Origin of the sequence: Actinoplanes solisilvae (assembly GCF_003999975.1) — a bacterium.
GTDB lineage: Bacteria > Actinomycetota > Actinomycetes > Mycobacteriales > Micromonosporaceae > Actinoplanes > Actinoplanes solisilvae.
The window spans coordinates 112,847-169,988 of the sequence record NZ_RJAC01000014.1; the positions used below are offsets into that span (position 1 = coordinate 112,847).

A 57,142-nucleotide genomic window follows, 5' to 3' on the forward strand; every position below is an offset into this window, starting at 1 on the left:
ACCGGTTCGGTGTTCTGGCTGACGCACGCGTACGCCGCGCTGGCCGGCGAACGGCTGCGGCACCGGGCGCCGGATCCGCGCGAGATCCGGCACGTCCTGCGCCACGAATGGCCCCTGCTGCAGGCCGCCCTGCCCCCGGCCGTCGCGGCGGTGGTTCTCGGCCTGCTCGGCGCGAGCGACACGGCCGCGGCCTGGGCGGCGCTCATCGTGGCGATCGTCGCCCAGGTCGGCTGGGCCACCGTGACCACCGTGCGCGCCGGTGCGACGACGCGGCTCGTGGCGCTGACCGTCCTCGTCAACCTGGTGCTGGGGCTGATCATCGTGCTGCTCAAGTCGGCCCTGCACCACTGATCAGGCCGTCGCCGTGGTCTCGCGGCCGGCCAGGACCAGCAGGCCCACCTGCAGCAGGCCCATCACCACCAGCCAACCGCCGGTCACGTAGACCAGCGTCTTCAGCGAGAGGCCGGGCCAGGCGAGCACGACAATGCCGGCGATGACACTGAGAGCGCCGAGCGCGACGCTCCAGACGCGGTAGGCACCGCGGGCGCCGCCGAACGCCGAGACCAGCTCGACCAGGCCACCGATCAGCCACATCAGCCCGATCAGGGTGACGATCAGCGTGAGCGAGAGCAGCAGGTTGCGCAGCGCGACCACACCGGCGACCACGAAGAAGAGGCCGATGACCCCGGCCAGGGCCCGCTCACCGCCGTCGCGGCCCCGGCCGGCGATCGCCCGCGCGAGCCGGACCGCGCCGTGGACGAGCAGCCAGAGGCCGAACAGGACCGCGACGACCCGCAGAGTGACCTGCGGCCAGACGATCATCAGGACGCCGACGGCCACCCCGCTGACGGCCGCGGTCAGCGCCAGCCACCAGGCGGAACGCTCGGTCACATCGACCACGGCGACCGGCGCGACCGGGCTGTCGACGCGGGCGCCGATCGGGTAGGTCTCAGGCGTCAAGGGTGCTGAAGCAGTCATCGCCCCTCCTGTGGACTCGTTGGTGAGCTCACGCGTCAATGTCGCACCGAGGTGGTTCACCCCGGCTCACCACGAACGAATGAAGATGCCGCCAGGTCAGACGATTCCGAGCTCCCGGGCCCGGCGTACGGCTTCGTTGCGGCGGGAGGCGGCCAGTTTGCGCAGGATGCTGCGGACGTGGGTCTTGATCGTGTTCACCGACAGGTACATGGTGTCGGCGATCTCCTCGGTGCCCATCATCGCGGCCAGATGGCGCAGCACCTCGAGTTCGCGCTGGCTGAGCGAGTCGACCACGATCGGCTTGTCAGCCGGCGGGGTCAGCGACTGGTATTCGGCCGCCAGTTCACCGTCGTTGCGCAGCACGTGACGAATCCACGAGCCGGCCTGGTGGAAGACGCGCCGATAGCCGTCCGCGGCGGCGAGTGCCAAGGCCTGTTCCAGCGCGTCGCGCACCATGCCGGCGTCGCCGCTGCGGCCCGCGGCGACCGCCAGGATCAGCCGCGCCTCGATCATGAGGGGCGTGGGCAGGCCGGTCACCGCGACCACCGGCAGCACCACCTCGATGGCCCGCCCCGGGTCCCCGCTCGCGACGAGCGCGGCGGCGCCGACGACCGAGGCCTCGACCGGCTCGGACGGGGCCAGGACGCGGGCGGCGGCCAGCGCCTCGTCCGTACGCCCGGTCGCCACGTCGAGGCGGGCCGCCTGCAGCGCGATCCGCCGGGCGAGCCAGTCGGGCATGTCGGCGGGCCGGGCCGGGGCGAGCGCGGCGACGGCGCCCGGCAGGTCCCCCCGGCCGCTGAGCAGCCGCGACCGGACGAGGGCGATCGCCACCGCGGTCATGACGTCGTCGACACCGGCCGAGGCCGCCTCGGCCGCGCGGAGGTGACGCCAGGCGTCGGCCACGTTCCACCGCTCGGTCGCGACCCAGGCGAGCACCGCCGAGGCGGCGACCGAGGTGCGGGGTGACGTACGAGACCGGTGCCCGGCGAGCTGGGCGGCGTGGGCCGCCGCGGCGTCCGCGTCCCGCAGCCGGCCCTGGAACGCATGGGCCAGCCCGAGCTGCTCCAGGCCGGCGAGCCGGAGGTCCTCGCCGCCGCCGACGTCGTCGGTCAGGGTCGTGACGGCCTCGGCCAGCGCCCCCGACCGGCCCTGCGCCGTCCCCTTGGCGACCCGCACGATCGCCCGCAGTTCCGGATGGGCGGCGAGCCGGTCGGGAGGAACCCGGGCCAGCATCGTCTCCGCCGTCGCGGCGGCGATCATCGCTCCCTCGTCGTCGTGGCGCATCGTGGCGGCCACGGCCGCGAGCAGCGCCACCGTGAGGCGCAACGGCGGCGACTGCTCCGGGCATTCATGGCGAATGCGGCTCAGGTATCGCACCGAGGCCTCGGGGTCGGTCGCCGCCAGCGCCTCCGCCGCGAGCACGGCGTTCGCCTCGGCGCCCGCCGTTTCCGCCGGCATCTCCTGGAACGACCGGGCCAGCCGGTCCCCGTCCACGCCGGCCAGCAACCGGCTGATGCCGAGGTCCTCGACCACGAGCGTGCAGGCGCGCGGCCAGTCTTGAGACGCGATCGCGTGCCGGGTCGCCGCGGCGATGTCGCCGTTGGCGAGGTACCAGTCGGCCGCCCGTCGATGCAGCTCCGCGGGCAGATCCGGCTGTTCGTAGGCCAGTTGCGCCCGCAGCAGCTCGGCGAAGAGCCGGTGGAAACGATGCACGGCGGAGCGGGCCGCCACGGGCTGGACGAAGGCGTTGGCCCGCTCGAGCACGGCGATGACGTGGCGGGCGTCGCCGCGCTGGATCAGCGTCTCGGCGAGTTCCACGGTGAATTCGTCGACGACGCTGGTGCGCAACAGGAAGTCGCGGACCTCGGGCGGCTGGGCGGCGAGCACCTCGCCGAGGAAGTACTCGGCGATGTCGGCGTCGTCCCCGGCGATCGTCGCCACGAGTTCCTCGGCGTGCGCGCTGCCCTGCATGGCCAGGGCGAAGAGCCGCAGGCCGGCCGCCCACCCCTCGGTCCGGTCGAGGAGCGCGCCGATCGCCCAGTCCGGGAGCTCCACCCCGTGCCCGGCCAGCAGGTTGGTCGCCTCGGCGGGGGTGAAGGCCAGGTCGCCGCCGCGCAGCTCGCCGAGGTCGCCGGTCAACCGGTAGCGGTAGAGGGGCAACGGCGGATCCCACCGGCCCACCAGAATCATCCGCAGATGGTGTGCGGCGTGCCGGAGCAGGGCGTCGAGGTCCTCGGCCAGGCGCCGGTCGGCGAGCACCGACACGCTGTCGAGGACGAGGACGATCGGCTCGGGCTCGGAGGCGAGATCGGCGGCCAGCCGGGCCAGCAGGGGCCGGTCGAAGGCACCGGTACGGGCGGCCGCGTCGATCAGCGGGGACAGCGGGACACCACTGCGGCGCAGCCCCTCGGCCAGGTACGGCCAGAAGACCGCCGGATCGTTGTCGCTGTCCTCCAGCGTGATCCAGATGACCGGCCCGGGCGCGGCGCCGGACGCCACCCACGACGCGGCCAGTTGCGTCTTGCCGCATCCGGGCGGCCCCGTCACCACGGTCATCGGATGGCGCACGGCCTGGGTCAGCCGATCGAGCAGGCGCTGCCGGTCGACCGTGAACGGCGGCGCCTCGGGCACGGCCAGCTTCGAGGCGAGCAGGGCCCGGCCGTCTCCTGTCCCGGTATCGCTCGTCACGGCATCGCCTCGCTACCACTAGCGTCCAGCGTCTGAGCAGGCGCGCATCGGCCGACGCCCCTGACCAGCGAACCGCGGACCCGCGGGCCTGCACATCGTCCACACTGGGTGAGTGACTCACCGGTGCTCGCCGGCCCCGTCAGAAACCCGAAAAAGGCCTCAAAAACGCACGGTGCGCGCCCAGGTGACGACGTTGAGTGACGCCGAGCCGGCGGGAGAGGTGCGCCGACCATCCGCGGCGGGCGATCCGCCCACCTTCCGGCCGGCGCACGCTGGGCTGATGAACCCGCCTGCCGAGCGGCCCGGATCCTCGCCGATGCGAGCCCTGTACCAGCTACGGGTCGCCGGACCCCTTCCCGAGGACCTCGTGCGAGACCTCGAGGGCCTGCGCATGTCGGTGGAGCCCGCGGAAACGGTTCTGTACGGAACCCTGGCCGACCAATCCGCCCTTTTCGGCCTGCTGACCCACATTCACGATCTCGGGCTTCAGCTCCTGGAGGTACGCCGGATGACCGGCCCGGATCCGACGGAGAGAGGCTGACCGGTGCAACGACCACCGGCCCTGGTGATCCCATGCGTCACACGTATCGAATCCGGGTGTCGAACCGGCTGGGCCCGGCGCTGTGCCGCTCCTTCGCCGGCATGCGAGCCGTGGTGATCCCCCGGCACATCGTGATCGAGGGGTGGCTGTCCGCGGCGGAGTTCCGCGCCCTGCTGAAGCGCGTCGACGAGGTCGGCGGCCAGATCGTCCACGTCGACTGCACGACCGGCAGCGACCCGGGGAAAGAGCCGCCTGAGCGACCCAGCCCGGGAGGAGATCGTCGCCCATGACCCACACTGCACCGCCGGTCGGCGAACGGACGGCGTCCGGCTCGGGCACCGTGCTGCTCACTTTGGCGTCCGGACAGTTCCTGATGGCGCTGGACAGTTCGGTGATGAACGTGTCGATCGCGACCGTGGCCGACGACCTGGGTACGACGGTGACCGGCATCCAGACCGCGATCACCCTCTACACCCTGGTCATGGCCTCACTGATGATCACCGGCGGCAAGATCGGGCAGATCCTGGGCCGCAAGCGCGCGTTCGCCGTCGGCTGTGTGATCTACGGCGGCGGCTCGCTCATCACCGCGGTCGCGCCGAACCTCGCCGTGCTGCTGATCGGCTGGTCGGTGCTCGAAGGCGCCGGCGCGGCACTCATCATGCCCGCCATCGTCGCGCTGGTGGCCTCCAACTTCAGCCGCGCGGGCCGCCCACGCGCCTACGGTCTGGTCGCGGCGGCCGGTGCGATCGCGGTCGCGGTCGGCCCGCTGATCGGAGGGCTGCTCACGACGTACGCGTCCTGGCGCTGGGTCTTCGCCGGGGAGGTGGTCATCGTCCTCGGCATCACCGTGCTGGCCCGGCGGATGGCCGACGTTCCGGCCGAACGCGACGCCAATCTCGACCCCTTCGGTACGGTGCTGTCGGCGGCCGGGCTGGGGCTGGTCGTGTTCGGCGTCATCCGGGCCGGGGCGTGGGGTTTCGTCAGCCCCAAACCCGGCGCACCCGGTTGGTTCGGCCTCTCCCCCGTGCTCTGGCTGATCCTCGGGGGCGGGCTGGTGCTGCTCGGCTTCCTGCACTGGGAGCGCCGGCGCCTGACGATCGGGGCGGCGGTGCTGATCGACCCCGCGATGCTCGGCAACAAACTGCTCCGGGGCGGTCTGACCTCGTTCTTCTTCCAATACCTGCTGCAGGCCGGGCTGTTCTTCGTGGTGCCGCTGTTCCTGTCCATCGCGCTCGGCCTGTCCGCCGTCGGCACCGGACTGCGAATCCTGCCGCTCTCGATCGCCCTCCTGGTGGCCGCCGTCGGCATCCCCAAGCTCTTCCCGGACGTCTCGCCCCGCCTGGTCGTCCGGCTGGGCTTCCTGTCGCTGTTCGTGGGCGTCGTGTGGCTGGCCGCCGCCCTCGACGCGGGCGTGGGCGCCTCGGTCGTCACCTGGCCGATGCTCTTCGCCGGGCTCGGCGTCGGCGCGCTGGCGTCGCAGCTCGGCAGTGTCACCGTGTCCGCGGTGCCCGACGAGCAGAGCGCGGAGGTCGGCGGCCTGCAGAACACCGTCACGTTCCTCGGCGCCTCGATCGGCACCGCCCTGGCCGGAGCCGTGCTGATCTCCGCCCTGACCTCGTCGTTCTTCACCGGCATCCGGGACAACCCGGCGGTCCCGCCGCAGCTGTCGTCCCAGGCGGAGGTCAAGCTGGCGGGCGGCGTCCCGTTCATCCCGGACGATCAGCTCGACGAGGCGCTCACCGACGCCGGCGTCACCGACGCGGCGAAGGCCGGCGTCATCGAGGAGAACCAGGCCGCGCGCCTCAGCGGTCTCCGGGCGGCACTCGGCGTCCTGGCGGTCATCGCGCTGGTCGCGCTGTTCTTCGCCCACGGCATCCCCCGGCGGCAACCGGGAGATGCCCCATGACCGGGGGCGAGCCCTCGGCGGGTTACCTCAGCGGGTGGCCTCGGGGCGGCTGTGTTCCTGCCAGGCGCCGATTCCGGCCGCTGTCGCCGACCGGGCCTGCTGCCACCGGCGGCCCGCGGTCACCCGCGGCGGCTCGGCGAGATCAGCGACGTAGCGGCGGGAGGCCTGCACGACCACGAGGACGCCGATCGCCGCTCCGGCCATGCCGGCCAGCCACGCGGCGCCGAGAAGCGCGACGCTGCTGAGGGCCAGCCGGCGATCGACGTACGGGGCCGGGGTGTTGGCGTCAACGGCCATCTCTGCCTCCTGGAAAGGTCGTAACGACGACCCGGCTGTCGTTCGCAGCCGGGAATGTCACGGTCCCGCACGACGCCGTCCCCGTCGTCACCCGATCCGGGTGACCGTCCGCTGCCCGGCGGGCCCGAACGCGGCGGCATGGTCGCGGGCGAAGGCGCTCACGTCGCGGGGCGGCCGGCCGGTCAGAGCTCGTACGTGGTCGGTGGTCTTCTCGAAGGCACCGGCTCGGATGAGGGCGAAGACGCCGGACAGGTGGGTGGCCAGCCAGCCGGGCAGGCCGGCGCCCTCGAACCGGGGCCGCGCCTCGGCCTCGGTCAGGTCCATCGAGCGGACGGGACGGCCGGTGGCGGCCGACAGAGCCGCAGCTACGTCGTCGAACGTGACCGCGGAAGGACCGGTCAGGTCGTGGACGCGGTTGGCGGGGCCGCCGGCCAGCAGCGTCGCGGCGGCTGAGGCGGCCACGTCGCGGGGGTCGATCATCGCGACGGCGCGGCGGGCGGTCGGGGCGGGCAGCACGCCGGTGCTCGCCACGGCGTCGGCGACCATCAGGAGGTTGGTCATGAAGAACGTGGAGCGCAGGATCACGAAGGGGACGCCCGAGCGGCGCAGATGGTTCTCGATCTCGCCGTGCCAGCGGAACGGGGGCAGGGGCGACGCGGGGTCGGCGTGCTGGGCGGAGAGCTTGACGATCAGCGAGACTCCGGCCTCGGTGGCGGCGTCGATCACGGCGGTTTCGTGGGCTACCTTGCTCGGGCCGTCGGGGGCGCTCAGATAGACGCGGTCCACGCCCCGCATGGCACGCCGCACCGAGGTTTCGTCGTCGAGGTCGCTGGTCGCGATCTCGACGTCGGCGAACACCGCTGATGCGTCTCGCGCGAGGACTCGTACGAAGGCGTTGGGCAGTTGATCGACGACGTGGCGGCCGACCGAACCGGTCGGGGTGGTGACGAGGATGCGGGTCATTTCGGGTCCTCCGGTGGGATGTTGTGGCCTAGGTGGAAGAAGTTGGTGGGGTCCCAGACGCGTTTGATCGCGGCCAGGCGGGCGTAGTTCTGCGGGGTGAAGGCCGTGGCTGTTCGCGCCGGGTCGGTCAGCAGGGTCAAGAACGAGCCCCCGCTTCGGTACGGGTCCAGGCGCGCGACGAGGCGGTCGAGAACGATGTCGGCGGCGGGAAGGCCCGGCGCGACGGCCATGACCGAGAAGGGCACGTCGCGATGACCGGCCGGGCCGTCGCCGTGAGCCATCGCGCCGCCCCAGTGCCGCAGCTCGACGAATGCCGATGGGGAATCGGGGGCGCCGGCCTCGACGATCGCGTGCAGCGCCTCGTCGGGCAGGTCGTGGAACATCTCGATCTCCTGGCGGACGGCCATCGGGGGTGCGTCGGGGCCGTTGGTGGCGTCGCTGGCCTGCGGGAACGAGCGCATCTCGAAGGTGTCGAGCAGCGGCGGGCCGGCCGCTTCGAGCAGCGGCGCGAGAATCCGGCGGCCGTCGTCGCCGAGGTGGAACGCGCGGATGGCCAGCACGCGGTGGCCCGAGGGCGGCAGCCGCAGCAGGAGCACGGCGGTGTTCATGGCCTCGGGCTCGTCCAAGGCCCATTTCCGGTACGCGTCGAGGACGTCGAACGCCCGCTCGATCGGATGGAACGACATGCCCGAGAAGACCCGTGGCACCTCGTACAGCCGGAACTCGAGCGATGTGACGAGGCCGAAGTTGCCGCCCCCGCCGCGCAGCGCCCAGAACAGGCCGGGATGTTCGTGCTCGCTCGCGGTCAGTTCGTCGCCGTCAGCCGTGATCACGTCGGCGCTGACAACGCTGTCGGCGGCGAACCCGAACGTCCGCGACAGCCACGACTGGCCACCACCCAGGGTGTAGCCGGTGACGCCGACCGTGCTGCAACGGCCCGCGAGCCCGGCCAGGCCGAAGCGCGCGGCGGCCCGGTTCACGTCGGCCCACACCGTGCCGGGGCCGACCCGGGCCGTACGCCTTCGCGGGTCGATCTCGATGCCGGTCAACGCGGTCGTCTTCAGCAGCAGGGCACCGTCGGCCGGGACGATCATGCCGTGGCCGGTCGCCTGCACGGCCAAGGGCAGGTCGCGTTCGCGGGCCGTCAGCACGGCGGTCCGTACGTCGTCGGTGGTCTCGGCCGCCGCGATGAGCGCCGGGCGGGGGTCGAAGGCCCGTTGCCAGCCGAGCCGGTGTTCGTCATAGCCCGGGTCACCCGGGCGGTAGGTGAGCATGGGTCCGAAGCTAGGGAGCGGACGGAGCGTTCTGGATGTGCTCCGGATGTGGTCCTACGCTGGGCCGATGATCGTGCGGGTGCTCGGGACGGCCGGCGGCGACAGCCCCGGGCTGGAGCGCAAGGCTCGCGAGATCCTGAGCATCCTGACCGTACGGTCCCCGGCCGCGGTCACGCTGGACGACCTCGCCGAGCTGCTGTGGGACGATCCGCCGCCCTCGGCCGTGAAGACGCTGCGCGCCCATCTGTCCCGGATCAGGGCGGCGCTGCGGGCTTTGTCGCCCGATGCGCGGGTCGAGCGGGTCGGGCGCGACGGCTACCGCCTGGCCGTGAAACCTTCGATCACCGACGTGGGTCTCATCGCCGAAGCCCGGGAACACGCGCGGCGGCTGCCCCCGCAGGAAGCCGCGGCGGTGCTGGCTCGGGCGCGGGAGTGGTGGCGGGGCGATCCGGAACTGCCGGACACGGCGGCCGCGGCGGCGCTGCGACGAGGGCGGCGTCAGGAACGGCGGCTGCTCGTGCAGGAACACCTCGGCGCGGTGGCGGCGGGCGACGAACCGGCGGCGGCGCTGCCCGAGCTGGAACAGTTGACGACGGCCGACCCGCTCGACGAACCGCTGTGGGTGATCTATGTGCGGGCCCTGCACCGGGCCGGCCGGCAGAGCGCGGCGCTGCGGGCCGCCGCCGACGCGCGGGCGGCACTGGTCGAGGTCGGGCTCGATCCGTCCGCGGCGCTGCGGGAGGCCCAGGCCGAGGTGCTACGCCCGGTTCCCTCGTCGCCGCTGGGCGCCGTGGTGGTGCGCTACGCGACGGACGAGGACGGCTCCACGGCGTACACCCGGCTCTCGACCCGGGGGCGGGAACTCGTCGTCCTCAATCCGGGGATGCTGACCATCGACGGTCTGCTCGACGGGGTGCACGCCCGCGCGGCGCTGTCGTTTCTCGCCGAGCACGCCACCGTCGTGTGCCTCGACCGGCGCGGGATCGGGCTGTCCGACCCGCTGGATCCCCGGCGGGCCCCGCTCGATCAGTGGGTCGCCGACGTGCGCCGGGTGCTCGACGCCCTGGCGATCGAGCGGGCCGACCTGTTCGCCAACTTCGACACCGGGCTCGTGGCGCTGGAGTTCGCCGCCCGGCATCCCGAGCGGGTTCGCTCGCTGGTGCTCGCGCAGTGCTACGCGCGCTACATCCGGGGGGACGACTATCCGTACGGGCTCGACAGCAGCACCACCGAGTCCCTGATCCGCGACACCGTCGATCCGGCGCGAGGGGTCGACTCGGTCGCGATGGCCGCTCCGAGCGTGGCGGCCGACGACGCGTTCCGGCAGTGGTGGAACCGGCTGGGCCGCCGCGCCGCGGGTCCCGCGGTGGCGGTCGCGGTCCGCACCGTGGCCACCGGCACCGACCTGCGCCATCGCCTGCCGCGGGTGACCGCACCCACGCTCGTCGTGCACCGCCGGAACTGCCTGAACGTGGACGTCGGTCACGCGTCCTACCTGGCCGGCCACCTGCCGCACGCCACGCTGCGGATCACGCCGGGAACCGACGGCCTGTGGTTCACCGACGGGCCGGACCTGCTGCGCCACGCCATCGATTTCCTGGGGCCCTAAGAGGCGGTCACTGTGGTGGCGGTGAGGCTGCCGTCGGGGTCGGTGCGGCCCTCGACGGTGATCGGCTGGCCCACGGTGAGGCCGGCCAGGGTGGTCGGCTTCTGGATCTTCGTGGTCTCGGCGATCTTGATCGTGATGGTGGTGCCGGTGGCAGTCTCGACGGCCATCGAGGTGCTGGTGATCATCTTGAGGGTGCCCGTGGTGGGGGCGGCGGGTTCGAGGCCGGCCCTTGCCACCATGGTCGGTTGCGCGGGTGGTTCGGCACCCCACTTCTGCTGGGTGAGAACGCCGGCGAGGAAGCCGACGACCGGCAGGGCGACGGCCAGCAGCACCGGGGTCGCCCTGTTCCACCAGCGCCAGGGCTCGCCGGCCGGAACCATCGTGACCACCAGTGGCGCGACGGGGATCGTCTCGGCCGGGGTCGCGTTCCGGTCGGCCTCACCGGTGTCCGGCTCGTCCTGGCCGATCCGCTCGCCCGCGTCCGGCGTTTCCTCGCCGCGCGGCCCGTCGCCGGCCGGGGTCTCCGCCGGCTCATCCGGCGGCGGCGTGAGGACGTCCGTGGGGTCGTCGGTCTCGGTGTTGTTCATGGGGGATTCCTGTTCGTCGTCAGGCCGGCGGCTCACGGCGGTCCGCCCGCGGGAAGGACGACCTGCTCCCCCACGGAGAGACCAGACTTGATCTCGTACGTCTCGACGCCGCGCACCCCCACCCGGACCGCGCGCCTAGCGGTCGTCCCGTCGTGGTTGCGGACCACCACGGAGTGCTGGTCGCCGTCGGACGTGACCGCCGCCGAGTCGACGATGACCGCGCCGCGGACCGTGCCGGTGGCCACCGTGACCCGCACGCTCTGTCCCGGGCGGGCGGCGGGCGGCGGGTTGTTGAGGCTGACGGTGGCGCCATAGGTGACCACGCCGTTGGCACTCGTCCCGGCCGGGTTCAGCGACAGCACCCGCCCGGTCGACTCGGCGCCGGTCAGCGCGCTCCACACGACGGTCGCCGGCAACCCGACCCGGAGCCGGGCGGCGTCGGCCTCGCCGAAGTTCGCGGCCACCCGCAGCCGGGTCAGGTCGGCCAGTTCCACGAAGCCGGGCGCGTCGTCCCCCTCGGCCGACGCCGAGTCGCCGAGGGTGCCGTTGACGGCGACGACCGTGCCGGCCATGGGCGCGGTCAGATCGGTGCCGGTCACGGCCGCACGGGCGTTGGTCGCCACCATCCGCGCCTGCGTCACCGCGTTCGTCGCGACGGTCAGGTCGGCGCCGGGGACCGTACGGGCCAGCGCGAGAGCGTCCTCGGCGGCCTTCTCGAGGGCCTCGGCCAGCGCCAGGTCGCGCCGGGCGGCCGCCGGGTCGAGCTTGGCCAGCACCTGCCCCTTGGTCACCTTGTCGCCGACCTGAACCGCGATCGCGGCGACCGTACCGGGCTGGGTGAAGGCGGCGGTCGCGGTCGAGGCGGCGTGCACGGTGCCGTCGGCCTGGGCGGTCGCGGTGATGGTGCCCCGCGCGACGGCGGCGACCGTCGTCGCCGAGGCCGGGGTGGTCTTCGTGTCGCGTACGAGCGTCACCGACCAGGCCGCCGAGGCGATGACGAGAGCCGCGAGCACGAGGTTGACGAGCAGGGCCGGAAACCTACGCACACCTCATGATCGCCGGTCGGAACTCGCGACACTGGCAAATTGGAGGTTTCCTGAGTCTTCGGGAACGCCGCCGCCACCTCAGCGCTGAAGGTCATCATCACGCCCACCTGAACCTGTGCCATGGTGGCGTCATGAACAACACGGGTGGGGCACGGCAGTTGCGGTTGATCGTCGAGGTGGAGGACTACGACGCGGCGGTGGCGTTCTTCCGGGACTCGCTGGGGCTGCCCGAGGAGGCGGCCTTCAGCGGGGACGGCGACGAGCGCGTGATGATCCTGGACGCCGGACGGGCCACGCTCGAGCTGGCCAACCCGGCCCACCACCGCTACGTCGACGAGGTCGAGGTGGGCCGGCCGGTGGCGCCGCGGTTCCGGATCGCGTTCGAGGTCGCCGACGCCGCCGCGGCCACGGCTTCGGCGGTCGCGGCGGGCGCCCAGGTCGTCGCGCCGCCCACCGAGACGCCGTGGCGGTCGCTCAACGCGCGGCTCGACGCGCCGGGCGACCTGCACGTCACGCTCTTCGAAGAGCTCGACAGCTAACCGTTGACCTCGTCGCGCCAGGAGAGCCAGGCCCGCAGGTCGCTGAAGTCGTAGCCGGGGCCGCCGGCGCTGACCGTGAACAGCGAGGCGCCCGACTCTCGCAGGCCCGGGCCGACTTCGTAGGGGTTTCCGCGTACGGCGGTGGACACCTCGATGTCGGCCGGGTCGCGATTCACGTCGGCGCAGTGCCGCCGCAGGATCTCCATCTTGCGGCCGATCGTCGCCGCGTCGCCGAAGCTGTGCCAGATGTCGGCGTGCTTGGCCACCAGGCGCAGCGTCTTCTTCTCGCCCCCGCCGCCGATCAGCACCGGGATCTTCCGGGTCGGCGGCGGGTTGAGCTTGGCCCACCGGTCCTCGATGCGGGGCAGTGCGCCGGCCAGATCGTCGAGGCGGCCGCCGGCCGTGCCGAAGTCGTAGCCGTACTCCTGATAGTCCTTCTCGAACCAGCCCGAGCCGATGCCGAGGATCAGCCGGCCGTCGCTGATGTGGTCGACCGTGCGCGCCATGTCGGCCAGCAGGTCGGGATTGCGATAGCTGTTACAGGAGACCAGGGCGCCGATCTCGACGTGGGTCGTCTGCTCGGCCCACGCGGCCAGCATCGTCCAGCACTCGAAATGCAGGCCCTCGGGGTTGCCGCTGAGCGGGAAGAAGTGGTCCCAGTTGAACAGGACGTCGACCCCGAGCTCCTCGGCCTGCGCGGCGGCGCGACGAATGCTGCGGTAATCGGCGTGCTCGGGCTGAAGCTGCAACCCGACGCGAACCGGCCTCAAAGTCATGATCCAACTCTAGTCGTCCCGCCGCTGACAGTTCTTGTCGTACCGGGCCTGTAGAAAGAGAGCGTCCGCGAAGCACGAGGAAACGAGTAGGTCATGTCCGAGGCAGTCTCCCCCGTCGTCGACGCCGCCCACGCCGAGCCCTTCACCGGCGAGGGTGACTACCGGGCCGCGGTCGAGCGCATCCGGGAGGCCGCGTCGGCCTACTACGAGGGCACCGACCTCGCGATGGACGACGCCACCTACGACGCGCTGATCGCCCGGGTCACGGTGACCGAGTCGGCGCAGCCGGGCTGGGCCGTGGCCGACTCGCCGGCCCAGGTGGTCGCGGCCGGCGGCGGGGTCGTCGGCGACGTCGAACACAGCACCCCGATGCTGAGCCTGGCCAACGTGTTCGACGCCGACGAGCTGCGCGCGTGGGCCGCCCGGCTCGACCGGGTCCTCGGTCACCCGGCCCGCGGCTACACGGTCGAACCCAAGATCGACGGCATGGCGATCGCCGCCCGCTACGTCGACGGCGCGCTCGTGCAGGTCGCGACCCGCGGCGACGGCCGCGCCGGGGAAGACGTCACCGCCCAGTCCCGTGCCGTGGCCGGTCTGCCCGGGGCGCTGGCCCGGCCGGTGACCGTCGAGGTGCGCGGCGAGGTCTTCATGACCGACGACGACTTCGCCCGGGCCAACGAGCTGCGCACCGCCCACGGCGGGCAGCCGTTCGCCAACCCGCGCAACGCCGCCGCCGGCACACTGCGCGCGCAAGACCGGGCATACGAGGCCCCGCTGTCCTTCCTGGCCTATGCCGTGCACGACCTGCCCGGCGGCGAGGGGCTCACCCACGCCGGGGCGATGGCCGCCGTGGCCGAGCTGGGCGTCGCGACGACCGCGGGCTCGCCCACCGGCATGCCGCTGTGCTCGACGGTCGACGAGCTTCTGACCGCCATCGCCGCGCTCGGCGCCGCCCGGGGCGGGCTCGGCTTCGCGATCGACGGCGCCGTGATCAAGGCAGACGACCCAGCCGACCGCGACGCGGCGGGCTCCTCCAGCCGGGCGCCGCGCTGGGCGATCGCCCACAAGTTCCCCGCCGACACCCGCACCAGCAAGCTGCTCACGATCGAGGTGCAGGTCGGCCGCACCGGCGTGATCACCCCGGTCGCCGTGCTCGAGCCGGTGCAGGTCGGCGGCGTCGTGGTCACCTCGGCCACCCTGCACAACTTCGACGACCTGGTCCGCCGCGACGTGCGCGTGGGCGACACCGTGTTCGTCCGGCGGGCCGGCGAGGTCATCCCCGAGATCACCGGGGCCAAGCTCGACGAGCGCGCCGACGACGCCGAGCCGTTCACGCCGCCCGCGGTGTGCCCGCGCTGCGGCGGCGACATCGACCGCTCCCAGAAGCGGTGGCGCTGCGTGCAGGGCCGGGCCTGCGGCGCCGTCGAGTCGCTGGCCTACTTCACCGCCCGCGACTCGATGGACATCGAAGGCCTCGGCGACAAGGTGATCCGCGCCCTGGTCGCCGCCGACCTGGTCACCGACCCCGCCGACCTCTACGACCTCGACGTCGAAACTCTCGAGAAGCTCGAGCGGCTGGGCCGCACCTCCGCGACCAAGCTCGTCGCGGCCATCGACGGCAGCCGCACCCAGCCGATGTCGCGCGTGCTCACCGGCCTCGGCGTCCGCATGACCGGTCGCTCCATGTCCCGGCGTCTCGCCCGCCACTTCGGCACGATGGAGGTGCTGCTCGCGGCAACCGTCGAGCAGCTGCAAGAGGTCGAGGCGGTCGGCCCCGAGCGCGCGGCGACGATCCACGCCGAGCTGGTCGAGCTGTCCCCGGTGATCGCCAAGCTGACCGAGCGCGGCATCAACATGGCCGAGCCCGGCGTGACGCCGTACGAGGAACGGGCCGCCGCGACCGAGGCGCCGGCCGGCGAGCGCCTCCCACTGGTCAAGGAGGACGGCAAGCCGATGAGCGTCGTCGTGACCGGCTCGGTCCCCGGCCTGACCCGCAACGAGGGCAACGAGGCCGTCGAGCGCCTGGGCGGCAAGTCGTCCGGCTCCGTCTCGAAGCGCACCGACCTGGTCGTGGTCGGCGAGGGCGCCGGCTCCAAGGCGGCCAAGGCCGAGGAACTGGGCGTCCCGGTAATGCCCTCCGACCGCTTCGCCGCCCTACTGGCCGCCCACGACGCCGGCGACCAACCGTCCTGGCCAGACTTTCAGGGCTGATGCCGCCGTCGCGCCGGGCCGGCTGCCACGCACCTGGAGCGGCCACCATGCTCTACGGCATCGCCGATGCTCGAGGCAGCACTGCCCATCGGCGTCGTTTGTTCCTCGTCACATTCGGCGGCCCCGAAGAACCCTCTTAACTGCTATATAGCAGATGGCTACACGGCAAGAAGGCCTGGCACCATCTCGCGCCTTTACCCTCTTGATCGATGAATGTGCACAGCTCAGGGCCATGATTTATTTGTGATGAATGCCGGCGGACGGAGGCGCCCGACGTTGAGCCGCTGCCTCTCCGAACAATAATGGCGACATCCGTCGTCATTTGCGCGACGTCTAGGTGCTACACCGCAGATAGAGGCTACCGATCAAGCGTTCGCTGCCTACATACTGTTATCAACAGCGAGGTTTGACCATCGGAAACGGAGTGACGGCACCCAGCTAGCGACTGGATGCCGTCGGGTCCGACCTCCTGCGGAGGGGACTTCACTCATCTCCATCCTCACGCAGAGGCCCCTCTTCCTGCAAGCCCCTGAAGGGGGTGGGGTCACCGTGCCTGTTTTCTACCGTGGCCGTCGAGCGCTGATCACTGAGCACGTCTTCGAAACGGTGCACGTCGCTCGACTGCAATTCTCGATCAGCAAATTGGCGGAGGTACACATCATCCGGTGCCCCGGTCCGGAGCGGGGTGGGCGATTTCTCGGTCTCTCCGCCCTGCTCGCCGCACTACTGATCGTGCCGATCGTCGGCCTGGAGCTGAAGGTCGTCGCGGCGGCGGCCGGGCTCTTTCTCATTGGCTCGATGCGCGCCCTGCGACGGCGTGCCCCCGTGCGATGGAAGCTGGCGGCTACGTACGACGGACAATTAATGACGCTGTTCGAATCGGAGGATCAGACCGAATTCGATCAGGTCTGCCGTGGTCTTCGGCGAGCCCTCGAGCGCAGCGCCGACAACCCATAGCAAGGGACAGGATCCCCGGCCTCCTCCGACCGGGGATCCCGCACCCGCACGCGCGATCCGACTACAACCTATGAGTACTGGAACTGCCCGCTCTTGATCTTATCGACGAATTGCGCCCAATCAGCCTGATCGAGATCAAGCGGCGGCCGGCTGAGGTCTTTCGAGTCTCTCAGCAGAATGCGGTCTCCCGCCGCCGCGATCTCGACGCAGGCAGTGTCGGCACAGTAGGTGCTCCGACGCCACGCCTTCGTGCCGTCATGTGTTTCGGACAAGGATCCTGACTTTCTTCTCGTCTTCCCGGAACTTACCCGACGGCCGGAGCGGCCGCCGCGGCGCCGATTACTGCCCTTTCACCGGTCGGCGATCCAGTCGCACTCGGCGCCCGAGAGCTGCATAGCTGATGAGCCGCAGCGAGGCGTCCTCGGGAAGCGATAACATCCAGAGGCTCTCGAAAGCATCGCGGTAGGAGCGAATCTCGTCGACATCGTGATCGATACGGTCACTGGTGTGTCGCTCCCGGTACAGCACGGTATCGTCGGCGTCCTCGTCGCTGAGGCTCATCAACTGAAAATTGCCGAACGTGCCGATGATCGCACCTTCACTCTCGTCGAGCGGGACGATCCGAAGAAAAATATGTGGATGGGCGGCGACTTTGGCCAGGTCCTCCAGCTGCTCCGCCATCAGCAGGTCGTCGCCCACGGTTCTCAGCAGAACGCTCTCGTCGATCACCAGGTAGTACCGGGGACCGTCCGGCCGTTCGATGATGTCCCGCCGACGACGCAGGCGGACATCGAGCCGGACTCGGCGTTCCTCCGCCGTGAGCTGCGCTCCGGCCTGTTCGATGATGTATTCGGCCAAGGCCGGCGTCTGAAGCACCCCGGGCAGCAACAGTGACTGGTAGGACCGGACCCGGGTGGCCACAACCTCGAACTGAAGCAGCCGACGGAGACCAGGAGTCAAGTACTTCCGGTATTCGGGCGGGGTCGTCCAACGTTCGCGCCGAGCGAGATTGGCATCGGCCGCATAGGCGGCAACCGTGCTGGCCGCAGTGATGCCATAAAGCTGAAGAAGCGCCCGAATGTCCGTTTCTGATACGGCTACTTCACCGGTCTCGATCCGTTGGACCTTCGACAGCGACCACCGCAACCGCCTGGCGACATCGGACTGGGTGAGTTCCGTGTTCCGCCGCGCACGCCGCAGTCCGCTCCGGACCCGCTCTCTGGCCACCGCCGGAGTGTCGCCGCCGAGCGAACCAGTCATGTCCTCACGTCCGTCGGGGCTTCGTCGCCCGGGGCGATAATGCTCTCTGAGCAGCACTTCAGGTTGATGCGGCCACGGCGCTCGGGCTGGCCCGACGTACACAGCTACGTTGCTGTCTGCAACATAGCAGTTAGGCCGCAGGCTGTCATGCGCTCCGACTCCGCACGCCCCGGGTGCGCTGATTCCTGATTGAACACTTGCGTGCCGACGGCGGTTGTAGAAACGACACACACCCAGAATGGCTATGGCCTGGCCTCAGAAATCCCGCCAGATGACATCCCGTTTTCTCATGTGTACCGTGAGTAACTCCGGGACTGGGAGGCAGCCATGAGCGATGCATGCCGCAGCGAACCCGGCTGGCGCCGCAGTGGACAGTGCGCCGACGCCGCCTGCGTGGAGGCGATGCAGGACGACGCCGGGCGGATCCTGCTTCGTAGCAGTGTCCAGCCAGAAACGGTCCTGCGCTTCACCACCGACGAATGGTCCGTCTTCCTCGACGCGGTGACGCGCGGCGACTTCGACTGAGAGCAGCTCAACTGCGGCTCCTCGGCAACCGCGCGCCCGGAACAACAAGCCCGATGCCCAGACGCCACCGGTCGGCGGCCCGGTTGTCGTGGACCCACGAGGGTGCGATCGTTGTTGATCGTGACGAGAGATGCCGATACGCCCGATGTTCCCGTCGATGACGAGGAGGCCCGGCTGCGGGTCGGGCCTCCGGCCGATCACGCTGCCGGGCTCAAGGCGGTGCAGGTCAGCATGGCCAAGGCGCTCGGTCAGATGGGGGTCGTCAAGACGGCTCGCAACCTGTTGACGCTCAACCAGAACGACGGCTTCGACTGCATGAGCTGTGCCTGGCCCGACCCGCAGGGGCGCCGGCACACCGCGGAGTTCTGCGAGAACGGCGCTAAGGCCGTCTCCTGGGAGGGCGTGCGTGACACGGTCGGGCCCGAGTTCTTCGCCCGGCACTCGATCGCCGACCTGGCCGGGCAGACCGACCACTGGCTCGAGAAGCAGGGCCGGCTCACCCATCCGATGGTCCGGCGCGACGGCGGTACGCATTATGAGCCGATCTCATGGGCCGAGGCGTTCGCGCTGACCGGCGAGCATCTGCGCGGGCTGGCCGGGCCGGACGAGGCGATCTTCTACACGTCGGGGCGGGCGAGCAACGAGGCCGCGTTCCTCTACCAGTTGTTCGCCCGCGCCTTCGGCACCAACAACCTGCCCGACTGCTCGAACATGTGCCACGAGTCGACCTCGGTCGGGCTGCGCCGCACGATCGGCGTCGGCAAGGGCTCGGTCTCGCTGCAGGACCTGCACGAAGCCGACCTGATCATCGTGTCGGGCCAGAACCCGGGCACCAACCACCCGCGCATGCTGACCGCGCTCGAGGTCGCCAAGCGGGACGGCGCCAAGATTCTCGCCGTCAACCCGCTGCCGGAAGCGGGGCTGCGGCGCTTCGACAATCCGCAGAAGGCGCGCGGGCTCGCCGGCCGCGGCACGCCCCTGGCCGACCTGATGCTGCCGATCCGCTCCAACGGCGACCTGGCCCTGTGGCAGGCCGTGTCCCTCCTGCTGCTGCAGGCCGAGGACGCGGCACCCGGCACGGTGCTCGACCGCGCGTTCATCGAGTCCCACACGGTCGGCTTCGACGAGTGGGAGAAACACATCCGCGACCTCGACCGCGAGGCCGTCCTGTCCGCGACGGGGTTGTCCTGGTCGCAGATCGAGGCCACGGCCGAGATGCTGGCCGGCTCCAAGCGGATCGTGCACTGCTGGGCCATGGGCATCACCCAGCACCACAACGCCGTCGCGACCATCAAGGAGATGGTCAACGTCGCGCTGCTGCAGGGCATGATCGGCAAGCCGGGCGCGGGCCTGTGCCCGGTGCGCGGCCACTCCAACGTGCAGGGCGACCGCACGATGGGCATCTGGGAGAAGGCGCCCGACAGCTTCCTCGACGCGATCCGCGACGAGTTCGGCTTCGAGCCGCCCCGCGAGCACGGGTTCGACGCGGCCGAGGCTGTGCGGGCGCTGCGCGACGGCCGGGCGAAAGCCTTCATCGCCCTCGGCGGCAACTTCGTGGCCGCGATGTCCGACACCGAGGTCACCGCCGCCGCCGTACGCGGTGCCGAGTTCACGGTGCAGATCTCGACCAAGCTCAACCGCAGTCACATCGACGCCGGCCGCACCGCGCTGATCCTGCCCACGCTCGGCCGCACCGAGCGCGACCTGACCGGCGGCCGCGAACAGCGGGTGACCGTCGAAGACTCGATGTCGGCCGTTCACGCCTCTCGCGGCCGGTCCGCGCCGGCCGGGCCGCTGCTGCGCTCCGAGGTGGACATCCTGTGCGGGATCGCCGCGGCCACGCTGGGCGACCGGCACGACATCGAGTGGGCCGAGTTCGCCGGCGACTACGACCGCATCCGCGACCGCATCGGCCGGGTCGTGCCCGGCTGCGACGACTACGCCGAGAAGATCCGTGCGGGTGGCTTCGTCATGCCGCACCCGCCCCGCGACTCGCGCACCTTCCCCACCCCGGAAGGCAAGGCGGTCTTCACGGTCAGCCCGCTCGAGGTGCTGACCGTGCCGCCGGGCCGGCTGATCCTGCAGACCCTGCGCAGCCACGACCAGTTCAACACCACCATCTACGGCCTCGACGACCGCTACCGGGGCATCAAGTCGGGCCGGCGGGTGGTCTTCATCAGCGCCGAAGACCTCACCGAACTGGGCTTCGCCGACGGCGACATGGTCGACCTGGTCTCCGAGTGGGCCGACGGCCGCGACCGGCGGGCCGAGCGCTTCCGCCTGGTCGAATACCCGACGCCGAAGGGCTGCGTCGCCGCCTACTACCCGGAGACGAACCCTCTCGTACCGCTGGATTCTCAGGCCGCCGAGAGCGGGACGCCGACCTCGAAGTGGGTCGTGGTCCGCCTGATCCCGGCCGCCGGCTGACGATCAGATCCACAACCTTCCCGCGTACGATCCCCGCGCCCGCGAGCCGGAACCGGTTCGCGGGCCCGGCCCCGAGACGCGCGTCACTGATTGCCGAGTAACGCCTCTGTGGGATGACACCACCGGCTTGATCAGCGAGGGTGGAGTGGGTGATCGCGGGAGGGTGAGCAGATGAGGCTGAGAGTCGGCGTCCTGATCGTCGCGGTGATGATGACGTACGCCTGTGCCGTCGAGGAGAAGCCGCCGGTCGACGTGTCCCTGCCGATTCCCAAGGCCGGGGTCATCACGTTCTACCTTTCGCTGCCCAGCTCGGACACCGAGCTCACGCAGGCCGCCACCGCGGCCGCGACCCCCGGGTCGGGACAATACCGGCGGTTCGTCTCCCAGAGCGACGCCGCCGCGAAGTACGGCGCCTCGGACGACCAGATCACCGCCGTCGCCGATTCGATCAAGAAGCTGGGCCTCGGCTTCGCGGCCGACCCGAGCCGGCTCTTCGGGCGGGTCAGCGGCTCGGCCGACCAGTGGCAGACCGCCCTGCGTACGCCGCTGGCGGTGCAGGCGGCCACGGCGGCGAGCCCGTTCACCACGTACTCGCTGCCTAACGAGGTGCCGGACGCGCTCGAGCCGTCGGGCACCTCCGTGCTGACGGGCGACGCCCAGCTCTACGACCCGTCGGCCGAGGGCAACCGGCCGCCGACCGGCGCGCGACCGGACGCCGACGACGCCACGCCCAGCAGTCCGCCGGCCGGGGCGCAGCCGTTTCCGCTCAACACCGGCACCCCGAGCTCGAACTGCTCGGCCGGGCCGCTGCAGCAGAAGCAGGTCTACACCCCGACCCAGGTGCAGACGGCGTACGGGATCGACGCCTTACGCCGTACGGTGTCGGGAACTCCGATTGTCACGATCGTCGATCTGGGCGGCGGTTGGCGGCCGAGCGACCTGCAGCTGGCCGGGGAGTGTTTCGGCTACAAGGCCCCGGTGGTCGCGCAGAGGCAGGGTGACGGGGTGCCGACCGCGATCGCCAACGCCGACACGGAGACGGCGCTCGACCTGCAGAACGCGGCCGCTGTCGCGCCGGGCGCGCAGATGCGGCTCGTCCAGGCCACCCCGAGCAGCATGCTCGACGCGTTCAGCCGCGCGATCGGCGACAGCAAGGGCCAGCCCGATGTCATCTCGGTGTCGTACGGCGGTTGCGCGCTCACCGAGGAGAGCGCGCTGCCCGCCGAGGTGAAAGTCATCAACAGCCTGCTGGCGATGATCGCGCTGACCGGGACCTCGACCTTCGTCGCGGCCGGCGACTCGGGCTCGACCACCTGCGGGCCGGGTCCCGGGCGCACCACGCTGTCGTACCCGGCGGTGTCGCCCTTCGTGACCGCCGTGGGTGGAACCAGACTGGCGGTGAACACGGACAACGTGCGCACGTCCGAGGTGGTCTGGAACGACTCCGTGTACGGCGAGAACGGGGCCGGTGGCGGCGCGGTGAGCCGCAAGGAGGCCCGTCCGTGGTACCAGAACGGCGCCCACGAGTTCTCGCATCGCGCCGTCCCCGACGTGAGCGCCCTGGCCGACATCGTGCCCGGCTGGCCCGTCGTCACCGACGGCGCCCTGCAGCCGGTCGGCGGCACGAGCGGTTCGGCGCCGTTGACCGCGGCGGCGGCCGCCCTGGTCGCCGCGAACGAGCGCAACGCCGGCCGCCCACCGATCGGCCTGGCCAACGGCTGGTTCTATCAGGCCGCAACCCAGCCGTCGACGTTCTTCGACGTGACCAAGGGCAACAACGACCTGGCCAAGGTCGGCTGCTGCACCGCGACGACCGGCTACGACCCGGCCAGCGGTCTGGGCGTGCCGAACTGGGCGACGCTGCCCGGTTCCCTGCCCCCGCCCGGCTGACGGGAATGTGCGCGGCGGCGGGCGTGCTGGACCCGTGACCATTCATCCACCGTCGTAAAGTGGCGACGGTCACATCGATGCGAGACCCGATCGTGCGGGTGCGATCGTCTTACCCGATGTGAGACGAAGCCTGGACGCGTCCGACGAGCAGGAGCTCGTGCGGCGCGTGGCCCGCGGGGACAAGCGGGCCTTCGACGAGCTCTACCGGCGTACGGCGCCGTGGCTGGAGGTGCGGCTGCGGCGCCGCTGCACCGACCCCGACGTGATCGCCGACGTGATCCAGGAGACCTACCTGGCCGTCTGGCGGGCGGCCGGCAGCTTCGGCGGTGGTGACCACAAGGGCACCGCCGTCGGCTGGCTGTGGACGATCGCCGCCCACCGCCTGGTCGACGCGTTCCGCCGCCGCGCCCGGCAGGCTCAGATGCCCGCGGTGCACCCGGCTGACACGGTCGTCCCGGCCGCCGAGGACGAGGTGATGGCCGCCCGCGTCGGCCAGGAGCTCGAGCACGCCCTGGCCGTCCTGCCGCCCGAGATGCGCGCGGTGCTGCGCGCCACCGTCCTCGACGGCTTCTCCGTCCGCGAGACGTCCGTGCTGCTGGGCGTCCCCGAGAACACCGTGAAGTCCCGGGTCCGCCGCGCCCGGATCGCCCTGCGGGAGGCCCTGTCGTGACCACGCATCCCACCCTGAGCGACATCGACCGCTACGCCGGCGGCGACCCCGGCCTCGACGAGGCGACCGTCTGGTCGATCGAGGTGCATCTGGAAGGCTGCGCCGACTGCCGCGCCCGCCTGGCCGGCAGCACGACGGCCGAGTCCCGCGCCCTGATCGCCGAGGTCGCGGTGGCCGTCGACCGTGAGATCGCGGCCGGCCCGGCTCCCCGGCGGTCCCACGCGGGCATCCGGCAGCGGGTGCTCGTGGTGGCCCTGCTGCCCTGGGTCGCCATGACCACCACCGTGCTCGTCACCGCCGCGCTGCTCAGCCACCTGCTGCCCGAGATGCCGTCGCTCGTGCTGCTGCTCGCGCCCCTGGCCCCGCTGCCCGGGGTCGCCGCCGCCTGGAGCCGGCGCCTCGACCCGGCCTGGGAGCTGATCGCCGGCACCCCGTCGGCCGGCCTGGCGATGCTGCTGCGGCGCACCGCGGTGGTGCTGGCCCTGGTCATCCCGGTGCTCGCCGGGTTCGGAGCGGGTCAGGGCGAGCTCGCCCTGATGCTGCTGCCGTGCCTGGCCTTCACCGCCGCCACGCTGCTGCTCGGCTCGCTCGTCGGCGTCCACCGCGCCGCGATCGGCCTGATGGTGGCCTGGGCCGCCGTCGTGGTCGCCCCGAGCCTGGCCACGGCCGAACTGCCCGTGCTGCTCGAACCCGCCGCCACCGGCGCGTGGGCCGTCGCCACGGTCGCGCTGGCCGCCCTGACCCTGCTCCGCGCCGGACAGTTCCGGCGCCTGACCACCTTCTAGAAGGGAACCCCCGCATGCGAGCGGTGAGCACGGCCGAGACGGCCGCCACCACCCATCCCTGGGCCGTCCACGCCGAGGGGCTGAAGGTGCGCGCCGGGCGCCACCTGGCCGTCGACGGTCTCGACCTGAGCCTGGGCACCGGCGTCCACGGCCTGCTCGGGCCCAACGGCGCGGGCAAGACCACGCTGATGCGCGCCGTGGCGACGGTCCTCAAACCCTGCGGCGGGCGGCTGACGCTGCTCGGCTGCGCGGTCGACGGCCGCGCCGATCTGCGCCCGGCCCGCCGCGCGCTCGGCTACCTGCCGCAGCACTTCGGGTTCTACCCGCGGTTCACGGTGCGCGAGTTCGTGTCGTACATGGCCTGGTTGAAGGAGATGCCGAAGGCCGGCATCGGCGAGGCCGCCCAGCGCGCGATCGACCGGGTGGGGCTGGCCGCCAAGGCCGACGCGCGGCTCAGGACGCTCTCCGGCGGCATGCTGCGCCGGGCCGGCATCGCCCAGGCGATCGTGAACGACCCGCAGGTGCTGCTGCTTGACGAGCCGACCGTCGGCCTCGACCCCGAGCAGCGCCTCGACCTGCGCGAACTGCTGCGCGACCTCGGCACCGACACGTGCGTGCTCGTCTCGACCCACCTGGTCGAGGACGTGGCCGCCGCCTGCACCGAGGTCGTGCTGATCAACGAGGGGCGCCTGGTGTGGCAGGGCACCCCGGGCGCGCTGGCCTCGCTCGGCGACGACGGCCACGCGGGCGACAGCGCCGCCGAGCGCGGCTACTCGGCCCTGCTGCGCCGCCACCGCGCGGAGGCGGCCCGATGAGCATCGTCGGACTCGAACTGCGCCGCTCCGCCGCCGTCGGTGCAGCCCTGTTCGCCCTGGTTATCGGGGTCGCCGCCCTTTATCTCACGCCGGGCCGCTGGTCGGACGGCTACCTGGCCCTCGTGCTGGCGGCGAAGGAGTACACGATCCTGCTGTGGGCGGTCGCCCTCACCGGCGGCGCCTGGCTGGGCCGCCGCGAGCACCGGGCCCGGGTCGGCGAGCTGTTCGCCACCACGCCACGCTCGCGCTCCCGGCGGGCGCTGCCGACCCTGATCGCGCTGGGCGCCGGCCTCGGCCTGGCCTATCTGGTCGTGGTCGTCGCGGGCGGGGTGAGCCTGGCCTCGACCGCCACCTACTTCCCGGCCGGCGCCGTCGTCATCGTCGTGGTCGGGGCGCTGTCGCTGGTCGCGGCGGCCTGGCTGGGCCTCGGCCTCGGACGGCTGATGCCCGCCCTGGTGGCCGCTCCCCTGATCGGCGTGGCCGGGGTGCTGCTCACCTTCTTCACGGCGATCATGCGGCCGGACTGGCTGGGCGCGGTGCTGTCGCCGGTCTACGGCAGCAGCAAGTTCAACGCGTGGCAGACCATCGACCCGCGTGTGACCGCCGCCCTCGCGATCTGGATGACGGCGCTGGCCGTGGCCGGGGTGGTCCTCTTCGTCGGCGGCACCTGGCGGGTCAGGGTGGCCGCGGTGCTGCCCGCGCTGCTCGGCTTCGGTCTCGCGGCGACGGTCGTCCCGCGCGACGAGGCCGCGCTGGTCGCCCCGGCCGACCCGATCGCCCGTGAGCTGGTCTGCACCGACGACGCGCCGAAGGTCTGCGTCGCCCGGGTCAAGGCCCACCTGCTGCCCGCGCTGGCCCCGCTCGCCCGGCAGGGCCTGGCCGTGCTCGCGAAGATGCCCGGCCCGCCGGCCGAGGTGCACGAGGACCGGTTCGACTACTTCGCCGGTGACCGGCCTGCCCCGTCGGGGGACGTCGTCACGATCACCGTGGACGTCGATAAGCACGGCGGCCTGGCGCACCCCGCCGCCGTGGTGACCGGCGTCGTCTTCGGCCTCGGGGTCGAACGCACCGGCGAGTGCCCGGGAAGCGGCTCGGTCGAGCGGGCCGCCGCCTACTATCTGCTCGGCCGTGAGCCGGTGTCGGACGTGGGCGTGGTCCCGAACACGACCGGCGAGGACCCCGAGCTCAACGCCGACGCGGTCACGCTCTGGCGCGGACTGCGCGCGCTGCCACCGGCCGAGGCGACCGCCCGCGTGACGGCCGTCCGCGACGCGCTGGCGGCGTGCCGCGACGTCACCGGGATCCTGACGCGGTGATCCTCCACCTTCGCGCGCGACGGGTGCCGCTGGCCATGGCCACCTCCGTCGGCGGCGCGGCCCTGATCTGGGCGCTGTGGCTGGCCCTCTCCGACGACCGCGACGCCCTGTCCCTGGTCGTCGTGCTCACGGTCGCGCTGATGGTGGCGGCCCTGTCGACCACCCTGGCCGCTCCCGATGAAGACCTGGAACGCGCGGCCGCGCTGCGGTGGCCGTGGCGCCGGGCCGTACACCTGCTGGCCGCTCTGACGCTCGTGCTGGTCGTGCTGGCGGCCACGCTGCCGACCGGCGCCCGGCTCGGCCCGGCGGCGCTCGTCCTGCGCGACACCGCGGGTCTGCTGGGCTTGACCGCCCTCTGCGCGACGGTGGTGGGCGCGGCCCGATCCTGGTTCCTGCCGCTGGGCTGGACGGTCGTCGCCGCGATGTTCCCCCAGCCGGCCGGGTGGGCCGCCCTGGCGACGTGGCCGGGGCAGCCCCACACCGACCGGCCGGCGGCCGTCGTCGCCACCGTCCTGGCCCTGGCCGGTCTCATCGCGTACTCGGCCCTCGGTTCCGCCCGGCGGGAGTAGAGCCGAGCCGTCGTCTCAGGGCGCGGCCCGGCCGTCCCCGGACGACGCGCCCAAGGCGTCCGTGCCCGGGAAACTCCGTGGGCGGGGCACGAGGCCTCGGGCCAGCCCGGCCAGCAGCAGCACCGTCGCGGCGACCGCCACCCAGGTCCACCCGCGCGCGAAGTCGACGATCCCGGTGATGCCGGTGACCTCGCCGACGACGAAACTGCAGGCCGCGTACATGCCGATCGGGAAGCCGGTCGCCCAGCGCGGCAGGCCGAGGCTGACCCGCGGCCGGGCGATCTCGGCGACGATCAGCACCGGGAGCCAGGCCATGGCCGCGCACCACAGCACCAGGGCGCCGACGGTCAGCGCCTCGTGGTCGAACAGCCCCAGCGCGTCCGCCGCCTGGGTGGCCCGGGCGGCCGAGAGCGCGGAGATGGCCAGCGCTCCCCCGGCGATCCAGTGGTCACCGCGCCCGGTGAGCAATTGCCGCACGTCGAATCGGGCGGCCGCGAAGGCGTAGAGACCCAGCGCCACGAGCACGAGGGCCAGCGCGACGAAGACCAGCCAGCGCGCTCGGTAGGGCATGGCGAGAGTGCCGCTCAGCAACGCCACCGAATCGGCCGCGACACCGGCCACGAACGAGATCCCCACCGTAGGAGTCACCCACCGGCGCAGGACCGGGCCGATCAGCACCGCACACTCGACCGCCGCCACGGCCAGCAGCACCGCGGCGACGATCCGGTAGCCGCCGAGGGCCAGCCGCGAGCCGAGCACAGCCGTCGCGGCCACGATCGTCAGCACGCCGGGCGACGCGGCCTCCCGCGCCAACCGGCCCCTCTCGAAGATCAACGGCAGGCCGAGTACGCCCGTCAGCAGCACCCACACCGCGGCGGCGAACCACAGCAGGATCGCCGACAACACCGGTTGGTGCGCGAGCGAGAGGTCGATCGACACGACCCCACAGGTCATGACGATCGTCCACGACGTCGTCGGCACTTTCATGGCGAGTTCCTTCCCCGGGCCGGTGAGCGGCGCCACGGGACCTGGCCGTCGATCTCCACCTGCAGCGACACACTGAGGAACGTCCTGATCAGCACGATCAACCCGAGGACGGCGACGTTGCCCAGGGTGGGCGCGACCGCGACCGTGGTGATCAGGTCGGCCGCCACCAGGATCTCCAGGCCGAGGAGCAGCACCTGCCCGAACGACTCCCGCAGCGTCTGATAGCCGCGACGGCCGCCGGACCTTCGCCAGGTGCGGACAGCGAGCACCCCGGACCAGATGAGCCCGACGACTAGGACGGCGGCGCCGATGGCCTCGAAGACGTGCGCGACGTCGGCCAGCAGGCTGGTGTAATCCATTGCCGCATGATCACACTGGGTAGCGGTTGGGGACGCCCAGGAACGGGAACTCGGTCAACATGTCGTCGTGCGGCGCGAGACCGTCCGGCTCGATGGATCCGTTGGACAGCCAGGCGAAACGGGCGCTGAAGGCGTCGTCGGTGAGCGCCCGGCCGTTCGGGTAGGCCGTCGGCCGGTTCCGGTCGTAGCGCAGGATGTCGGGCAGCACGATCCGGGCCGCCTCTCGCGCCTCCGACGCGGAGTAGCCGTTCTTCTCCAGTAGCTGGGACCACAGCTCCAGGTAGTTGTCCAGGTCGTCGGCCGGGTGCCGCAGGTTGTACTCGTTCTTGACGTTGTTCGGGTTGACGAACGGGTTGATCGTCGGGTGCCCGCCCCGGTCCACCTGGACGATCGTGCCGTCGCGGCGCACGCTGACCGTGGCCCAGACGCCGATCAGCGGATCGGGGCCGAGCATGTCGTTCGGGACCTCCAGCACGATGCTCTGGATGTTCCGGTCGGCGAAGGCGTCCTGACCGGTCCACTTGAAGCCGTGGAAGGAGCCGTCGGCGTCGGCGAAGAACGGGTCGCTGCGGACGCCGATGAACAGGCGGACGGGCCCGGCCACGACCGGCTCGGCACTGGCGTCGAAGCCCACCGGGGTGTCGGCGACGAGCACCTCGCCGGACGGCTCGGCCCGCCGGGCGTCGTCACCGGTGGCGTAGTAGGCGGTCCCCGTCTGCTTCCCGTCCTGGCACTCGGAGAACACGAACGTGAACGCGCGCTCGGCCTGCGCGTCCCCGTCCGTGTCGATGTTGATCCGGTAGATCGCGTCGGGATGCAGATCCGCTTTCATCAGGAACGGCGGCATGGCGCTCATCCCCGTCGTGTAGGGGTTGAGGTCGATGATCAGGACCGTTTTGCCGGGATCGTCGGGCGAGGCGAAGACGAACAGGTCGGTGAAGTCCAGGCGTGCGTCGTCGCCGGGGAACCTGAGATTGGCCGCGCTGTAGTGGTTCGACATGGTGGCTCCCTCGGTGGTGATGGCTGGTCTCTGGTCAGGGTCGCCGTCACCGGCGGCATTTCACACCTGGGAAGCCCCCTGGTCGGCACCCCGGAATCCGGCGGTGTGACCCCGATCTCACTGTTATCGACTGCCCTCGTCGGGACCTAGTGTCAAGAGCGGTGGGGTGCTCGCGAACCCACACCGTCCCCCGGGTGTTCCCCTGTTGCGAGCGGCCGTGAGCCGACCGGCGGTGGGGGAAGGCATGCTCCTGGGGCGACAGGACGAGCGCAAAGTCCCGAGGCGGAGACGACGCCTCCGGGCTCGGGGGCTGCCCTGGAGGCCCGGTGCAGGCGTCTGGTTCGCGCAGCCGTTCCCCCGAGGCCCAGACCGTCTCACCCATGACGGCCGGTCGCGGTGATTGGTTGGTCGCGCAGGCTGTCCGGGCCGGCCGCCGTCGTGGTGCCGCAGTAGTGGGGCCGGTCGCGGTGGCCGGTTGGCTCGCCGTCGTGCCTGATACCAGGAGGCAGGGCTCTCCCCGGCTTGATCGTTGAGCTGATCCTTGATGCAGGGGCCTCGACCGCGTTCCAGGGGCCTGAAACCAGGATCTCGGATCGATCATGGACGGGGAGGGGCCTGTATTCCTGAACTCGGGAACTGTCGTCCGGCTTGACTGCTTGTCAGCGCAACCGGCGGCGCCGCGACGCCGGCCTGCCTGGGAAGCCTCAGTGACCACCCTGCCGCCGCGACCGGCCACGGAAAGCGGATGCCCGGCCCAGGCCGAATCCCCGGCCCGGGATAGCTGAGGGCAGACCTCCGCGGCAAAAACTGTCTAGCTCTCGCCGACCAGCTCGTCGCGCAACTGCCGGCGGGAGCTGACGCCCAGCTTGGTGAAGACCTTGCGCAGGTGCCATTCGACCGTGCGCGGGCTCAGGAACAGCCGCGCCCCGACCTCCGGGTTCGAGAAGCCTTCCCGCACGAGCTGGGCGATCTGGCGTTCCTGCGCGGTCAGCGCGTCGTGAGCAGAGGCTTCGACCGTACGTTTCCTCGCGACCTCGCCGGTGGCCAGCAGCTCACGCCGCGCCCGCTCGGTGAACGCCTCCATGCCCATGCCGACGAACATCTCGTGCGCGGTGCGCAGCTGTTCACGGGCCTCGGCGCGCTGCCGGTCGCGGCGCAGCCACTCGCCGTACAGCAGGTGGGCGCGGGCCAGTTCGGGGCGCAACTTCGTGCGGGCGAGGCGCTCGATGGCCGTACGGTAAAGCTCTGGATCGTCGTCGAGCAGCGCCCGGCAGCGGGCCAGGATGCCCTCGGCCCAGTCGGTGCCGCACGGCCCGGCCGACTCGGTGAGACGGTCGAGCGCGCCCCGGGCGACGTCGAGCTCGCCCACCCGTGCGGCCGCCTCGACCAGCTCGGGCAGCGCCCACTCGGACACCCAGAGCACGGCGATGCCGGTGGAGACCTGGGCCGCCGCCATCGCCTGCTGGAACCGGCCGAGCCCGTTGTTCAGCACGGCCGCCGACCACTGCGAGATCGTCACGCCGAGCGCCTCGCCGCCCGCCTCGGCCCGCTCGATCGTGCGGGCGAGCAGTTCGGAGGTCTCCGGCTCGACACCGCGCAGGGCGGTCAGGCGCAGCCGTACGTAGGGCGAGATCGGCAGGCCCAGCGCGGTCGCCACGGTCTCGGCCTCGGCGGCGATCGAGGCAGCCGCCTCGAGGTCCCCGGTGAACGAGGTCGACATGCCCGACGCCGTCAGGTCGAGCGGCAGGTGGGCCAGGGCACCGGCCGCGCGCACGACCGCGACCTGCCGGTCGGACAGCGCGCGCAGAACCTCGTCGTCCCAGATCGAGGGCGGCACGCCGTTGGCCACCCAGCCCCAGACCAGGGCGTCCCCGAGCGGCAGGTCGGCCATCAGGACCGCGGCCTGCCGCAGCACCCGGACGGCCTCCGACTTGCGGCCGATCACCATCTCGCCGTAGCCGTCGAGGATCAGGTCGAGCGCGCGCGCCGGACCCGGCCGCGGGACAAGGGCGGCCGTCGAGCGGGCGGTCGCCACCATGGTGTCGCGGTCGCCCGCCATCAGGGCCGCGCCCCACGCCAGCAGGTAGGTCTCGCGGGCCAGGTCGGTGTCGAACGGTTCCAGCCGCTGGGCCGCGGCGAGCAGGGCCTCGGGCGCCTGGTCGGTGCGGCCGGAGGCGAACGCGATGTGGCCGCGCAGCAGCTCGGCCCGGGCCCGCGCGAACTCGTCGCCGGCGTCGCGGTGGGCCAGGTCGACCAGGCGGCGGGCGGCCTCGATGTCGCCGGCCTGCAGGGTGGCCTCGGCCGCGGCCAGGGCCCGCCCGGTGCGGAGTGGGGCGTCGACGGTGAGCTGCACCGAGCGCTGCAGGAACGCCGCCGCCGAGGCCCGGCCGCCGCGGGCCTGAGCCCGGCCGGCCGACCGTTCGAGCTCGGCCGCCACAGCCTCGTCCGGCCCGGGTGAGGCCGCCGCGCGGTGCCAGGCCCGGCGGTCCGGGTCGACCGTTTCGTCGGTGACCTCGGCCAGGGCGAGGTGCACGGCCCGGCGGCTGCGTGGCTCGGCGGCCCGATAGACGGCCGAGCGCACGAGCGGGTGCCGGAAGGTCACGCGGGCGTGGACCGAGAGCAGCCCGTCGGTGCCCTCGGCCAGGGCAGCGGCCGGGCTGATGCCGAGCCGTTCGGCCGCCGCCCAGACCAGCCCCGGGTCGCCGAGCGGTTCGGCCGCGGCGATCAGCAGCAGCAGCCGGGTCTCGTCGGGCAGCTCGACGACGCGGTTGAGAAAGCTCTGCTCGATGCGGCCCGGCAGCGAGTCGCCGACGGGCAGCAGGCCGAGACCGCCCGCGATCTGGGTGAGCGACAGGCCGCGGGGCAGCTCGACCAGGGCGAGCGGGTTGCCGCGGGTCTCGGCCACGATGCGGTCCCGGATCGAGCGGTCCAGCCCGGCGTGGGTCAGCGAGTTCAGCAGCGCGTGGGCGTCGGCGTCGCGCAGCCCGACGACCTCCAGGTCGGGCAGCCCGAGCTGGACCGCCTCCTGGTCGCGGGTGGCGAACAGCAGCGCGACCGACTCGGCCAGCAGCCGGCGGGCGACGAAGGTGAGCGTCTGGGCCGAGGCCTTGTCGAGCCACTGCGCGTCGTCGACCAGGCAGAGCACGGGGGCGTCCTCGGAGGCCTCGGAGAGCAGGCTGAGGACGGCCAGGCCGACCAGGAAACGGTCGGGTGGCGTGCCGGTGCGCAGGCCGAGCACGATCTCGAGGGCGTTGCGCTGCGGTTCGGGCAGGCGGGGCAACAGGTCGAGCAGCGGGGAGCAGAGCTGGTGCAGGGCGGCGAAGGCCAGTTCCATCTCCGACTCGACACCGGCCGCGCGCAGAACCCGGATGCCGGTGGTGTCGCGCCGCGCGTAGTCGAGCAGCACGGTCTTGCCGACCCCCGGGGCGCCGTGGAACACCAGGACACGGCTCTCCCCCGACCGCACGGCCGCGATCATCCGGTCGATCGCGGCGCACTCCCGCTGTCGTCCGAGCAGCTCGGTCCCGCGTTTCGTGATCTCCACCCCCACCAGGCGTCGAGGTCATCGTGATTCATTTCCGGGCGCAAGAGAAGGGCCGAAGCGAGTTGTCCGACGTTGGGCGGATCACTCGGACGACGTACGAAATTTCGGACATTTCGGTGCGTTCGGGCGCTCACCTCGGCCGCCGAATTGCCGATGGGTAAGAGCGTGCCAGCCACCCCCGGTCACCCGCCGCTCTTCGCCGACCGGGCGTTCCAGATCGTCACTGCATTGATGACAATCAATGTTTTCGCGTTCCTGCTGCAGGAGCACGTCGGCCGGCTGTGGCCGTCACCGGTGAACTGGCTGCTGGTGATCGCGGTCATCATCCCGACCACGGCGCTCTGCCGCCGCGTCGGCACCGATCCGGCCTCCGCTCCCGCCGTACGCCGCTACTGGCGTACGGCCGAGGTCGGCACTGTTCTCTTCATCGTCGTCATCAGTCTGCGCATCCTGAGCGAGCTGGGCGCCGGGACCTGGTTCCTGCCGGCGTCGGTGGTGCTGCACGTCATCGCCGGCCTCGTGCTGACCTGGCCGCTGGTCGGGCTGCCGTTCAGCGCCCGCGACCGGGCCCGCAAGGTGGGGGTCTGGCTCGATCTGGGCACCCTGTCGGGCGCGGCCGGGCTGCTGATCTGGCACTTCGTGGCCTCCGAGCAGTTCATCGGCGGCCAGGTCACCCTGCCCCGGGTGGTCGCCGCGGTGGTGATCATGGGCGCCGGGCTCAACCTGGTCTACTTGGGCGCCAAGGTGGTGCTCGCCGGGGTCGAGACGTTCGCGCGGCGCGGGCTGTACTGGATCGGCGCGTCGGCCCTGATCGGCGCGCTCGGCTCGGCGATCAGCTTCCTGCACCCCTACCAGCCACAGGGCAACCTGCTGGTGCTGGTGCTGCCGTTCGCGGCGTACGCGGCCGCGGTCGGCGCCCGCGTGCAGGTGGTGGAGACGGCGACTCAAGCGAGGCGGGCGCCGCGGGGTTACAGCCTGATGCCGTACGTGGCCATCGCGACGGTCGATGCCATGGTGGTTTATCACAACGTCTGGGACACCGGTGACGGCCTGCTGATCGACGGTGTCGCGGTCGTGCTGACCGCGCTCGTGGTCATCCGCCAGCTGATCGCCTTCCGGCAGAACGACGCCCTGCTCGCCCGCATCGGCCTGCAGGAGAAACGGTTCCGCCACGAGGCGACCCACGACGCGCTGACCGGCCTGGCCAACCGGACACTGTTCAACGAGCGGGTCACCGCGGCCGCGAACGACGCCGGCCCGGACGAATTGGTCAGCATCGTGCTGATCGACCTGGACGACTTCAAGATCGTCAACGACACGCTCGGGCACGCCACCGGCGACGCCCTGCTGGTGCACGTAGCCGAGCGGATGCAGGCAGCCGTGCGCTCGGCCGACACGGTCGCCCGGCTGGGTGGCGACGAGTTCGCCATCCTCTTCAAAGGCGTCGAAGGCACGGACGTGGAGGGGACGCTGACCCGGATCGCGGCCGCCCTGCTCGCACCGGCCCTGATCGACGGGGAACCGATGACCGTGCGGGCCAGCTTCGGCGTGGTCGACGGCCGCAGCGGGGACGACGCCGGCGACCTGATGCGCCGCGCGGACATCGCGATGTACGAGGCGAAGGAGCGCGGCGAGGGCGGCTACGAGCGATACCAGCCGGGCATGGAGACCCGTGGCGCCGAACGCAGCCGCCGGGCCGCCGCGCTGCGCGCAGCCATCCTCGAGGACCAGCTGGTGGTGTTCTTCCAGCCGGTGGTGACCCTGCCGGACGGACGCATCACCGGGGCCGAGGCACTCGTGCGGTGGCAGCACCCGATCGAAGGCCTGCTCGGGCCCGGCGCCTTCATCGACGTCGCCGAGCAGACCGGCCTGATCGTGCCGCTCGGCACCTGGGTGCTGCGCGCGGCGACCCGCGAGGCGGCGAGCTGGCCGGGCGAGCTGACGGTGGCGGTGAACGTGTCGGCTCGCCAGCTCGGCGACGCGGGCTTCCCGGCCGTGGTGGCGGCGGCACTGCGCGAGAGCGGGCTGCCGCCCCACCGCCTGACCGTCGAGATCACCGAATCGGTCGCGGTCGGCGGCGGGGCGACTACCGAGAACCTCCAAGGGCTTCGGGACCTGGGCGTACGGCTGTCGCTGGACGACTTCGGCACCGGGGCGTCGACGCTCAGCCTGCTCGCGACGTGCCCCGTGCACCAGATCAAGCTCGACCGCTCGTTCATCCCCGACGGCGGCTCGGACGCGATCGCCGACGCGGTGCTGCGGATGGCGCGGGCGTTCGCACTGGAGGCGGTGGCCGAGGGCGTGGAGACGGCGGAGCAGGCGGCCCGGCTGACCCGGCTGGGCTACGAACGGGCCCAGGGCTTCCACTTCGCGCGGCCGATGAGCGCGGCCGCCCTACGCGAACGCCTCGAAACAGCCGCGGCCGTCGCGGCGCGGTAGTGCGAGTCAGGTGCTGAGCCTGCCGTGTCCGGCCTTGCCGCTCCCGTCGCCGCTCCCGTCGCCGCTCCCGGTTCGTCCTGGACCGTCAGGCGCCCAGGCCGACGGTGATTTTCCATTCCCTCAGCTCGCGGTCCTTGGTCACGTCGTGGCGGGTGTAGGGGTCCTGCTCGACGAGCGCCTGCGCCGCCTCCAGGTCGGGCGCGGTGAAGACGATGATGCCGCCGCTGAGGTCGGCCAGCGGGCCGGCCAACAAGAGCGAACCCTCCGCCTGCAGCTTGCCCAGGTGCTCCAGGTGCTCGGGGCGCCGCTCGGCGCGTTCCGGGGTGTCGTTGTATCCGTACGAGAGAACGAAGTGCGGCATTACTGAACCCTTTCCTGGTTTCCGATTCCGTAGACCCGGCGGGCCGTACGGGAGAAGACATCGACCTGTTCGTCGTCGGACCGATGCCGCAGAGCATGCCGCCAGGCGTCGGTCAGTTCGGCGGCGGTTGTCCACAGGGTCTCGACCGGAAGGTTCGTCCCGAACATCGCCCGGCTCGACCCGAACTGCTCGAGAACCTCGTCAGCGACCAGCCGGATCAGCTCCGGATCGACGCGATGCACGAAGGTTCCCTGCCCGGTCAGCTTGACGATCACGTTCGGAAAGGCGGCGAGCTCACGCAGCCCGGCACGCCACCCGGCGACGACGCCGGCATCCGTGTGGTCGGTGAGCATCCCCGCGTGGACCAGCACGAACGTCACGCCGGGATGCTCGGCGACGAGAGCGGCCGCGTCGTGCATCTGCCCGGAGAACACCTGCAGCTCGAACAGCCAGCCGAGGTCTTCAAGGGCGGCGATGTTCGCGCGGAACACCGGGTCCTTCATCCGGTCGGGCGCATCGGCGAAACGGAACTCCGGACGCTCGTGCCAGTGAAGCTGCAGCCGGGTGCCGACCACGAGAGAACTGATCGCCTGCTGCGTCCGCATGACCTCGACCGCGTTCTCGACGAACAGGTCCGCACACCCGACCACGGCCATCGGCCAGCCGGTGCGCTCATGCACCCCCGCGATCCAGCGGACCTCGTCGACCACGCGGTCTATCGGCCAGTTCGGCTGCACGTAGACCGACGCGCCGATGCCGGCCGAGCTCGCATCGCTGACGTATTCGTCGATCAGGTAGTCACGCCTAATCGGCTCGTAGGGCCCGAAGATCCGCGGCACCATCGGCCCGGACAGCCACGGCATGTCCGCCTGCCGCCAGACGTGGTGATGCGAGTCAACGATGTCACCCGCGTACATGGGCCTCTCCTCCAGTCGTCAGGTTTCCGGCCGAACTTTCCCGTACGGCGGTGGGCGCGCTCTCGAGTCGCGGCGTGGCGGCAAGCCCGGCTCCGAGGTCCCGGACCGCGGTGAGCGCGGTCACGAGGTCCCGGACCCCGGTCAGCGCGTCGAGGTCCGGGTGCACCGCGGACATCGCCCGGGTCAGCGGTTGGTAGCTGGGATCGCAGGCGAGCGGTGACCACCAGTTCAACCGGTGCGAGAGTCGCGACAGCCGGCGCGTGGCGTCGACCATCGCCGTGGGGTCGCCGCGTTCGAGCCCGTCGGAGAGGACGAGCACGAGCGCTCCCCGGGCCATGGTCACGAAGCGCGCGTTGTCCAGGAACGTCCGCAGGCTCGCACCGATCTGCGTCCCGCCCTCGGCGTCCAGCACCAGCCGAGCCAGCGCGGCCAACGCGACATCGACGTCCGGGGCCCGCAGCGCCGAGGTCACCCGGGTGAGCCGCGTGCCGAACGTGAAGACCTCCGCACACCGGCAGGTGGCGACCACCGTGTGGGCGAACCGCAGGTAGTCCGCGCTGTACTGCTTCATCGACCCGGAAACGTCGACGAGCACCAGCACACGGCGCTCATGCAGAGGCCGGTGCCGCCAGAACAGCCGCACAATCTCCCCCCGCGTACGCCGTGACGCGTGGTAGGTCGATCGCAGGTCGAGTTGGCGGCGGCCCCCCGGCTGACTTCGCCGTGAACGTGTCCGGGGCACAGCCCGGCTCAGCTCGCCGCAGAGCTGCCGCATCACCTCGCGCGCACGGTCCTCGGTAGCGGCGAACCGCACGACCGCTTCGGGACTGACCCGTCCCGCCGCCAGCCCGGACCGTCCACCCTGCTCCAAAAGGGCATCGCTGGTCTCGCTGTCGCCCGGAACCCCGGTCGGCTCCTCCCCCTCGGCCGGCGACGTCTCGACCGCTTCTTCGGTGACGACAACCGCATCGGCCGCGATACCGAAGAACCGCTCGAACACCTCGTCGTAGACAGCGCGATCGAGCTCCGACGTCAGCAACGTCGCGACCCCGATCCAGTAGAGCTGCCCCGTGACGGCCGGCCGCAGAACCTCAATACCGGCAAAGAAGTCGACCTGCTTGTTGACCGGAACGGCAAGCCCTCGCGCCCGCAGCCCACGCAGAAATCCAACCAGGTGATCCTCAGCCCGCTCCACAACCGACGGATCCAGCCCGGGCGGCCGGCTCGGGTCAGGCGGGGTCATCGGGGAAGACCTCGCCGGCGTGCGCCAGGACCAGCGCTACGTCTTCCTCGTTCTTCAAAACCAGGCCCAGCGATGCTTTCAGTGCATCGACCGTGTCCGCGCCTTCGGACTCGAGGGCCTGTGATCCATGCGCCCAGGCTATGGCCTCGGCGATGCCGGGACGCTTCAGCGGACCCAGGGAACGGATCACGTTGACCGAGTGCACCAGACGCGCCGCGCTGCGGGCGCTGAGGCCGGGTGCCTGGGCCTCGACGATCGTGCGTTCGCGCTCCGGGCCGGGGAACGGGATCCAATGATAGAGGCAGCGTCGTTTGAGCGCGTCGTGCAGTTCGCGGGTGCGGTTCGAGGTGAGCACCACCAGCGGGGGCACGGCGGCCGCGATGGTGCCGATCTCGGGGATCGTGATCTGGAAGCCGTCGAGGAATTCCAGCAGGAAGGCCTCGAACTCGCTGTCGGCACGGTCGATCTCGTCGAGCAGCAGCACGGCGCCGGCCCGGCTGCGAAGCGACCGTAGCAGGGGTCGTTCGAGGAGGAACTCGCCCGCGTACAGATTGGGGACCGGGACGCCTTGCACCTCGGCGGCCCGCAGGCTCAGCAACTGCTTGGGATAGTCCCACTCATAGAGCACCTGCGATGCGTCAATACCTTCATAGCATTGAAGACGGATCAGATCGCGTCCGAGAGCATCGGCCAGCACGTGCGAGATCTGCGTCTTGCCGACGCCGGGCTCGCCCTCGAGCAGCAGTGGGCGGCCGAGCGCGATCGCCAGGCGTACGGCGGTGAGCAGGCCCTCGTCAGCGAAGTAGCGACGGTGCTCCAACTGCCGGCTGAGGGTGTCGCGGTCCGGAAGCATCATGCACTGAGAGCATCGTCGCGCCGGGCATCGATACCGCGAAGGACCGACTCCGGGGTGAACGGCATCGTGGTCAGCCGCACTCCACAAGCGTCGAAGATGGCGTTCGCGATGGCCGGGATCGGCGCGTTGGCGGTCATCTCGCCGATGCCCTTCGCGCCGAACGGCCCGTTCGACGCCGGCCGCTCGAGGATCACGCTGGTCTGCACCGGGATCTCGGCGGGGCCGGGCATGAGATATTCGCTGAAGTCGACCGGACCGTGGTCGCGCGATGCGGGATAGTACGGCTCGGTCGATTCGAAGATGGCATGCGAGACGCCCATCCACGCGCCGCCCTCGATCTGCTGGGCTACCATCCCGGGGTTGAGTGCACGCCCGATCTCGTACGTGTTGTGCAGGCTGAGCACGGTGACCACGCCGGTCTCGTCGTCCACTTCGACCTCGGCAACGGTGCACGCGTGGGCCTGGCACGAGTCCGGGTCCATCTCGCCGGTCTCCGGCACCGGATAGTTGCGCTCCTTGAGATAGATGCCCCGGCCCGAGATGCTCTTGCCCTGTTTGAAGTGGGCGGCCAGCGCGACCTCGGAGATGTGGATCTTCGTTTCCGGGCTGCCCTTGAGCCGCACGTAGCCCGTACCGTCGGTCTCCAGATCGCCCGCGTCGACCTCGAGCTCCTCGGCCGCCACGTCCAGCATCACCTCGCGCGCCTCGCGAGCAGCCATGATCACCGCGTTGCCGACGCGGTGGGTTCCCCGGCTGGCGAACGTGCCCATGCAGTGTGGACCGGTGTCGGTGTCCGCGGTGTCGATGATGACGTTCTCCATCGGCATGCCCAGCGTCTCCGCCGCGCACTGGGCCACGACGGTCTTGAGCCCCTGACCGAGATCGACCGACGACAGACTGACGACGAACCCGCCCATCGTCGTCGCGTGAATCAACGCCTGCGACGGGTCACCACCGAGATTCATACCCGTGGGGTAGTTGACGGACGCGTACCCCCGACCACGCAGCAGCGTCATGCCGCGCCTCCTTTCGATGACATCGCCCGGTATTCCTCGGGCAGGTCATGGCCGACCAGGGCGGCAGCGCGCTGGATCACCTCGATCAGGGCGGTTCCGGAGGCGACCTTGCGGTGGGCCTTCATGTCGCCGTCGCGGTAGGCGTTGCGCAGGCGGAACTGCAACGGGTCCATGTCCAGGGCTCGAGCGATCCTGTCCATCTGGGACTCCAGGGCGAAGTCGGCGATCGTGACGCCGAAGCCGCGCATGGCGCTTGACGGCGTTCGGTTCGTGTAGACGCAATGGCAGTCGGCGTAGACGTTGGGGATCGTGTAGGGACCCGGCAGGTGAGCGCAGGCCTTGGTGGTGCCGTACGGCGAGTGCCGCGAATAGGCGCCTGCGTCGACGTAGAGCATCACCTTGCGCGCGACGATGCGGCCGTCGTTCATGACGCCGTCCTTGATGTAGATGCGTTCGGCCGCCCGAGGCGACGAGACCTGCATCTCCTCCTCGCGCGTGTAGACGAACTTCACCGGGCGGTGGGTGAGCATGGCCGCGATGCAGGCCAGCGGTTCGACCATCACGTCGACCTTGCCGCCGAAGCCGCCGCCGACGGTTCCGCCCTTGACCTGCAGGTCGGTGAACGGCCGGTCGAGGATCAGGGCGGTGTTGTCGAGCGTGAAGAACGCGGCCTGGGTGTTGCTGTGGATGAGCAACCGTCCCCCGCTCTGCGGCACGACGATGCAGCCGGTCGTCTCGGTCGGCGCGTGCTCGATCGGCGCCGAGCTGTAACGCCATTCGAAGATGTAGTCCGCTTCGGCGAAACCCCGCTCGACGTCGCCGAAGCGCAACCGGCGCGCGTGGTGTCCCTCGTAGACGAAGTAGTTCGTCCCGGCCTGCTTGATGATCGGCGCGTCGGGGGCGAGAGCCTCCTCGACGTCGAAGACCGCCGGCAACTCGGTATAGCTGACCTTGACCCGGCGGACCCCCTCGAGTGCCGCCGCCTCCGAGTCGGCCACCACCGCGACGATCGGCTCGCCCTTGTAGAGGACCCGGTCCTCGGCCAGCACCGGCTCGTCGTTCGGTTCGATGCCGATGAGCCGCAGCACCACGTACCAGTTCGACGGAACGTCCCGATAGGTGATGACCCGCAGAACCCCGGGAACGGCCAGAGCCTCGGAACAGTCGACGTCATCGATCTTCGCGTGGTGGTGCGCGGAGCGGTGAATCTTGACATGGGCCAGGCCGGGGAACGTCCGGTCCTCGAAGAATTCCGTACGGCCGGTGACGTGCCCGAGAGCGTCGGAGCGCTGGACCGTGGTGCCGATGACGGTGAAGTCGGGTTTGCGCTCGTCCTTGAAGTATTCGGTGTCGATCGGGTTCACGCGCGGCATCAGAGCTTCGCCCCCTCGCGACGTCGCTCGGCCGCGTCGAGGATCGCGCTGACGATCGGCTCATACCCGGTGCAGCGGCACACGTTCCCGCTGATCGCCTCGTTGACCTCGTCGCGGGTCGGGTTCGGGTTGCGGTCGAGCAGCGCCTCGGCCGACATGATCATCCCTGGCGTGCAGAACCCGCATTGCGTGGCGAACCCGTCGAGGAATGCCTGCTGGACGTCGCTCAGCTTCTCGCCGTCGGCGAGTCCCTCGACCGTCGCGATGTCGGCGCCGTCCACGGTCGCGGCGGGGACCAGGCAGGACACCACGGGTTCCCCGTCCAGCAGGACCGTGCATGATCCACAGGCGCCCTGGGCGCAGCCGCGCTTCGCGCCGGTCAGGCCGAGCTGCTCGCGCAGGGCCAGCAGCAGCGTCGTCTCGGGCCGGGCCAGGAACGCCTGCCCGACCCCGTTGACCTTGAGATTTACGATTCTCACTCGCAACCCCGTTCTGTCAGTGGCCGAGCAGGGCTCGCCGCAGATGGACAGGAAAGACTCGCCGCCGATACCAGGCGGAGGCGTACGCGTCGTCGGCCGGCGACAGCTCAGCGAGGCCGGCCCGCGCGGCCGCCTGTACGGTCGCCGCGTCCAACGGCCGGCCGATCAGCGCCTCTTCGACGGCGCGAGCCCGGACCACGCGATTGCTGACTCCACCGAGCGCGACCCGTGCCCCGGTGACGACCCCACCCGACTCGGTGATCGTCGCCGCGACGGTGACCAGGGACGCGGAGTTGTATCGCCGCCGGGCCGCCTTGAGGTATTTGAAGGAGCCCGGCGCGGGAAGCTCAAAGACGACGGCGGCGACCAGCCCGGCGGTGCGGGCACCGGTCAGCTCCTCCACCGACACCTCAGTCCGGGCACCGTCGCCGCCCAGGAGGCCAGCCGGTCCGTTCGACGCGGAGGCCGGGCCGTCGAGGGCGGCAGCCGGGTCGTCGAGCCCACCGAGAACAAAGGCGCGGGCGTTCAGCGCGACCAGGGCGACGGCAAGGTCGCCATGCGGCTGCGGCACGAACAGGTTGCCCCCGACGGTCGCGAGGTTGCGCACCGGCACCGAGGCGATGGAGCGTACGACCGGGTTGAGGATCTCGAGTCGCGGCTCGTGCTCGATCTGGGACAGCGTCGTGGTCGCGCCGATGGTCACGGTCGTGCCGTCGATGTTCACGCCGGCCAGGCCCGCGCGGCGCAGGCTCACCAGCTCGGTCGGCGGTGATCCGTAGTCGTTGAGCGACGGCATCACGCTGGTGCCACCGCCGATGATCGTGGCGCCCGCCGCCACCAGACTCACAGCCGCGGGCACGTCCTCGGGGACATGAACCTCAGTCAACATGCGAGATCCCTTTTATCGATATCGATAATGCAACGTAACGTGGCTCACTATGATGGTCAACAGCACGCGGTCGAGAGTTCACGGTCCGCAGTCGGGAGGAGGACGCCGGTGACCACCCAGACGAGCCAGACACCGAGCTACCCGTCGAGCCAGGCCCCAAGCCAAACGCCCAGCCCGGCGCCGAGCCACACTCCGGCCCAAACGCCCGGCCAGGCGCCGAGCCACACTGCGGCCCAACCGCCGAGCCGCCCGTCGCGACCGACCCTGAGCGAGGGCATCCGCGACGGACTCGTCGAGCTGATCGTGTCCGGCCGTCTCAAACCGGGTGAGCGACTGATCGAAACGAGGATCGCCGCCGACTTCGGCACCAGCCAGGCCCCCGTACGCGAAGCCTTGCGGGAGCTGGAAGGGCTCGGCCTGGTCGAGAGCCGCCCGAGGCGCGGCCGGCTCGTGGTCCCGTTCGTCGAGCAGACCATCCGGGAGGCGTACGTCGTACGCGCGGCTCTGGAGGAGACGGCAACCCGCCTGGCCATGCTGAACGGCAAGCTGCCCTTGACGGATATGCGAAGTGACGTCGATGACATGTACCGCTCGGCGGCCGATGGTGACGTTCGCGGCATCGGGCTGGCCAGCACCCGATTCCACCGCCGCGTGATCGTCGCCGGCCGCAACCTGCTGCTCGAACGGGCCTGGGAGAACCTGCAGATCGAGGCGCGTACGGCCATCGCACTGATGGTGACGAATCCGGTCCTCGAGCAGGTAGCGGGCGAACACGCTGAGCTGTTGCGGGTTCTGGAAGCCGGCGACGTGGAGGCGGCGTGCCTGCACACGCGATCGCACCAGTGGGCGTACGCGGATCTCCCCCACGCTGATCTCCCTCAAGACGTGCACGGCGCGGCACGCACGGTGCGATTCCCCGGCGACCGGGTGTGACCTCGGACCTACCTGCTGGCTACCAGAGGTGAGGGGTGGCAGCGCCAATGCGATCGGCCGGAAGGACTGGTGACTATGGCCGGGTAGCGACACTCCAAATCCCGAAGCAGGTGCATCGTGTCGACTTTTCCAGCCTCAGCCTTCGCCCCCGTGGTTCTGGGCTTCTTCGGCCTCGGCGTCGGTTATCTCATATATGGGCCACAGGAATTTCTGGGCTTCCCCCGGCGTGACGGGAAGGTCGATCGCGCCAACGGCATCTGGGGAATCTGGATGGCCGGTTTCTGTCAGTTCCTGGTCGGCGTCTACCTGTTCGTCGGATTGACCTGGTTCCCCGTTTTCACCGGCAACAAGGCCCTTTACACGGCGGCGCTGGCGTTCAGCGCGTACGGCATCCACTGGTTCGCGCTGGGGTGGAATCGCTACCAGGGCAACGATTCCCGGCCCAACGGGTTCATGTCGATCCCGTTCATCGTCGTCTCGGTGCTGGGCCTGACGGTCTTCTACAAGGCGGATGGCGGCTGGCCCGTCGGTGTCCTGTTCACCGGTCTCGCCGTGGTTTACGTCTTCGAATTCGCCGCGAGCTTCCGCCTCGGTGTCCGCACCCTGGCCGACGGCCGCGAATCGATCAACGTGGGCGAGAAACTGCTCGGCGCGACTCACGTACTGGTCGGTCTGTGGCTGATGTATCTGACTTTCGCGACGACGCTGAACATCTCGTCGGGCTACCACCTCCCCGGGGCCTGATCTCTTTTCACCCGCGCCTCCTCCGGGATGGCGCGGGTGAGACCGTCAACCTGCGCCTGCTGGACTCCCCCGTGCCCTGATCTCGTGACAAGATCGCCGGATGCTGCGACTCACCGATTTCATCATCGACTGCCCGGACGCGCTGAAGCTCGCGGCCTTCTACTCCGAGGTGACGGGCCGCCCGGTCAAGGAGGGCAGCCACGCGAACTGGGCCGGTGTCCAGTTCGGCGAGATCGAGCTGGCTTTCAACCCGGTCGAGGACTACCGCGCCCCGCATTGGCCCGACCGTGAGCACCCGAAGCAGTTCCACCTCGATTTCGAGGTCGACGACATCGAGGCCGAGCAGAGCCGGGTCGTGGCCCTCGGTGCGACCCTGCGGCACGACTCGATCGGGCCCGAGGGTTACGGCTGGCGGGTCTACACCGACCCGGTCGGCCACCCGTTCTGCCTCTGCCGCAACCGGGGCGTGACCTGGACCGACGACGGTCCCGTCTGGCCTTCGTAACGCCGCGGGACGCGGGGGCCGACGCCGGTCAGGATCTCGTGCGGGTTGGTGCCGGCCCAGCGCGCCCAGTCGGCGACGGTCGGTTCGCCGGCGGCGCCGGGCCCGAACACCGTCACGGCATCGCCGGCCCGCACGGGCAACGAGCCGACGTCGACGACGATCTGGTCCATCGCGATCCGGCCGATCACCGGGCAGTTGATTCCGCGCACATTGACCTCGGCCCGCCCTGCGGCGGCGCGCGGCACGCCGTCCGCGAAACCGACCGGCACCAGCGCCAGCGTCGTCTCGCGGTCGGTGACGTGGTCGGGGCCGTACGAGACGCCGCTGCCGGCCGGGACGCGTTTGGTCAGAATGACCGTGGCCCGCAACGTCATCGCCGGTCGGAGCCCGAACTCGCGGCCGGTCACCGGTTCGATGCCGTAGAGCGCGATCCCGGCCCGCACCAGGTCGAAGTGGGTGGCGGGCAACTGCAGGGCGGCGGCCGAGTTGGCGAGGTGGGTCAGCGGTGCGACGACGCCACCGGCGGCGGCCTGCGCGCGGGCGTCGGCGAAGGCGTCGAGCTGCCGGCGCAGGGCGGGGTCGGCCGGGTTCTCGGCGTGAGCCAAGTGCGACCAGATCCCCCGTACGCGGACCCGCCCTCGGTCTTGAAGTCTGGCGGCCGCGGTGATCAGGTGGGGCCACTCGTCGGCGGTCGCACCGGCGCGGGACAGACCGGTGTCGGCCTTGAGGTGCACGTTGGCCGGCCGGCCGGCCGCCAGCTTCTCGAGCGCGGCCACCGAGCTGACCGACACGTCGATGTCGTGCTCTGTTGCCCGCGCGAGGTCTTCGTCGGGGGCGTAGAGCCACATGAGCAGCGGCGCGGTGATGCCTTGGGCGCGCAGTTCGAGGGCCTCGGACAGGGAGGTGACGCCGAGCCACGATGCGCCGCCGGCCAGGGCCGTACGAGCGATCGCCGTAGCGCCGTGGCCGAAACCGTTCGCCTTCACCACGGCCATGAGCTGGGCGTTTCCTACCGCTTCGGCGAGCAGGCGGGTGTTGTGAGCGATCGCGTCGAGGTCGACGATCGCCTCCGCGAGACCGGTCACGCCAGCGCCGTGTCCACGAGCCGATCGAGCAGGTCGGCGTAGGGCATGCCCACCGCTTGCCAGATCCGCGGGAACTGTGACAATTCAGTCAGTCCGGGCATGGTGTTGACTTCGTTGAGCACCGGCACCATCCGGCCGCCGACCGAGGTCAGGAAGAAATCGACGCGCAGCAGGCCGGCGCAGCCGAGCACCTCGAACACGCGGCGGGCAGTCCGCACGACTTCGCCGGCGTCGACCGGATCGAGCCGCGCCGGGATCACGAACTCGGCCCCACCGGCGCGGTATTTCGCGTCGTAGTCGAAGAAATCACTGGCCGCGCCGACGCTGACCTCGAGCGGCGGGCCGGCGATCACGCGACCGCCGGGTTCCTGCAGCAGGGCGATGTCGACCTCAATGCCGTCGACGGCCGCCTCGACCAGCACTTTGCTGTCCCAGCGGCGGGCCTCGGCGATCGCGGCGGGCAACGCGTCCCAGTCGTCGACGCGCGAGACACCCACGCTGGAACCGCCACGCGCCGGTTTGACGAAGACCGGCAGACCCAGGCGTACGCGGTCCTTCGGGCTCACGCCGCTCTGACCCTCACGCAGCACGACCGAGTCGGCCACCGCGATGCCCTCGGCCGCGACGATCTTCTTGGTGAACTCCTTGTCCATGGCCGTCGCGCTGGCCAGGACCTTACTGCCCACGTACGGGACCCCGGCGCATTCGAGCAGGCCCTGCACCGTGCCGTCCTCGCCGAACGGTCCGTGCAGGCATGGGAAGGCGACATCGACCGTACGCAGGAATTCGAGCGCGGCGAGCATGCCCGGCAACGAATGCGGCGCCGTGTCGCCGAGTTCCCACGTACCGTCCCGCGTGATGGTCACGGGCACGACGTCGTAGCGGTCCGCGTCGAGGAACCGCAGAACGCTGTCCGCCGAACGCCGCGAGACATCATGCTCACTGCTGCGCCCGCCGAATATCACCGCGACCTTCGGCCGCCGGTTCCGTGTAGCTGCTCTTTGCACGCCCGCCATGATCGGCACCAGCCCGTCTGATCCCGGTCAGCACGACGCTTATGCGTTCTTTATGCGCGTCAACGCAGCAGTGCTTCGACATGTTGACGCACAGCCGCTTTGACGCACTGCCTCGCTGACGCACTGCCGCGTTGACGCACTGCCGCGCTGACGCACTGCCGCGTTGACGCAATCAATGCGTCACGCTATGATTGCGTCGTGCTTTTTCCTACGCCGTCGTTGACTTCGGACGACCTAGCGGTCCTGACCGAGATCGAGACGATGCGCGAGCGGGTTCGTCACCAAGTTCAGAATCGCCCGCGCACGTGGACATCTGGGCTGCGCAAATTCTTGACGGCTGACGCCATCGCCGCCTCGAACTCCATCGAAGGCTTCCGCGTCAGCACGCAGGACGTACAAGACCTGATGGACGGCGAGCACGACGTCGACGTGTCCGACGAGAACCGCGAGGAGACGCTCGCCTATCAGCGCATGATGACCTACGTACAGTCACTGCACGACGTGGCCGACTTCGAATACAGCAAGGGCCTGCTGAACGCGCTGCACTGGATGCTGCAGGGACACCACCATTCCCAGCGCAAGCCGGCTGGGCAGTGGCGAGCCGGGCCGGTCTACGTCACCGACCCCCGCGATCCCCGCGTTGCGGCCTATACCGCCCCGGAAGCATCCGCCGTACCCGGGCTGATGACCGAACTCGTCGCATGGCTGAATGCCGATGACGGTTGGCACCCGTTGATCCGGGCGGCCATGGCCCACCTGCACCTGGTGTCGATCCACCCGTGGGCCGACGGCAACGGACGGATGTCGCGATCGCTGCAGACGCTGATGATCGCCCGGGAGGGTTTTCTCGCACCGGAGTTCTCCTCGATCGAGGCCTGGCTCGGCCGGCCGGGCAATACCTGGGAGTACTACCAGGAGCTTCAACGGCGAGGCGCCACCTACCTGCCCGATCAGGATGTGGCCGGCTGGATCCGGTTCAACCTCACCGCCTATCACCAGCAGGCGCAGACGGTTCAGCATCGGATGGACCAGTCCGCCGCAGTCTGGGAGATGCTCGCCGAGTTCACCGCGGGTGCCGGGCTGGGCGAACGAGTCATCTCGGCGCTGCATGAGGTCGCGGTCGGCGGCCGGGTCCGTCGTGCGCGGTACGAGCAGGCCGAAGGTCTCACGCTTCAGCAAGCTCAGCGCGACCTGCGGGATCTGGTCACCGCTGGCCTGCTCGTCTCGGTCGGCCGCACGCGCGCCCGCTACTACACCGAGGGACCACGGTTCCCAGAGCCCGCACTGAATCTGGCCCGGACACCGTTCACCCTGATCCCGCCTTATGCGGGCAGCTGACCGGCGCATTCACTCAATCCTGTGACGGTCGGCCGAAGGTCCGGACGAGCAGGCGGACCCGCCTTCCGGGCTGGGCGCACGGCTGTGGGTCGTGGCTCGCGTGCGGGAGGCGTACATCCGTTGCGCGAAGCGCATTCCGCACCTGAGCCCGGCTCCCCGCCGGCGTGGAACCGACGGGGAGTCACGGAAGATGAGCGACTACTTCGTGCCGGAATCGCGGCGATCAACGGGATCGGCGACTCAGTCCGGCCGGCCGCAGGGGAATCGTTCGACGCCGGCTGCCATGCGCAGGCCGCCGAGCAGGTGGGCCAGCAGCAGAGGGTCGGAGTAGTACTCGGCCTTGTGGCCCATCGCGGTGTAGAAGGCACGACCCCCGTCGTACGGCTGGCACCACGAGATCGGGTGGTGCCGGCCCATGCCGGGTGAGCCGCCGGGAACGCTGTAGCCGCGCGGGTCGTACGTCCGCTCGTCCACCTCGGCCAGGACCCGTACGGTGTGCCGGGGGTTGGTTCGGAAGTTGTACCACTCCTCCTCGCGGTCCCAGCGGCGCGGCAGCGGACGGGTGGCGGCGGTGTCGTGGCCGAGCACCTTCAGCGTGGCCACCTGGAACTGGGCGTTGACCGAACCCGGGTGATCGCGGAAGTACGCGCCGACGAGCCCGCCGTACCAGGCCCAGTCGTATTCGGTGTCGGAGGCGGCGTGGATTCCCGCGTAGCCGCCGCCGGCCCGGATGTAGCGTTCGAACGCACCCTGCTGCGCGTCGTTCAGCACGTCGCCGGTGGTGCTCAGCCACACCACGACGTCGTAGCGGGCGAGATTGCGGTCGGTGAACGCGGCCGCGTCCTCGGTGGCGTCGACCCGGAAGTGGTGGCGCGCCCCGAGTTGCTTCAGAGCGGCCACGCCGGCCGGGATCGAGTCGTGCCGGAACGCGGCCGTCTTCGAGAAGACCAGCGCGCTGAATCGAGAATGCCCGCCCGCCTGAGCCGGTCCGGCCACGCCGGCAAGGGTCGCCGCGAGGACGACCGCCAGCAGGAACCCACCCGTTCGTCTCATGAAGACCCTCCTCGGCGCGCAGCGGACAGACGATCGAAGCCTATGACTTTCCCGCGACCAGGGCGAGGGGCGATTGACGACTTTCCATGGCCCTGTTTACGATTCCGAAACGCTTGACAACGTTGTCAACAAGATCCGTCGCGCGTCCCCGAATCCCCGCGAACGACAGGTCGTACCCATGCGAAAAATCCCCTGGCTCGCCACCCTCCTCCTGACCGCCGGACTCGGCGTCGCGGTAGCCGCCCCGGCCATCGCCGCCCCCGGCGACTTCACCACCGGTTTCGAACCCTCCGATCCCCAGCCCACCTGGCAGAACAGCGTCGAGAGCAGCGCCGGAGTCGGCGGCTACTGCTGCGGACTGACCACGATGGAGAGCGGAGTCCGCGCCGAGACGGCCCACGCCGGCACGTCCGCGTTGATGTTCTCGGGCAACGACCAGAGCACCACCACGTCGTACTCGTACAACCGCGTCTTCGACGTCGACCTGCCGGTCACCGCGGACAGCACCCTGTCCTACTGGCTCTATCCCCAGTCCGGCGGGCATCTCGACCTCGCCGTCGACCTCGTCTTCACCGACGGCAGCCGCCTGCGCGACTCCGGCGCGGTCGACCAGAACGGCATCCGGGTCCACCCGGCCTTCCAGGGCAGCGGCTCCGTTCTCGGCTTCGACCGATGGAACTTCGTGACCTCAGCGATCGGCGACCATGTCGCGGGCAGGACGATCGACCGGATCCTCCTCGGTTATGACCAGCCGCTCAACACCGGAACGTTCCGCGGTTACCTCGACGACCTCTCGATCACCGCCGCCGCGCCGCCCGAGCGCCTCTCCGATCTGGTCGACACCCGCCGCGGCTCGAATTCCGACGTGAGTTACTCCCGGGGGAACACGTTCCCGGGCAGCACCGTGCCGAACGGCTTCAATTTCTGGACACCGATCACGAACGGGAACAGCGACGGCTGGCTCTATCAGTACAACGCGACCACCGTGCAGGGCTTCGGCGTCAGCCATCAGCCCAGCCCGTGGATCGGCGACTACAGCCAGCTTCAGGTGATGCCGATGACCGGCTCGGTGAAGACGACACCGGATGCGCGGAAGTCGACGTTCAGCCACGCCAACGAGGTCGCCAAGGCGCATTACTACAAGACACAACTCGACACGTACGGCGTCACGGCCGAGATGACGCCCACCGACCATGCCGGGGTGATGCGGTTCAAGTACCCGGCCACATCCGAATCGGTCATCGTCTTCGACACCATCGACAAGGTCGGCGGCTCGATAACTGTCAACGCGTCGGCCCGTACGATCACCGGCTATCTCGACCACAAAGGACCGCGCCTCTACTTCTCGGCGACCGTCGACAAGGCCATCGCGGCGAGCGGGAACGTCAGCGGTCAGGGCGTGACGAGCTGGATCAGATTCGCCACGACGGCCAACGAACAGGTCACGCTGAGAATGGCCACGTCATACATGAGCGTCGCGCAGGCCACCGCGAATCTGAGCCAGTAGGTCGGGTCCAAGAGCTTCGACACCGTACGCGAGGAGGCCGCGGCCCTGTGGGACACCACGCTCGGCAAGGTTCGCCTCGAGGGCGCGTCGGCCGACCGGATGACGACGTTCTATTCGAACATGTACCGCTCGTTCATGTACCCGAACAACATGTCGGAGATGGTCGGCGGGGTGCGTAAATACTTCAGCCCGTACGACAACGCCGTGCACGACGGCCAGATGTATGTGAACAACGGCTTCTGGGACACCGCACGGGCGGTCTGGCCGCTATACACGTTGCTGGCCCCGACCCGTACGGGGGAAATGCTCGACGGATTCGTCAACGCCTACAAGTTCGGGGGCTGGACACCGCGCTGGTCGGGGCCCGGCTACATCGACATCATGGTCGGCACGAACCAGGACCTGGCCTTCGCCGACGCCTATGTGAAGGGCGTACGGAACTTCGACTACCAGGCGGCGTACGCCTCGATGGTGAAGAACGCGAGCGTCTATTCGTCGTCCGGTTCGAAGGGCCGCAAGGGCGTCGAGGTGTCGACTTTCAAGCGGTACGTGCCGACCGACGTGCGCGGCGAATCCGCGTCCTGGACGCTGGAGGACGCGAACAACAACTTCGGCATCGCGCAGCTCGGGCGGGCGCTCGGCCACACCGAGGACGCCGACTACTTCCAGAACCGCGCGCTCGACTACGTGAACCTCTACTCGCCGTCGGTCGGGTTCTTCCGCGGCAAGCAGAGCAACGGCTCCTGGCGTACGGCTGACTCCGCCTTCAAACCGAACGAGTGGGGTTACGAATTCACCGAGGGCGCACCCTGGCACTACGCGACCCCGGCACCGCAGGATCCGCAGGGCATGGCCAACCTGTACGGCGGGCGGGCGCAACTCTCCAGCAAGATCGACTCGGTTTTCGCCGCATCGCGGGACTATCTGCCCGGCGGATACGGCGGCGTCATCCACGAGATGCGGGAGGCCTATGACACCAACATGGGTCAATACGCGCACCCGAACGAGCCGATCCACCACATGCTCTACATGTACAACTACGCGGGCACGCCGTCGAAGACGCAGAACCGGGTTCGGGACGTGCTGACCAAGCTTTACGGTTCGGGGGCGGGCAACGGCGGCGGCTATCTCGGCGACGAGGACAACGGCCAGATGTCGGCGTGGTACGTCTTCAGCGCCCTCGGCTTCTATCCGGCGCGAATGGGCGGCACCGACTACACGATCGGCGCACCTTTGCATCCGAAGGCCACGGTCAGCCTGGAGAACGGGAACACGTTCACGGTCGAGGCGCCCGGCGTCAGCGACACCAACCGATACATTCAGAGCGCCACGCTCAACGGGGTGGCGTACACGAAGAATTATCTGACCCACGCCGATCTGCTGGCCGGCGGCACCCTGCGCTTCACGATGGGTTCGTCGCCGTCGTCGTGGGGTTCGGGCGCGAACGACGTGCCCGCCTCGATCACGACCGGCAGCGCGGCGCCGCGCCCGCTCGTCGACCGGGCCACCGGCGGCACCCTCACCGCGAGCGGGGAGAACGCCCCCAACGAGGGCGCGGCCAAGCTGGTCGACGACACGTCCCTGACGAAGTGGCTGACCTTCCAGAACACCGCCACCCTCGAGTACGCCCTGCCGTCGGCCGCGGCGGTGCGTCAGTACACGCTGACCTCGGCCGACGACGCTCCGGAACGAGACCCGCGAAGCTGGACGCTGCAGGGCTCCACGAACGGCACCACCTGGGTCACCCTGGACACCCGGTCGAGCCTGGACTTCAGCGACCGGCGCCAGACCCGGGCCTTCGTGATCCCCAACAGCACCGCCTATTCGCGCTACCGCCTGCAGATCACCGCAAACCGGGGCGCGGCCGCGACCCAGCTCGCGGAATGGGAACTGCTCGGGTCAACTACCCAGCCCTGAAGAGCGTGGTTTGCGGGTCTCTTCCTCGCTGGCTGCGAGGTCAGGCCGCGTGCGGGCGATTGACTGCGCCCCAGCCCTGGGCACCGCGCACGGCGATGTTGAGGGCCGCGTTGTGATCGGCATGGGCAACGACCCCGCACGACCGACAGTGAAAGGTTTCCTGATCAGGGCGGTTCCGCTTGTCGCGGTGACCGCACCGGTGGCAGGTCTGAGAGGTGTATCGCGGGTCGACCTCGACCAGCGGTACACCCGCCCGGCAGGCCTTGTAGGCCAGGAAACTGCCGAGCTGGTGGAACGACCACGAGGACAGCGTGACCCGTTGGGGCTTTCGGAGCCGGACCCTCGCGCGGATTCCCGTCAGGTCTTCGACGGCGATCCCGCGCGAGGTGCGTGCAGCCTCGGTCACGATCTTCTTGGCGATCACGTGGTTGACGTTCGCGGCGTGCCGCGCTTCCTTCTTCCGGCGCCGGGCCAGCAGCCGCCGGGCCGACTTGGTGTTCTTGGCCTGCAACCGCCGGCGCAGTCGCAGCTGCCGCCGGCGGTAACCGTTCAGCTTCGTCCCGGCGTACCGGGTGCCGTCGCAGTCGTAGGCGATGTTCGCGATGCCCATGTCGACGCCGAGGAACCCGTCCGGATCGATCGACTCCGGTTCGTCCACTTCGACGGTCGCGTGCAGGAACCACATGCCGTCGCGGTGGACCAGGTCGGACTCTCCGACCGGGCCGGTTGTCACGGCCTCGAGCTGGTCTGGCGAGCCGGTGTAGGCGACGTTCTTGACCCGACCGTCGACCGTCCAGATCGACACCGTCCTGGCGTCGTGCTGCCACGACAGCATCCGAGCGTCGTACGGCTGAGCAGCCTGCCACCGGAAGCTGATCGGATTGGTCTCGACCGCCCGGCGACGCTGCGAGCCGGGCTTGCCATAGTTGCCCGCCCGGACATTCGCGGCCAGAGTCTTATAGGCGTCGCACACCTTCTTGATGACATGCTGGGCGGCCTGCGCGCCGAGCCGGTGGCTGGTCTTGATGGCCTGGTAGACGTGTTTGCGCAGGTCGTAGTTGCGATAGCAGCCGATCTTGCGGGCCACCGCGGCGACCTCGGTGGCCGCGGTGTTGCAGGCGCGCAGGGTCGACTCCAACACCGCCGCCTGCCCCTGCGACGGCAGGAGTTTGACCTGCACGACCAGCTTCACCCGACCACAGTATCGGTCTCACCACGATGGACCCCAGGCCGAATAGTCGCCGAGACTGCTCGGTCGTCCACAACCTGCACGTCCACCTGCTCGTCCACTACCCACCCACCATCAGACTGTCGAAACTGGTCAACAGCCTCAAAGGCGTCTCAGCCCGCTACCTATGCCAGGAAGACGCAGCTCACCTGTCTCGTACCGTGGTTCAGCGAGTGAAGATGACGGTGCCGTAGTCGAGGAAGCCGACGTTGACTTCGAGCTGGATGTCCTTGTCGGTGTCCAGCCCGTAGCCCATCCACCAGGTCACACTCTTGCCCGGCAGCAGCTTGTTGTCCGGGGCGTCCAGGCCGTTCTGGAAGATCGACTCGCCCTCGGTCCCACCGGCGGACGCCGACGCGGTGGTCAGCGCCGGGTCGAACACGTCCTTGGTGTTGTTCTTGAAGGTCGCCTTGAACTTCAAGGACACCTTCTTGCCCTCACCACCGGCGGCGTACTGGTCGCGCTTGAACTTCACCGGCGCGGCGACGAGCAGTGTGCTGCCGTCCTTGAACTTGACGGTCTCACCGAACTTGTAGACCCCGTCCGGCTTCTTGTCCCCCTCGGCGGCACCGGCGGCGGGCTCGGCCGCGGCACCGGTGTCCCCGCTGACCTTGGTGCCGGTGTCGTCGGCCCCGGAACTGCCGCACGCGATCAGCATGGCGGCGATGGGTACGGCCAGCCAGGACAACATTTTCTTCAACGGAAGGATCCCCTACAACGTTTACGAATGGAGACCTACGGTTTACGTGACGGGTGCGGTCGCGGACACCGTCCGTCGGCTGATCCTGTTTGGCTATTCGTCCTACCGACGGCATACGACCGGTGATCATGACTGGCGCTGGGGACCCCTTCGGCCACGACCAGCCCGAAATTGACGGCCGGTCGCCCGAGAAGCCACCGCTCACAATGGAACTCCGACCACGCCGGAGCGGCGCCGTCCACTGACGGACGTCCGGTCGCATCGCGGCCGCTTCGAGGAAGCAGGAGGGCCCGGCCGCCCGCACGACCCGGTCGAGGCGGAAGCCTGCAACCAGCGGAACCCCGGCATCCGCACCCCGGCAGACTCGGCCCTGCCAGATCATGGACATTTATCAGGATCGTTGTAGTCGGCTGCGACACTTGCCCCATGTTCGGGCGATTGGTCGGAGAGCACCGGCGGCGGCTCGGTCTGACCCAGGAAGATCTGGCCGCGCGCACCGGCGTCAGCGTGCGCACCATCCGCGAGATGGAGGCCGACCGGCGCCGGGCTCCCCGGGCCGCCTCGGTGCGGCTTCTGGCCGACGCGTTCGGATTGCAGGGCGCTCAGCGCGAGACGTTCCTGCTAGCGGCGAGCGCTCCGACCGCCACCGCGCCACCCGGAAGATCCGTTCCGGCTCAGCTCCCGGCCGACGTCACCGGTTTCACCGGCCGGGCGGCCGAGCTCGACCGGCTCGACAGCGTGCTGACCAGCGGCGGGGTCACCGCGATCATCTGCGCGGTGGCGGGCACGGCCGGCGTGGGCAAGACCGCTCTGGCGGTGCGGTGGGGGCACCGCTCCCGGGAGCGGTTTCCCGACGGCCAGCTCTATGTGGACCTGCGCGGCTATGACCCGGGCCGCCCCGTCGACCCGGCCGACGCCCTGGCCCGCATGCTGGCCGCCCTCGGCGTGCCGCCCGCCGAGATCCCGCTCGGGCTCGACGAGCAGGCCGCCCGCTACCGCACCCAGCTGGCCCGCCGCCGCATGCTCGTCGTGCTCGACAACGCCGGCACCGTCGACCAGGTGCGCCCGTTGCTGCCCGGCGCCGGCGACTGCGTCACGCTGGTGACCAGCCGCGACAGCCTGGCCGGGCTGGTCGCGCGCGACGGCGCGTACCGGCTCGACCTTGATCTGCTGCCGGTCCCCGATGCGACCGCGCTGCTGCGGCGGCTGATCGGCCCGCGCGTCGACGACGAGCCCGGCGCTGTCGCGAAGCTGATCGAACAGTGCGCCCGGCTGCCCCTGGCGTTGCGGGTCGCCGCCGAGCTGGCCGCCGCCCGACCCGGCAGTGCGCTGGCCGAGCTGGTCGCCGAGCTGGCCGACCAGCAGCAACGGCTCGGTCTGCTCGACCCGGGCGGCGATCAGCGGTCGGCCGTCGCGGCGGTCTTCTCGTGGTCGCTGCGCTCGCTGCCACCGGCCGCCGCGCGCACGTTCCGGCTGCTGGGCCTGCATCCGGGTCCCGACTTCGACGCGTACGCCGCGGCCGCCCTCGCCGACCTCGACAGGTCCGCCGCCCGGCGCGCCCTGCGCGAGCTCGCCCGAGCCCACCTGATCGACCCCGCCGCCGAGGGCCGCTACGCGATGCACGACCTGCTGCACGCGTACGCCGCTCAGCTCGCCGCCGACTCGGGCGACGACCACGGCGCGGCGCGGCAGCGGCTGCTCGACCACTACCTGGCGTCCGCCGTGACCGCCGCGAACGTGGTCTATCCGGAGGAGGCGGACCGTCTCCCGCGGGTCGAGCGACCGGCCACGCCCGTGCCCGACCTGACCGGCCGAGAAGCCGCCCGCGACTGGCTCGAGGCCGAACGGGCCTGCCTCGTGGCGGTCGTCGCGCGGGGCGGGCCGCGCTATTCGGTGCCGCTGGCCGCCGCGCTCTTCCGCCACCTGCTCGGCGGCCATTACCAGGAGGCACTCACCGTTCACGGGCACGCGCGCGACGACGCCCGGGCCACCGGAGACCCGGCCGGGGAGGCGATGGCCCTGCTCGGCTCGGGCACGGTGCACAGCCGGCTGTGCCGCCACCGCGAGGCGACCGCCGACCTGACGGCCGCTCTCGGGCTCTTCGAGCGGGTCGGCGACGGCCTCGGGCAGGCCCGCACGCTGGGCAATCTCGGCGCGGTGGAACAGCGCACCGGCCGGCACGCGGAGGCCGTCGTGTTCCACGAACGGGCGCGGGCGATGTTCCGGCGGCTGGGTGATCCGCTGGGCGAAGCGCGGGCGGTGAACAACCTCGGCGAGATCGAGGCCCGGCTCGGCCACTATCCGGCCGCGGCCCGCTGGCACCGGGAGGCGCTCGCGCTACACGAACGCACCGGCGACCGGACCGGGCTGGGTGCCGCGCTGACCAACCTCGGCGAGATCGAGGAGAAGCTGGGCAACTACGCCGCGGCGGCCGAGCATCAGTTGCGGGCGCTGGAGTTGTTCCGCGGGCTCGGCCACCGGTCGGGTGAGGCGTGGACGATGGACGGCATCGGCGTGGCGTACACCGGTCTGGGCCGGCCGCACGACTCCCCCGCCTATCACGAGTCGGCGCTCGGGCTGTTCCGCGAGATCGGCGAGCAGGACGGCGAGGCGTCCGCGTTGAACGGCCTGGGTGAGGCGGCCCGGGCGGCGGGCCGTCCCGCCGAGGCGGTCGCCCAGCACACCGCCGCCCTGACCGCCGCCACCGAGGCTGACGTGCCCGATCAGCTCGCCCGCGCCCACCTGGGACTGGGACGGTCGTGGTGCGAGCTGGGCCGCCCCGAACCGGCCCGCTCGCACCTGCACCTCGCCCTCGACGGCTACGCCGCGCTCGGCCGGCCCGAGGCCGACGACGTCCGCGCGGCGCTCGCCGCCCTGAGCTGACTACTGATATCGCACGTCGCCGGGGAAGGCCTCGTACGCGTGCCAGATGTCGGTGAAGAAATGCATGCACAGCCCGTCGAAGCTCGAGCCGCTGTTGATGCCCTTCGGTACGGCCGTCCCGTCGGAGCGGATCGTGTAGAC

51 protein-coding genes and 2 pseudogenes (2 of these 53 cut by a window edge) are annotated in these 57,142 nt (G+C 70.6%); 25 read left to right on the plus strand and 28 right to left on the minus strand.

Annotation, left to right across the window (positions count from 1 at the left end):
• A protein-coding gene (locus EER30_RS29520; protein WP_127503904.1) for a hypothetical protein crosses the window boundary here: on the plus strand, positions 1–351 show its 3' portion. 174 nt of this gene lie to the left of the window's left edge; only the last 351 of its 525 coding nucleotides appear in the window; the start codon falls outside the window, past its left edge; it ends in the stop codon at positions 349–351.
• On the opposite strand, the gene EER30_RS29525 is transcribed toward EER30_RS29520, so the two are convergent.
• Both EER30_RS29525 and EER30_RS29530 read right to left on the minus strand, forming a co-directional pair.
• Positions 352–978, minus strand: coding sequence for an HdeD family acid-resistance protein (locus EER30_RS29525; protein ID WP_127503905.1), 627 nt, complete (start codon positions 976–978; stop codon positions 352–354). It lies immediately after the preceding gene.
• Between the two features lie 96 nt (positions 979–1,074).
• Positions 1,075–3,666 (minus strand): winged helix-turn-helix domain-containing protein, encoded by a 2,592-nt coding sequence (locus EER30_RS29530; RefSeq protein WP_127503906.1) that lies wholly within the window; start codon positions 3,664–3,666, stop codon positions 1,075–1,077.
• Between the two features lie 280 nt (positions 3,667–3,946).
• Between EER30_RS29530 and EER30_RS29535 the strand changes: the two genes are divergently transcribed.
• Genes EER30_RS29535 through EER30_RS29545 form a run of 3 tightly spaced genes read left to right on the plus strand, consistent with a single transcriptional unit; the run spans position 3,947 to position 6,113 of the window.
• The gene (locus EER30_RS29535; RefSeq protein ID WP_240670382.1) at positions 3,947–4,207 is read left to right on the plus strand and encodes a DUF8691 family protein; all 261 of its coding nucleotides are present in this window, start codon (positions 3,947–3,949) and stop codon (positions 4,205–4,207) included.
• Positions 4,208–4,263: 56 nt separating this feature from the next.
• Positions 4,264–4,497: a hypothetical protein gene (locus EER30_RS29540; RefSeq protein ID WP_127503907.1), complete on the plus strand. Its 234-nt coding sequence runs from the start codon at positions 4,264–4,266 to the stop codon at positions 4,495–4,497.
• Positions 4,494–6,113, plus strand: a complete 1,620-nt coding sequence (locus EER30_RS29545) for an MFS transporter (protein WP_127503908.1) — start codon at positions 4,494–4,496, stop codon at positions 6,111–6,113. Before EER30_RS29540 ends, EER30_RS29545 begins: the two co-directional genes overlap by 4 nt.
• A 27-nt stretch (positions 6,114–6,140) precedes the next feature.
• Here EER30_RS29545 and EER30_RS29550 read toward each other — a convergent pair whose 3' ends face one another.
• The 3 genes from EER30_RS29550 to EER30_RS29560 all read right to left on the minus strand — a co-directional run bounded on the left by EER30_RS29550 (position 6,141) and on the right by EER30_RS29560 (position 8,647).
• Positions 6,141–6,410 carry a hypothetical protein gene (locus tag EER30_RS29550; RefSeq protein ID WP_127503909.1) on the minus strand — a complete coding sequence of 90 codons (270 nt, stop codon included), beginning with the start codon at positions 6,408–6,410 and terminating at the stop codon, positions 6,141–6,143.
• An 87-nt stretch (positions 6,411–6,497) separates the two neighbouring features.
• Positions 6,498–7,373 carry an NmrA family NAD(P)-binding protein gene (locus EER30_RS29555; protein ID WP_127503910.1) on the minus strand — a complete coding sequence of 292 codons (876 nt, stop codon included), beginning with the start codon at positions 7,371–7,373 and terminating at the stop codon, positions 6,498–6,500.
• Complete coding sequence (locus EER30_RS29560; RefSeq protein WP_127503911.1) at positions 7,370–8,647, minus strand: FAD-binding oxidoreductase; 1,278 nt, start codon at positions 8,645–8,647, stop codon at positions 7,370–7,372. Before EER30_RS29560 ends, EER30_RS29555 begins: the two co-directional genes overlap by 4 nt.
• Positions 8,648–8,714: 67 nt before the next feature.
• Here EER30_RS29560 and EER30_RS29565 point away from each other — a divergent pair, with 67 nt between their 5' ends.
• Positions 8,715–10,256, plus strand: coding sequence for a bifunctional AfsR/SARP family transcriptional regulator/alpha/beta hydrolase (locus EER30_RS29565; protein WP_164842521.1), 1,542 nt, complete (start codon positions 8,715–8,717; stop codon positions 10,254–10,256).
• On the opposite strand, the gene EER30_RS29570 is transcribed toward EER30_RS29565, so the two are convergent.
• Both EER30_RS29570 and EER30_RS29575 read right to left on the minus strand, forming a co-directional pair.
• Positions 10,253–10,843, minus strand: coding sequence for a DUF5666 domain-containing protein (locus EER30_RS29570; RefSeq protein WP_127503913.1), 591 nt, complete (start codon positions 10,841–10,843; stop codon positions 10,253–10,255). The two genes, EER30_RS29565 and EER30_RS29570, sit on opposite strands and share 4 nt — an antisense overlap.
• 32 nt (positions 10,844–10,875) lie before the next feature.
• On the minus strand, positions 10,876–11,889 hold the full coding sequence (locus EER30_RS29575) for an efflux RND transporter periplasmic adaptor subunit (RefSeq protein WP_127503914.1): 1,014 nt from the start codon (positions 11,887–11,889) through the stop codon (positions 10,876–10,878).
• Positions 11,890–12,020: 131 nt separating this feature from the next.
• Between EER30_RS29575 and EER30_RS29580 the strand changes: the two genes are divergently transcribed.
• Positions 12,021–12,428, plus strand: coding sequence for a VOC family protein (locus EER30_RS29580; protein ID WP_127503915.1), 408 nt, complete (start codon positions 12,021–12,023; stop codon positions 12,426–12,428).
• Here EER30_RS29580 and EER30_RS29585 read toward each other — a convergent pair.
• Positions 12,425–13,204 carry an LLM class F420-dependent oxidoreductase gene (locus EER30_RS29585; RefSeq protein WP_127503916.1) on the minus strand — a complete coding sequence of 260 codons (780 nt, stop codon included), beginning with the start codon at positions 13,202–13,204 and terminating at the stop codon, positions 12,425–12,427. The two genes, EER30_RS29580 and EER30_RS29585, sit on opposite strands and share 4 nt — an antisense overlap.
• Before the next feature lie 93 nt (positions 13,205–13,297).
• On the opposite strand from EER30_RS29585, the gene ligA reads away from it, so the two are divergent.
• Both ligA and EER30_RS29595 read left to right on the plus strand, forming a co-directional pair.
• Positions 13,298–15,415, plus strand: a complete 2,118-nt coding sequence (gene ligA, locus EER30_RS29590) for an NAD-dependent DNA ligase LigA (RefSeq protein ID WP_127503917.1) — start codon at positions 13,298–13,300, stop codon at positions 15,413–15,415.
• A gap of 549 nt (positions 15,416–15,964) precedes the next feature.
• Positions 15,965–16,372: a DUF6232 family protein gene (locus tag EER30_RS29595; RefSeq protein WP_127503918.1), complete on the plus strand. Its 408-nt coding sequence runs from the start codon at positions 15,965–15,967 to the stop codon at positions 16,370–16,372.
• A gap of 68 nt (positions 16,373–16,440) precedes the next feature.
• On the opposite strand, the gene EER30_RS50030 is transcribed toward EER30_RS29595, so the two are convergent.
• On the minus strand, positions 16,441–16,644 hold the full coding sequence (locus tag EER30_RS50030) for a DUF397 domain-containing protein (RefSeq protein ID WP_127503919.1): 204 nt from the start codon (positions 16,642–16,644) through the stop codon (positions 16,441–16,443).
• Positions 16,645–16,711: 67 nt separating this feature from the next.
• Positions 16,712–17,632: a helix-turn-helix domain-containing protein gene (locus EER30_RS29605; protein ID WP_127503920.1), complete on the minus strand. Its 921-nt coding sequence runs from the start codon at positions 17,630–17,632 to the stop codon at positions 16,712–16,714.
• 327 nt (positions 17,633–17,959) lie between these two features.
• Here EER30_RS29605 and EER30_RS29610 point away from each other — a divergent pair, with 327 nt between their 5' ends.
• The 8 genes from EER30_RS29610 to EER30_RS29645 all read left to right on the plus strand — a co-directional run bounded on the left by EER30_RS29610 (position 17,960) and on the right by EER30_RS29645 (position 26,629).
• A complete protein-coding gene (locus tag EER30_RS29610; protein WP_127503921.1) occupies positions 17,960–18,157 on the plus strand; it encodes a DUF397 domain-containing protein in 198 nt (65 codons plus the stop codon).
• A gap of 120 nt (positions 18,158–18,277) precedes the next feature.
• Positions 18,278–20,584, plus strand: a complete 2,307-nt coding sequence (locus EER30_RS29615) for an FdhF/YdeP family oxidoreductase (protein ID WP_127503922.1) — start codon at positions 18,278–18,280, stop codon at positions 20,582–20,584.
• Between the two features lie 171 nt (positions 20,585–20,755).
• On the plus strand, positions 20,756–22,474 hold the full coding sequence (locus EER30_RS29620; RefSeq protein WP_127503923.1) for a S53 family peptidase: 1,719 nt from the start codon (positions 20,756–20,758) through the stop codon (positions 22,472–22,474).
• Positions 22,475–22,592: 118 nt separating this feature from the next.
• The gene (locus EER30_RS29625; protein WP_127503924.1) at positions 22,593–23,144 is read left to right on the plus strand and encodes an RNA polymerase sigma factor; all 552 of its coding nucleotides are present in this window, start codon (positions 22,593–22,595) and stop codon (positions 23,142–23,144) included.
• A complete protein-coding gene (locus EER30_RS29630) occupies positions 23,141–23,929 on the plus strand; it encodes an anti-sigma factor (protein WP_127503925.1) in 789 nt (262 codons plus the stop codon). The genes EER30_RS29625 and EER30_RS29630 overlap by 4 nt, the downstream gene beginning before the upstream one ends.
• A gap of 14 nt (positions 23,930–23,943) precedes the next feature.
• Entirely contained in the window at positions 23,944–24,744 is an 801-nt protein-coding gene (locus tag EER30_RS29635) for an ATP-binding cassette domain-containing protein (RefSeq protein WP_127503926.1), read from the plus strand.
• Positions 24,741–26,060: a hypothetical protein gene (locus EER30_RS29640; protein ID WP_127503927.1), complete on the plus strand. Its 1,320-nt coding sequence runs from the start codon at positions 24,741–24,743 to the stop codon at positions 26,058–26,060. The genes EER30_RS29635 and EER30_RS29640 overlap by 4 nt, the downstream gene beginning before the upstream one ends.
• A complete protein-coding gene (locus tag EER30_RS29645; protein ID WP_127503928.1) occupies positions 26,057–26,629 on the plus strand; it encodes a hypothetical protein in 573 nt (190 codons plus the stop codon). The genes EER30_RS29640 and EER30_RS29645 overlap by 4 nt, the downstream gene beginning before the upstream one ends.
• 15 nt (positions 26,630–26,644) lie before the next feature.
• Here the strand turns inward: EER30_RS29645 and EER30_RS29650 are convergent, their stop codons facing one another.
• The 4 genes from EER30_RS29650 to EER30_RS29665 form a co-directional block, all read right to left on the minus strand.
• Positions 26,645–27,616: an SLAC1 family transporter gene (locus EER30_RS29650; RefSeq protein ID WP_127503929.1), complete on the minus strand. Its 972-nt coding sequence runs from the start codon at positions 27,614–27,616 to the stop codon at positions 26,645–26,647.
• The gene (locus EER30_RS29655; RefSeq protein ID WP_127503930.1) at positions 27,613–27,975 is read right to left on the minus strand and encodes a DUF1622 domain-containing protein; all 363 of its coding nucleotides are present in this window, start codon (positions 27,973–27,975) and stop codon (positions 27,613–27,615) included. The genes EER30_RS29650 and EER30_RS29655 overlap by 4 nt, the downstream gene beginning before the upstream one ends.
• Before the next feature lie 10 nt (positions 27,976–27,985).
• Positions 27,986–28,975, minus strand: a complete 990-nt coding sequence (locus EER30_RS29660) for a DUF4331 family protein (protein ID WP_127503931.1) — start codon at positions 28,973–28,975, stop codon at positions 27,986–27,988.
• Between the two features lie 811 nt (positions 28,976–29,786).
• Positions 29,787–32,519, minus strand: a complete 2,733-nt coding sequence (locus EER30_RS29665; RefSeq protein ID WP_255436973.1) for an ATP-binding protein — start codon at positions 32,517–32,519, stop codon at positions 29,787–29,789.
• 231 nt (positions 32,520–32,750) lie between these two features.
• On the opposite strand from EER30_RS29665, the gene EER30_RS29670 reads away from it, so the two are divergent.
• Positions 32,751–34,958 (plus strand): putative bifunctional diguanylate cyclase/phosphodiesterase, encoded by a 2,208-nt coding sequence (locus tag EER30_RS29670; RefSeq protein ID WP_164842522.1) that lies wholly within the window; start codon positions 32,751–32,753, stop codon positions 34,956–34,958.
• Positions 34,959–35,043: 85 nt separating this feature from the next.
• Here EER30_RS29670 and EER30_RS29675 read toward each other — a convergent pair whose 3' ends face one another.
• From EER30_RS29675 to EER30_RS29710, 8 genes are read right to left on the minus strand one after another with little or no spacing between them, the layout of a single operon-like run.
• Positions 35,044–35,319, minus strand: coding sequence for a YciI family protein (locus EER30_RS29675; RefSeq protein ID WP_127503933.1), 276 nt, complete (start codon positions 35,317–35,319; stop codon positions 35,044–35,046).
• A complete protein-coding gene (locus EER30_RS29680) occupies positions 35,319–36,236 on the minus strand; it encodes an amidohydrolase family protein (protein WP_127503934.1) in 918 nt (305 codons plus the stop codon). The genes EER30_RS29675 and EER30_RS29680 overlap by 1 nt, the downstream gene beginning before the upstream one ends.
• A complete protein-coding gene (locus EER30_RS29685; RefSeq protein ID WP_127503935.1) occupies positions 36,223–37,479 on the minus strand; it encodes a vWA domain-containing protein in 1,257 nt (418 codons plus the stop codon). The genes EER30_RS29680 and EER30_RS29685 overlap by 14 nt, the downstream gene beginning before the upstream one ends.
• Positions 37,466–38,335, minus strand: a complete 870-nt coding sequence (locus EER30_RS29690) for an AAA family ATPase (protein WP_127503936.1) — start codon at positions 38,333–38,335, stop codon at positions 37,466–37,468. The genes EER30_RS29685 and EER30_RS29690 overlap by 14 nt, the downstream gene beginning before the upstream one ends.
• Positions 38,332–39,351, minus strand: a complete 1,020-nt coding sequence (locus EER30_RS49460) for a xanthine dehydrogenase family protein molybdopterin-binding subunit (protein ID WP_127503937.1) — start codon at positions 39,349–39,351, stop codon at positions 38,332–38,334. Before EER30_RS49460 ends, EER30_RS29690 begins: the two co-directional genes overlap by 4 nt.
• The gene (locus EER30_RS49465; protein WP_205650479.1) at positions 39,348–40,715 is read right to left on the minus strand and encodes a xanthine dehydrogenase family protein molybdopterin-binding subunit; all 1,368 of its coding nucleotides are present in this window, start codon (positions 40,713–40,715) and stop codon (positions 39,348–39,350) included. The genes EER30_RS49460 and EER30_RS49465 overlap by 4 nt, the downstream gene beginning before the upstream one ends.
• A gap of 8 nt (positions 40,716–40,723) precedes the next feature.
• Entirely contained in the window at positions 40,724–41,203 is a 480-nt protein-coding gene (locus tag EER30_RS29705) for a (2Fe-2S)-binding protein (protein WP_240670383.1), read from the minus strand.
• A 16-nt stretch (positions 41,204–41,219) separates the two neighbouring features.
• A complete protein-coding gene (locus EER30_RS29710; RefSeq protein ID WP_127503940.1) occupies positions 41,220–42,092 on the minus strand; it encodes an FAD binding domain-containing protein in 873 nt (290 codons plus the stop codon).
• 108 nt (positions 42,093–42,200) lie between these two features.
• On the opposite strand from EER30_RS29710, the gene EER30_RS29715 reads away from it, so the two are divergent.
• The 3 genes from EER30_RS29715 (at position 42,201) to EER30_RS29725 (ending at position 44,274) form a co-directional block, all read left to right on the plus strand.
• A complete protein-coding gene (locus EER30_RS29715; protein ID WP_127503941.1) occupies positions 42,201–43,025 on the plus strand; it encodes a GntR family transcriptional regulator in 825 nt (274 codons plus the stop codon).
• 117 nt (positions 43,026–43,142) lie between these two features.
• Positions 43,143–43,769 carry a hypothetical protein gene (locus EER30_RS29720; RefSeq protein ID WP_127503942.1) on the plus strand — a complete coding sequence of 209 codons (627 nt, stop codon included), beginning with the start codon at positions 43,143–43,145 and terminating at the stop codon, positions 43,767–43,769.
• Between the two features lie 100 nt (positions 43,770–43,869).
• A complete protein-coding gene (locus EER30_RS29725) occupies positions 43,870–44,274 on the plus strand; it encodes a VOC family protein (protein WP_127503943.1) in 405 nt (134 codons plus the stop codon).
• On the opposite strand, the gene alr is transcribed toward EER30_RS29725, so the two are convergent.
• On the minus strand, positions 44,187–45,359 hold the full coding sequence (gene alr, locus EER30_RS29730; protein ID WP_127503944.1) for an alanine racemase: 1,173 nt from the start codon (positions 45,357–45,359) through the stop codon (positions 44,187–44,189). The two genes, EER30_RS29725 and alr, sit on opposite strands and share 88 nt — an antisense overlap.
• A complete protein-coding gene (locus EER30_RS29735) occupies positions 45,356–46,375 on the minus strand; it encodes a D-alanine--D-alanine ligase family protein (RefSeq protein WP_127503945.1) in 1,020 nt (339 codons plus the stop codon). The genes alr and EER30_RS29735 overlap by 4 nt, the downstream gene beginning before the upstream one ends.
• A 261-nt stretch (positions 46,376–46,636) precedes the next feature.
• Here EER30_RS29735 and EER30_RS29740 point away from each other — a divergent pair, with 261 nt between their 5' ends.
• Positions 46,637–47,713 (plus strand): Fic family protein, encoded by a 1,077-nt coding sequence (locus EER30_RS29740; protein ID WP_205650480.1) that lies wholly within the window; start codon positions 46,637–46,639, stop codon positions 47,711–47,713.
• 240 nt (positions 47,714–47,953) lie between these two features.
• Here the strand turns inward: EER30_RS29740 and EER30_RS29750 are convergent, their stop codons facing one another.
• Complete coding sequence (locus tag EER30_RS29750; protein WP_127503947.1) at positions 47,954–48,766, minus strand: ThuA domain-containing protein; 813 nt, start codon at positions 48,764–48,766, stop codon at positions 47,954–47,956.
• Between the two features lie 178 nt (positions 48,767–48,944).
• Between EER30_RS29750 and EER30_RS48070 the strand changes: the two genes are divergently transcribed.
• Entirely contained in the window at positions 48,945–50,273 is a 1,329-nt protein-coding gene (locus EER30_RS48070; RefSeq protein WP_205650481.1) for a hypothetical protein, read from the plus strand.
• Positions 50,274–50,291: 18 nt separating this feature from the next.
• Positions 50,292–52,190: pseudogene (locus EER30_RS48075) on the plus strand (GH92 family glycosyl hydrolase); the annotation flags it as partial.
• 40 nt (positions 52,191–52,230) lie between these two features.
• On the opposite strand, the gene EER30_RS29760 reads toward EER30_RS48075, so the two are convergent.
• Positions 52,231–53,382, minus strand: coding sequence for an RNA-guided endonuclease InsQ/TnpB family protein (locus tag EER30_RS29760; RefSeq protein WP_127503948.1), 1,152 nt, complete (start codon positions 53,380–53,382; stop codon positions 52,231–52,233).
• Positions 53,383–53,459: 77 nt separating this feature from the next.
• Between EER30_RS29760 and EER30_RS29765 the strand changes: the two are divergent.
• A pseudogene (locus EER30_RS29765) lies at positions 53,460–53,612 on the plus strand (transposase); the annotation flags it as partial.
• Here the strand turns inward: EER30_RS29765 and EER30_RS29770 are convergent.
• Positions 53,585–54,118, minus strand: a complete 534-nt coding sequence (locus EER30_RS29770; RefSeq protein WP_127503949.1) for a hypothetical protein — start codon at positions 54,116–54,118, stop codon at positions 53,585–53,587. The pseudogene EER30_RS29765 and the gene EER30_RS29770 sit on opposite strands and share 28 nt — an antisense overlap.
• A gap of 426 nt (positions 54,119–54,544) precedes the next feature.
• Here EER30_RS29770 and EER30_RS29775 point away from each other — a divergent pair, with 426 nt between their 5' ends.
• Complete coding sequence (locus EER30_RS29775) at positions 54,545–57,001, plus strand: ATP-binding protein (RefSeq protein ID WP_127503950.1); 2,457 nt, start codon at positions 54,545–54,547, stop codon at positions 56,999–57,001.
• On the opposite strand, the gene EER30_RS29780 is transcribed toward EER30_RS29775, so the two are convergent.
• A protein-coding gene (locus tag EER30_RS29780; protein WP_127503951.1) for a S1 family peptidase crosses the window boundary here: on the minus strand, positions 57,002–57,142 show its final stretch. It continues 1,092 nt past the right edge of the window; only the last 141 of its 1,233 coding nucleotides appear in the window; the start codon falls outside the window, past its right edge; it ends in the stop codon at positions 57,002–57,004.

Excerpts from the sequence above, each read along its gene's own strand:
- EER30_RS29525 (WP_127503905.1), bottom strand. The coding sequence starts at position 978 with ATGACTGCTTCAGCACCCTTGACGCCTGAGACCTACCCGATCGGCGCC.
- EER30_RS29535 (WP_240670382.1), top strand. The coding sequence starts at position 3,947 with ATGAACCCGCCTGCCGAGCGGCCCGGATCCTCGCCGATGCGAGCCCTG.
- EER30_RS29545 (WP_127503908.1), top strand. The coding sequence starts at position 4,494 with ATGACCCACACTGCACCGCCGGTCGGCGAACGGACGGCGTCCGGCTCG.
- EER30_RS29550 (WP_127503909.1), bottom strand. The coding sequence starts at position 6,410 with ATGGCCGTTGACGCCAACACCCCGGCCCCGTACGTCGATCGCCGGCTG.
- EER30_RS29555 (WP_127503910.1), bottom strand. The coding sequence starts at position 7,373 with ATGACCCGCATCCTCGTCACCACCCCGACCGGTTCGGTCGGCCGCCAC.
- EER30_RS29560 (WP_127503911.1), bottom strand. The coding sequence starts at position 8,647 with ATGCTCACCTACCGCCCGGGTGACCCGGGCTATGACGAACACCGGCTC.
- EER30_RS29565 (WP_164842521.1), top strand. The coding sequence starts at position 8,715 with ATGATCGTGCGGGTGCTCGGGACGGCCGGCGGCGACAGCCCCGGGCTG.
- EER30_RS29570 (WP_127503913.1), bottom strand. The coding sequence starts at position 10,843 with ATGAACAACACCGAGACCGACGACCCCACGGACGTCCTCACGCCGCCG.
- EER30_RS29580 (WP_127503915.1), top strand. The coding sequence starts at position 12,021 with ATGAACAACACGGGTGGGGCACGGCAGTTGCGGTTGATCGTCGAGGTG.
- EER30_RS29585 (WP_127503916.1), bottom strand. The coding sequence starts at position 13,204 with ATGACTTTGAGGCCGGTTCGCGTCGGGTTGCAGCTTCAGCCCGAGCAC.
- ligA (WP_127503917.1), top strand. The coding sequence starts at position 13,298 with ATGTCCGAGGCAGTCTCCCCCGTCGTCGACGCCGCCCACGCCGAGCCC.
- EER30_RS29605 (WP_127503920.1), bottom strand. The coding sequence starts at position 17,632 with ATGACTGGTTCGCTCGGCGGCGACACTCCGGCGGTGGCCAGAGAGCGG.
- EER30_RS29610 (WP_127503921.1), top strand. The coding sequence starts at position 17,960 with ATGAGCGATGCATGCCGCAGCGAACCCGGCTGGCGCCGCAGTGGACAG.
- EER30_RS29620 (WP_127503923.1), top strand. The coding sequence starts at position 20,756 with ATGAGGCTGAGAGTCGGCGTCCTGATCGTCGCGGTGATGATGACGTAC.
- EER30_RS29635 (WP_127503926.1), top strand. The coding sequence starts at position 23,944 with ATGCGAGCGGTGAGCACGGCCGAGACGGCCGCCACCACCCATCCCTGG.
- EER30_RS29640 (WP_127503927.1), top strand. The coding sequence starts at position 24,741 with ATGAGCATCGTCGGACTCGAACTGCGCCGCTCCGCCGCCGTCGGTGCA.
- EER30_RS29650 (WP_127503929.1), bottom strand. The coding sequence starts at position 27,616 with ATGAAAGTGCCGACGACGTCGTGGACGATCGTCATGACCTGTGGGGTC.
- EER30_RS29655 (WP_127503930.1), bottom strand. The coding sequence starts at position 27,975 with ATGGATTACACCAGCCTGCTGGCCGACGTCGCGCACGTCTTCGAGGCC.
- EER30_RS29660 (WP_127503931.1), bottom strand. The coding sequence starts at position 28,975 with ATGTCGAACCACTACAGCGCGGCCAATCTCAGGTTCCCCGGCGACGAC.
- EER30_RS29670 (WP_164842522.1), top strand. The coding sequence starts at position 32,751 with ATGACAATCAATGTTTTCGCGTTCCTGCTGCAGGAGCACGTCGGCCGG.
- EER30_RS29675 (WP_127503933.1), bottom strand. The coding sequence starts at position 35,319 with ATGCCGCACTTCGTTCTCTCGTACGGATACAACGACACCCCGGAACGC.
- EER30_RS29680 (WP_127503934.1), bottom strand. The coding sequence starts at position 36,236 with ATGTACGCGGGTGACATCGTTGACTCGCATCACCACGTCTGGCGGCAG.
- EER30_RS29685 (WP_127503935.1), bottom strand. The coding sequence starts at position 37,479 with ATGACCCCGCCTGACCCGAGCCGGCCGCCCGGGCTGGATCCGTCGGTT.
- EER30_RS29690 (WP_127503936.1), bottom strand. The coding sequence starts at position 38,335 with ATGATGCTTCCGGACCGCGACACCCTCAGCCGGCAGTTGGAGCACCGT.
- EER30_RS49460 (WP_127503937.1), bottom strand. The coding sequence starts at position 39,351 with ATGACGCTGCTGCGTGGTCGGGGGTACGCGTCCGTCAACTACCCCACG.
- EER30_RS29710 (WP_127503940.1), bottom strand. The coding sequence starts at position 42,092 with ATGTTGACTGAGGTTCATGTCCCCGAGGACGTGCCCGCGGCTGTGAGT.
- EER30_RS29725 (WP_127503943.1), top strand. The coding sequence starts at position 43,870 with ATGCTGCGACTCACCGATTTCATCATCGACTGCCCGGACGCGCTGAAG.
- EER30_RS29735 (WP_127503945.1), bottom strand. The coding sequence starts at position 46,375 with ATGGCGGGCGTGCAAAGAGCAGCTACACGGAACCGGCGGCCGAAGGTC.
- EER30_RS29740 (WP_205650480.1), top strand. The coding sequence starts at position 46,637 with ATGCGCGAGCGGGTTCGTCACCAAGTTCAGAATCGCCCGCGCACGTGG.
- EER30_RS29750 (WP_127503947.1), bottom strand. The coding sequence starts at position 48,766 with ATGAGACGAACGGGTGGGTTCCTGCTGGCGGTCGTCCTCGCGGCGACC.
- EER30_RS48070 (WP_205650481.1), top strand. The coding sequence starts at position 48,945 with ATGCGAAAAATCCCCTGGCTCGCCACCCTCCTCCTGACCGCCGGACTC.
- EER30_RS29775 (WP_127503950.1), top strand. The coding sequence starts at position 54,545 with ATGTTCGGGCGATTGGTCGGAGAGCACCGGCGGCGGCTCGGTCTGACC.